We start from the raw sequence: 56,262 nt of genomic DNA, 5'->3' as shown, positions 1-56,262 counted from the left end.
GCGTGCCGCATCAAATCGGCGTAGCTCATGGCCGACCACCCGACGCGCCCGGCGGTGGTACGACTCCGTTTTCATCCGGGCGAGGCTCCCCGTACGCCGGATCCATGCGACGACGGTTGAACTCCGCCGCGGCCTCCGCGTCACCGTCGGCGTAGACCTGCGTCGCGAGGATCAGGGCATCGGCCGTGAGGTCAAGGTTCTCCCTTGTTGTGCTCAGCGCTCCGGACAGCTCCTCTCGAAGGTCGGCCAGCGGCTGATACACGGGCCCGAATAGCCCCCCCTCCAGTTCGGCGGGACGCGAGAACGCCGTAGTTGCTCTGTCGCCCGTGCCGTCTAACGCGGCGAGCGCGACCCTGTATTGCCCCGAGACCTCGGGCAGATGGTTCTTCGCCACTGCAAGCAGCTCATACAGTCGGACGCCTAAGTCATCGCCGGTCGTCGCCACCGCGCCTCCCCCGGAACCTTGATAGTCGTCACCTGACACGTACCGACTACCTAACGAGTTCACCCAGACGGCGGGCGCCATCACTACAAGTGAAGTTCAAGGACGGCGGTCACGACGGAGCGAGCAAGGTCGCCGCTATGCCGACTCCGGCCACTGGGGTCGCCCCGCGGACGGCGGGTTGGACGTCCGCGAGTCGCGACTGACCACCACACCTTGCGGCAACAGCGGACGTTGCCCGCCCAGGTCGTGGCGGTAGCGTGCACCGACGACCGAGCGCTTGTGGCGTAGTGACCCTCCGGCCATCGCGACAGTGCCAGCGCTCCTGAGAAATGTGGTCGATCCGGGCGGCGAGGACTGGGAAGCTCGGCCCGTGATGAGACTGCTGGACGACGGCATCGAGTTCTCGGCGGAGCCGGGCCGAAGCCGCGGCCGCGTGCTTATCCACTCCGCTGGAAGACCAGAGAACGACGAGGTGCTCAACTTTCTCTGCGAGATCGACGACGTCGGAGCGAGTGCGACCACGATGGTCGGCACGCTGGACGGCGACAGGCTCAACATCTGGGCAGCCGAGCTGGCCGAGTCCTACGCCGGCTGGGACGGCATTCGCAGCTGGAAGTCGCTCGACCACAACCTCCGCATCGACGCGACACACGACGGGCGCGGTCACGTATCGCTAAGGTTCGTCCTCCGCGGGCCCCGAGGCTACGAGCCAGACGCCTGGGAAGCGTCGACCTACGTCGAAATCGATGCTGGTGAGGACACCCGACGCCTCGCCGCGGAGATCACTGCCTTCCTCGCCTAGCGAGTTCTTGAGGTGGCCACGAGCTCGGTCGGTGACAATTGGGTGCACAAGTCGCGGCGAAGATCGCCCACCGAAATCGGCTAGACGCATACCCAGGCCACCGGGCTACCGTGCAGATTGTGGAACGCATCGAATTCCGCATAGCGGAACAGGAACTCGGTGTCGGCGTAATCCCGACCGTCGTTCCTCACCTCAACGGCGTTCCGCTGCCAGACCTGATTCGCACGGTCGAGCTTCCCCGCGCGCGGCGCGAGGGGCAGCCCGACCTGGCCGGTAGCTACGCGGGCCTGCCGCAGGATGAGGTGCGCTGGCCCAGCCGGCATTACCTCGGCGATCCCGTCTTGAGCTGGTTCGGTGACGGCGACACCGTGCTCCTCGGCTGCGGATGCGGCGACTGGGGCTGCTGGCCCTTCACCGCCACAGTCACCATCGCGCAAGACACCGTCGTCTGGTCCAACTACCGCACCGGACACCGCCCCTGGGACTACCGCGATCTCCGGGACTTCACCTTCGAGCGCCGCCAGTACGAACACGCCGTACTGGCCACCGCACGCTAAAGAGACCCGGCCGCGGGATCAATGCCGATCGGTCTAATGCGGCATCTAATACTGAGCGATCGGCGGCATGTGCGGATGTCGTTGTGAGGGTGGGCGTGGACGCGAAGCTCAATCTGGCGGTTCGATGCCGGCCTGCCGTAATCGCCACCGGGCAGCATCACGACGCTGGTCGCGGAAGAGCGGGTCCCATTTCGGGTCCAGCATCATCCACTCGATGGTCAGCTCTGGCCGACCGGCCGTTACCAGACGGCCGAAGCCGGTTTGGACGTCTCCGCTGACCACCAGTCGCCGTGCTGCCTCGGACGCGCCCCACTGAGCGACCATGGCGATCCAGGCGGTCGGATGATACGGCGGAGATAGCTTGGCGCAGGCGTTGACCGCCTCATCGCACTCGGCGTGAAATTGAGCCTCAAGGCCCGGATCGGGTTGTCCACTGCCGTAGGTACTCGATGCCACACCGGCCTCCGTGGTCGCGGTCCAGTGGTGCTGGGCTAACTAGCTTCCCCGTCCAGATCACGCGGTGCAACGGCGATGCGGCGCGGCCGCCAGACCGAAGCGCAGCCGCTAGAACGGCCGAGGCAGTCCGGTTTTCATCGTTGCGAGGCGACCTGGTATATCAACAAGTCGCTTGGCGCTCTGCGGCAGAAGCGGGTGCTTGTCCGTCCCACGAACTTCCGACGTATTCCCGCGCGGGAGTGTTCGATTCGAAGAGGTTGGCTCCCGACAGCTCTGCTCACGGGGCAAACGAATTGTTAGTCGGTGGGCAAGCGGTAGCGGCCGCGGTCGATGCGGATCAGGTCGCGGCCGGGGATCGGGCGGTAGGCAGGTGCTCCGCGGCACATGTAGGAGCTGACATGGGTGCGGATGGTGCTGTCGGCATAGGTGGATCCGTGCCGGCGGGCGAGCGCGACGACGTCTTCGATGGTGAAGGTTCCGTCACGGGACGAGGCTGCCGCCTCGACCGCGGCGAGGTAGGCGGCATCACGAGCAGTCGCGGTGACGCTTGCTCGTGCGGTAATTGCTCCCGGGACGGGTGCGACCGGAGGGGGCGGGGCCGGATGGCCGTCGGCAGCTATCGGTTCTGCGAGGTCGACGGTTGGTAGATGCTGTCCGGCGACCACTTGGATGGGCAAGTAGCGCAGCTCAGTGCCGCGGCCAGTGGCGTTCGGGATGGTGGTGAAGTGTCGCCACTGCAGGTTGTATGCACCGCCTACCGCGAGTGGAGTTTCGCGTCCGCGAATCGACCCGGATCCGGCACCGGGCCGCCAGGCCAGCAACCCTGTGAGAGGCCGGGTGTCATGCAGATGGAAGGCCTCGTCGACGCGGTCGGAGCGGAGGGCCTGCTCCCAGTAGAGCGGGTCGTTGGTCAGGGTGAGAGACCAGCCAGCATCGACGATGCGCTCGGTGACGAGACGTTCGACGCGGACGACGTCCTTGACGACGTCGTAGCGGCTGAAGTCGTGGGCCGCGTGGTCGGGCAGGTCGAAGAGTTCGCCGCGGATCGTCGCGCGCAACCGTCGCAGCAGGTACTTGACCTCGATGGCAATCCGTTGATCGCCGTGTAGGACGAGGATATCCAGACGGGTTTTGGGCAGCGGGCGAGTCTCCAGACGTACTTCGGCGTCAGGGTGCGCTAATTGGATTTGCCAGGCAAGGGAGTGCTGAAAATCTGCCTCGGAGTGGAACAGCGACCGGCGCTGCGATAGCAGCGTCATCAGCGCCGGAACGTCGATGTCCACGGAGGCCTCCGCACGGTGGCATTCAGGTTAGCGGTCTCGGGTCACTCCGGCCGGCGTTGCCAGAACCGTGTAACCGCGCCAACGTCGAGCGATCAGCGGCAGGCGAGTGCGTCGGATCGAGTGTTCGGAACCGAACATTGCCGGCGTCATCGCCCGGAACGCGCCAACGTTCATCGTGCGCGAATCTAGTTCCAGGACGGGGAACACACCCCGCGAACAAGCTCTCGGAGGCTGGACGACATGAGCGGCTGCTACGACAACTCGTACGACTACTGCAACGACAACTACTCGTACGACTACGACTGCCGCCCCCGTCGCCGCCACCACAAGAAGCGCCACAACGACTGCTGGGACTACAACTACTGCAGCTGAACCACCCCCGCCACACGAGTCGGCCCGGAGCACACACGCTCCGGGCCGACTGCCGTGCCCGCAACAGCCCAACGTTTCTCCCCGCTCACGATCATCCCAACGCGAACTCTGTGGCAGTTGAGTAACGCGGAGGCTGCGTCCAAAGTTACGTGTTATGAAGGGTTGCCTGATTGCGCGCCTGCGCGGTGGGCACGTTGATGCCCAACCCCGGACAGACTCCGGTCCAAGAATTGCCTTCGGATCAACTCCTTTACTGCACTTGCGTTACCTGAGGGAGGATTCGACCTACGCGCTATTCTTCGTATCAGGTTCTCAAGGCTTGCCATGAAAACGTCGTCGCCGCTGTCGCGCAGTACTCGCTCACCTTCGATGTGAGGCGCGACCGCCTCCCAAACCGCGAGCATCCGGTACTCGAAGTTCCCCACTAGGGCTTCGTCCACGCCACAGTGCTGGATCGCATATGCGAGGTCTTGATAGTACAGGCAGACCTCATACGCGTCGGTCCGTAACGAAGCTGGGAGCCCTTTGAAGCCTAGGTCAGGACTATGTTTTGAGATCTCTTCCCGCAGTCGAAGTTCGCGCTCGACGAAGCCGTTGGTCCTGAGCTCCCGATAATGAGATAGGACGATCGGCAACTGGTTGGCGCGTCGAACCTGCTCGGATTGGCGTGTCGATATTCGGACAGACAGGATCAGCGCTGCGACCGACGCAGCCAACGCGCAACCATTAACGATCAAAGAAGGGTAGTCCATAAAACTAGAATGGAGGATCGATGCAACAAGGGAACGTGGCGTTTAGCTGAATTCCAGCATGACCTGCCAACTGCTCTGCGCAGAACATTTGCTCGTCGGCACGGTCGTGAGCCGGTGTTACGTACCGGAGGCCATGTAGGCGGCGAGGATGTAATTGGGGTAGCGGTCGAGGTTCTTGCGGGCTCGGTCGTAGCGCATCGTCGTGCGCGGGTCGGCGTGCCGGGCAGCGATCTGGGTGTCGCGGAGGCTGACACCGGCGTCGAGCATCGTGGTGATGAAAGTGTGGCGGAGCATGTGCGGGTGCATCCGTGGCATCCGGATCCCGGCGGTCGCCGCGAGGTGTTTGAGCCGGCGGGTTGCTGCGTGCCGGTCCATCCGGTCGTCACGAGTGTTGCGCAGGATCGGTCCGGCGGATCGTTCGTCGGCGGCGCGGTCGAGTTATCGCCCGACGGCGGGTGGGAGTGGAACGAGGACGACCTTGCCTCCTTTGCCTCGGACTCGCAGGACACGGTGGCCCCCCTCTCCGAGATCGGCGATGTTGGCTCCGGTCGCTTCGAAGATCCGTAACCGCAGGAGGCCAAGCATGGCGATGAGCGCGAAGTCGTTGATGTTCGCCGAAAGCCGGGCTGTGGTCAGCAGCGCCTCGAACTGCAGGTGCCCGAGACCGAGCGTCGGCGATTCTGGCGGGACGAGTGGTCGGCGGACGTAGTCAGCCTGGCGAGTGGGCCAGGACCTGGTCGATGACGCAGACGCGGTATAAGCCCACCACGACCGACAGTCTCCGGGACACCGTGGACGGTTGGAAGCAGCGGACGTCCTGGAGCCAGCGGAGGTAGCGCTCGATGTCCGCACGGACGGCCGCCAGCGGATCGAGGCCTTCACTGGCGCACCAGCGTAGGTAGACCCGCAGATCGGATTCCGAGTGCAGTCGGGACATCCCGCGGTAGCGACCCAGGTAAGCGGCGACGGCCAGATCGAGAACAGCATGGTCAGAGCGAGACTCAGCAGAGGTAGCCATAGCCTAGGGTCAGCCGCAAGCGCCCGCCACAACCATGAGCTGGCCGCGGCAGACATCCCATGTTTTCGGTGTCAAGGGTTGGGCTGGAGATGTGCCCAGGCGGTGGTCTCGTTGTAGGTGCTGCCGGTTTTGAGGCAGCCATGGAGGATTCCGACGAGGCGGTTAGCGAGTTGCCGGAGCGCGGCTTGGTGTCCGGCGCCGCGTTTGCGGAGGGCTTGATAGTAGGCGCGAGCGCCGGGTGAGCCGCGCATCGCGCAGAAGGCCCCATTGGTGCACGGCGTCGGCCAAACGCCGGTGGCGGGCGTAGCGGGCCAGCACGACCCGTCGGCTGCCGGACGCGCGGGTGATCGGCGAGGTGCCGGCGTAGTTGCGGCGCGCTTTGCCGTCGACGTAGCGCTTGGGATCGTCGCCGAACTCGCCGAGGATCCGGGCGCTGAGCACGGTCCCGAGCCCGGGCAGGCTCAGATAGCGTTCAGCGTCCCGGTGGCGGCCAAAATGCTCGGCCACCACCCGCTCGAGCTCGGCGATCTCGATGTTCAAGGTGTTGATCAGCGCGACCTGGCTGGTCACGATTGCCGCGTAGGCGTTCTGGACCGGCCGCGGCTGACGCAGTTGCTCCGCATTCAACGTTTCCAGGATCGCGGTGGCCCGGCCTTCCAGGTCGCGGCGCCCGGCCCGTCTTAAGGCCGCGACGACCGTCAACCGTGACAACCGCGCGGCCCGATCCGGGTCGGGTGCCCGGTCCAGCAACTCGACGGCTTCGCCGGACGCCAAATCGTCGAAGGCTTGCAGTGCGGCGGGGAAGAACTCTCGTAGCACCGAGCGCAGCCGCAACACCTGCCGGGTGCGGTCCCAAATCAGCGTTTGGTGGGCCCTGGCCACCAGCTTCACCGCCTCCGCGGTCGGGCTGTCTCCGGCGATCTGGCGGTGGTGGGCGTGATCAAGGCGGACGATCTCGGCCAGCACATGCGCATCGCCCTGATCGGACTTGGCGCCCGACGTGGAATGCCGCTCCCGATACCGGGCGACCGACATCGGGTTGATCGCAAACACCTGGTAAACCGCCGCAAGCAGCGCCTGCACCCAGGTACCCCGGTCGGTCTCGATGCCGACACGCACCCGCCCAGCCGCTTCCTGCGGATCAAGATCCGACCAGGATGCCGGCAGGTGCTCGGCGATCAGAGCGTGGAGCCGGACGATGCCCTCGAGCCCCTCGGGCAGCCGCGCCCGGGCCAGACGCCGCCCGTCCTCACTTTGAATCTCCACGTCGTGATGGTCTTCGGCCCAGTCGTCGCCGACCCAGATCATCCCTGCACCTCCCGCTCCGCCGAAACGCCTGGTGGCAGCCTGGAGGAGACGCCAGCGATCTAATAGTCAAGTGGCTCACCGCACCAACGGCGGGGCACGTCATCTCATCAGCTGTCTCGTCTCCTCACGACCAACGGGCGCACGGTCTGCCGCAAGACCTCAAGGGCCTGATGAGTGGAGTGCTGACCCGCCAGCCGCTACAGAGCCATCCTGCACCGCAGGACGGCAGAACCTATTAGATGAGTATATTTACCAACGCTCTAATCTGAGAGGGTGACTCGATCGCGGTAATCGTGATGAACGCATTCACCAGTTCGCGGGTGCGAGCGGCCTCGCTCTCCGCGGCCTATTGATTCTCGGCATCGCGGATCGCGGCGGCTGACCGCAACGCCGCATCTGCGGCACCGAGATCGTCCGCGTCATCGATCAGTGCTGGCCACGCTGAGCAAGGCCGGTCTGGCCGATTCAAGGCGGGGGGCGGGGGCGGGCTGGATGCTCGCCCGGGACCTGGCGGCGATCACCCTGCTCGACGTCTATCAGGCGATCGAACCGGGACCGGTCTTCGCACTGCATCGCTCGACACCAGACCCCGAGTGCGTCGTGGGCCACGGCATCGGGCCGGCGATGACCGCGGTGTACGACGATGTGGAGGCCGCCCTGCGGAGGGCGCTGGCCAATACCACGCTGGAGGACGTGCTGCGGGACGTCTTGAAAGCCGCCTGATCTCGGACCGCCAACTTCCCCTGATCAAAGGAACCGCATGCCATCACGGTCCGGGCGGACTTGTTATCCGGCCGTTAACAGGAACATGGGCCCCGCCCGCCGCTGGCTCCGCGCTGCGACCCGGCCCGGCCCGGCCCGCGAATCTCTACGGTGAAGGCTTTCGCACTGAATCGAGGACCGCGGTGAGGCGATCAAGGTCGTCGGACACGCCGCGGTACTGCGCCTCCACTCGCCCGCCTCCGTCCCGTTCCGCGGTCACGGTGACGGTAAACGAGTTCTCCGGCCGCAGCTTCCGGAAGAGATCGGCCAGCGCCGAGGCGATGAAGTTGCTCGCCACCCCCGCCGGTATACCGAGCACGAAGAAGATCAACTCGCCGGTATCGGGCCCACCCCGGGACGGCGGTTCATATCCGCGGAAGCGAAGTACCGCTCCGTCACCGAGCGGTATCTCGCCGTTCCGGCGAGGGAGTCTGGCAGCCAGCGCGCCGTCCCAAGCCTGTCCCGGATAGGCAAGTTTGACCTGAAGCTCCAACGGATCGGAGGACATTTCTCTCCCTCATCTCACTCCACCAGCCGTATCCGGGGATCACCGAAGACCATCCAGGGCGACCACCACCGGGGCGAGCGCGGATCGATGAACACCTGCGGATCCGGGACGAGGTCGTCGATGTCAGCCTCATCGACGTCCGGCATGACGTGCCGAGCCCATTCGACGGCCTGCCCGACATTTCTGGGGGCGCCCGGAAACGGCAGCGCGTCGGCGTCCGGACGCTTGCCGAGCAGCGCGGAAACCACGAGGTTCGCGAACAACGGCGAGGCAGCGTCGATCACCGGGTCTCGGCTGATGATGGCAACCCGGCTGCGGGTAACCACCATGAGTTGCCGGACTATCCCCGTCATTTCGTTGTGATCGTTGGTGTCGAAGGCTCCGGCCCAGCACCCGGTGACGAACAGGATCGTCCCGGTCAGCCGGGTCGCAGCGAGCTCCACCGGCGGAACCCACCTGCCCCCCAGGAAAATCCCGTGCGACGTGGCATGGCACGCGAGATGCAGAACATCGAAGTGATCAGGGAGGCCGCGAATCCGATGCAGAGCGTTCGGCGCAGCGCTCGTGATGACCCGCCGGCGCTCCGCCGGGAACCGCTCGGCCACACTGAGAATTTCCCGATTAACGCATCCCAGCTCCTTCAGGCCAGCCACGTTGGCGGCCGCATCGTCCGCGACGCCGAGGTAGGACAGCACCGACCCGATCGCAGGCGGGCCGAGTTCCCTGAGGTGGACGAGGGTTCCTGCGGACGGAACGAGTGCCACGACCTCGCACACGTCACGGCCGGCCGCCCTCGGCAGCAGCTGCCAGGGAACCGCGATCAGGTCGCCTTCCGGGCAGACGAGGAGCGTGTCGGCGCTCGCGACGACCTCTCGGACGAGCGCGACGAACGTCACCGGAATGGACAGCGGAGACCGGTCGGGTTCACCTCGAACGGCCGGACGGGTGGCGACCCGGCCGGCCGAGAACGCGTCCGGGCTGACCGCGATCCACAACGGCCCGTCAGCGGTTTCGACGAGCCCAAGGTAGGCCTCGCCCTCCCGGAGGGCAGCACGGAGGCGTTCAATCGACACCGGGCCGGCGCCGACCGCGGGCACGTGCCGGCCGGTGCCACGCCATTCGGACTGCAGGTCCTCGACGCGGTGCTTCTGAGCGATCCGCGCGCGTCGCAGGACCGATTCGCTGTAATACCCGTCGGGCAGGCGCGCCGATTCCTCGACCCTGACCGCAGCTGCAAGCCGCTCGTCACGGGCCACCAGCGCTGACCATGCGCCCGAGGTCACGAGTTCATCCTGGAAAGCCCGCGCTTTGACCGCTTGCTCCAGTGCCCACACCGCCTGCGGCCAACGCGGATCGTCGCCGAGGACGTCCGCCGACTGATGCAGCTGCAACGCGACCAGATGAAGCAATCCAGCGGTGTTGCTATGGGCTATCCGGCCCTCGGGCTGCGCGATCTCGGTCCTCCTGGCGGCCTCAATCGCGCTGAATGCTTCGATGCAGTCATCGAGCCACCGGTCCGGGGCCGCCCGCCACGAGCCGGGGCGGCCGACGTCCAGGAGTTGTGCGTTCGCCGCGCCGACCGGATCGCCGACGGCAGCAAAACGTACCTGCGCACTGCGCATCAGCCGGCGTGCGCGGTCGAGAGACGACTCGCTCCCGGACACTACGAGTCGCGTCCTTCGAGCCACTCGTCCTGAGCGTCGAACAGGCTGAGCTGCGCATCGCACATGTCGATCTTGGCCAACCCGGCTTGGTCCTGCGCCGCGAGAAAGGCGGTCCTCGCCTGCGGAATCAGCGTCCGCGCCCGTTCCCGGCACCACTTCTGCGCACTTCCCTTGGTGAGCAGAGTGCGTACCGCATCCAGATAGGCGTCGCCTGCGCTCTGCTGATCACCGAGCCCGGAGAAGCCTTCCCCCGCGCTGACGAGGTCGTCCACGATGTCGGCCAGCGTGAAGTTCCGCCGCTGGCTGCCCGGGACCAGGTTCCGCATCCCACCCCGGTGGAGGGCGGCGATCGTGCGAATCCGGGGGTCACGATGACGCTGCAGGCGGGCCACGACCGGGCTGATCTCCATCTCTCCGGCCGCTGCACTGTCCCGGAAGAACCAGATCACCCGCTCGAAGACATAGTTGACCAGGTCCGGATTCCCGGTGTCGGCCGCAATATCCAACGCCGCCCGGTAGTGACGTCGTGCGGCGTGTTCGCGATCGGTGGCGGAACAGATCTCGCCGCACAGAATATGCAGCATTGCGTCTCCGGCGTCGCCTCGGAGCGTCGGGTCATCGACGACGATCGCGAGCGATTCCTCCGCGGCGGCCAGCGCCGCCTCCCGAGACCCATCGTCGTCCCGGGAGAGGTAGGCCCGCGCCCGCAGACGAAGAGCTTGCCGCCGGGCAGCGGGAACCGCGATCCCCGACCGGGCAATTCCTGGGCCCTCCATCCGGGCGAGCACCTGTCCGGTCTGGTCGAGAATGCGGGACGCACAATCGGCCCGCGTCGACCGGTCACCAGCCGAACGCTCCAGATGAAACAGGAGCGCATCGGCGAATTGGAGCGATGCGTACATCGTGAGTGCGGGGACCGCTTCTCCGGTCAGTTGCTGCCGCCGGTCTCCTTCAGCACCCTTGATCCGGCGGAGCACGGACTCGAAGACCGCGACGGTCTCACCCGTGGTGGTGGACGGATTTCGGGCGGCGATCAGCCCACTCTCACACTCATCCCGAACCAGCAGGCCGAGCGGTCGTCCTCGCATACCTCACCCCTGTTTTCAGTCCCGGTCAGTGCTGTTCAGACCAGCCCGGCGAGGAAGGCGCCACCTTGCGTGGTCGCGCCACTCTCCCGGTATTTCCCGTGGGTCGCCCAATTCGCGTCGGAGGAGAGGTCCGCGTTTTGCAGCATCCCGCACACCGGATCGCGTGACGTCGCGTAGGAGAGACACACGCTACGGACCCTGAGCGTGGACACCCCATTGTCGAGATATTCGGCTGTTGTCCGGTAACCCATTCCGAGCAAGGTGGCCACTCCTTTTCGGCAGCTGGACGAACTGGAGGTGCTGCACAGGTGCCGCGGGAAGGCCGGGTCGCCGAGCAGCAGGACACCGCGGACCGAGGCGAGGGCCAGCTTCCCGTCCGGAGTGTTCTTGAGCAGCCGTAACGCCCGGTCAACGGCCCATGCGCCGAGCGAGTAGCCGGCCACGACGATTCGCGCCCGGCTGCCACACCGCAGGGCGTGATAGACGATCTTGTCGGCGATGGCGGTTGCCGCCGTGTTCACCGCGGGTTCGATGGTCAGCAACTGCTGAGTGAATCGCGGGACCTCGGCGACGTTACTCGGGCGAATCACCTGCGTCTGCGGATAGGGCGCGATGTCCAACTCTTTGTCTTGCGCCCGGTTGAATTCAGTCCAGACCGACTGGACTGTTTCGCCCATGCTCGTCTCACTGCCCTCGTTGAGCCCGTGCGCGCCGATGAACGTCGCGGGGCACTCGGTCGCGGGCCCCGTGGTCACCGTGAAGGAGAGGTCGACGAAGCCGTAGTTCGCGTGGGCGAGGTCGGTGATCGTCACCGTATGCCTGCCGATGCTCTCGTTGGCGGGGACGGCGAACGCAAAGCTGATCTTTCCGTCCGCGTCCTGTCGTCCGCTCGCTGCCGGTCCGCCACCGCCGTCGTCCCAGATGACGTTGATCAGCGTGTCGTCGCCCGGCCACCCGTCACCGCTGACCATCACCATCATTCCGGCCGGGCCGGATGTGCGGCTCAGCGTCGCGGTGGGACCCGCCGCACGAGCCGGGACAGCAAACTGAACCAGCAGCATGCAGAACGCCGCCACAACCAGCCCACGGAGACACTTCGCCATGTCGCTCCCCCTCCGGTGCCCGCGCTTCCGGCCGACCGGGCCGGCCTGCCGCCCAGCGTCGGGGAGCGAGGCCGGCGGTGACAGTCCCCTCTCAAGGGGTCACGCGGGGTGCCGGATCCGGCTACTCGTCCTCGGCGGCCGCTGAGCGGTAGTCGGCGATCTCCGACGGGCGGACGAGTCCGAGCTCGATACACCGGGCGAGCAGCGAGAAGTTGGACCGGCACGGCCGGCCGCTGGCGGCGATCTTCGCCCGGGCCCGTTGCAGGTATTGCTTGACGGTGTCGACACCGATCGGCCGGCCAGGACAGTTCTCGCGATGGAGGCGCCGTGCGATGGAGGCGTGCGGCATCCCCTGGAACAGCAGCGTGAGAACTTCACGTTCGCGCGGGGAGAGGCGGACGTTGTGGAGCATGCCTCCGGCCATCGATGGCGTGATGTGCGGGCGGTCCGCAGCGACATTCAGAATCGTTTCGACGAACAGTGATCGTTCGGTGCGTTTGTCCAGGAAGGCGCAGGCGCCGGCGTCGAGCACCGACTGGACGATGAGTGGCTCCACGTGGACCGAGTAGACGACGACGCGGGCGCCGGCGTCGCTGAGCGCGCCGATGCGCCCGGTCATGAGCTCCGGACCGAGTTGCAGGTCCAGAACGATGACGTCCGCGTCCCGGCCGGGCCCCGCGAGAGCATCCTCCAGCGTGGCGCCGTCGGCAATGACCTCAGCGCGCTGCTCCGGATCGTCCGCGAGCCAGGCCCGCACCCCCGCGACGACGACGTCGGTGTCCTCGACGATCGTCACGGTCACTCGTCTGTCCACCGGGTTTGCGTCCATACCGCCATCTCCCCCATCGGTTCCCAGCTGATGCTGACATTGCGTGCCGCAGACTCCTGCAGCACTGTGTGCAGACGGTCTGTGGGCGCGTCCGCGGTGATCCCGACCGTGACCGCCGCAGGCGACGCAACGACCGTGATCCGCGCGTGCCGCTGAGCCACTGCGAGCACCTCGATCACCGGATCGGTCAGCGCTCTGCGCGTGGTGGCGGGTACGTGCGGCACCACGCCGGACGGAGCTTGCAGATCCACCTCGACACCGCGGCGTTCAGCTGCGTCAGCCCAGGCCCGCAACTCACGTTGGAGCGGATCCGGGACATCCTCGGTTTCGACGGTGAGGCGCCGCAACCGGGACACCGCTACTCGTAGCTGCTGCTGAGTCGCCGCCTCGCTGAGGTCGACGGCGCCCCGCGCGATGACGGTCAGGAGCTGAGCGGCCGCCTGCTGGACGGACCCGGCGCGTGCCTGCCGCGCCTCGTGCAACGCCTCCGCGACGATTCTGCGCCGCGTCATGCTGTCTCGCGTCTCGTGGACCTGAGCGGTGTTCCCCGCCTCCGCCGTCAGCGCGCGGCTGCCGACGAGCACCGCCACCTGCAAGGACGCGATGCCGTAGCTCACAATCGCGAAGCGCGCCAGCGAGATCCGATCCAGCGCATCGGCGAGTACCAGACTCGCAAAGGCCACCGCGGAGATCGTGGCGAGCACCACCAGCAGCTCCGGCAACGGCCTTCGCCACAACGCGACCAGCGCAAACCAGCCGGCCGACGCGAAACCCCAGCTGGCCGGGTCCAGGCAGGTCCCACCGTCGCTCCGGACCGCCAGCAGAAACACCCCGGCCAGCAGGATCGGCAGGATCAGAGCCGTCAGCGCGATGCCTTGTTCGCGACCGCCCAGCACCACGACCGTCGTCAGGATGCCGACCACGGCATAGGCGAGCCAGACGCCGAGTCCGATTGCGGGCGGCTGAAGGCGTCCCGCGGTCGAAAGCGTCGTCGGCAGCGCGCTGAAAGCATGCCAACCCAGCATCACCACGATGGCGGCCCACAACCCTCCGTTGTCGTAGCGCCGTCTCACCTCCTGAACCGGAGCCGGCGCCGAAGGCCGATCCACCGCATCAACGGTCTGGCCGGACGGGTGCCATTCCAGCGAGATACGCGTCCCGCGCCCCCGGGCGGAAGACACCGTTGCAGCGCCACCCACCGCGGCCAGCTGGCCCCGGACCGACTCCCGCAGCCCGAAACGGTGAGCCGGGACGGCCTCAGGATCAAATCCGCACCCGTCGTCGGCTACCTCGACCCGGACGGACCCGCCGCTCTCGACCAGGTCGACCGCCACGTTCGGAGTTCCGGCATGGCGAACGACGTTTTCCAGGCACTCCGACAACGCCTCCCCGAACGCGTGCGCCACCGGCGACGGCACCACACATCGCTCCAGGCGGGTGGAGACGCGCAGAAACGGCTCGTTCCAGATCAGTACCTGCGCGAGCCGCTCGTCCAGCGGCTCCGCCGCGGGCACGTCGGGCTGGTGCTGAGCGAGTTGCTCCGGGAGTGCATCGAGGCTGGCTGCGGCCCGGCGGCGCAGTAACGCATCCGGGTGTCCCTCCGCATGAACGGCCATTGTCAGCGTTGTCAGTGGCCCGTTGTGCAGGCGCCGAAGCCGAGCGCGCTCATCCGCCCGCCGCGCGTCCGCGATCTGTTCGTCCAGCGTTGCCACGTGCAGGTCGTGATAGGCCACCGCCGCGGCTCGCCCCGCCCGGGTCACGATCACGGTCACCGCCGCACCGGCAGCAATCTGCAGGACCAACGTGACGGCCTGCGGGATCCCGTCGTCGTCCACCGCCGCCCAGGTGGACCCGAGGACGAAGCAGGCAGCCACCACCAGACCGCCCGGCACCGTGACCACCGGGACGGACGCGGTCTGAGCGAAGATCACGATGGTGCTCGCCAGAATCGCGACCCATCCGGTGCCTCGCGGAAGCGCCTCGGTGGCGACCAGTTGCCCCATTGCCAGGCAGAATCCTGCGGCCAGCCCGAGGTCACCGAGTGCGATCCACCACAGCACACCTCGTCGCCAGGCGACCGCGCAGTACAGCAGGGTCCACCCCACCAGGAGCAGCAGCGACGGCACCAACCACCGCCAGTCCGCAGGTGGCCCTGCCCCTGCGATGCCGCAACCCACCGCGGTCAGCGTTGCCGTGGCACGCACCACCGTGGCGATTCGGCCCATGGTGATCTCGATCGGTGCCGTCTGGATCGGATGCCCGAGGTGGCCGTCTGCACCGGTCATGGCCCCAACTCCGGTCCGTCGACATTGAACGGTAACCACTGGCGCAGCAATATGCTGCGCGACGTTCACCCATGGTGACCATCAGCCAATCGGCCCGGACCGCACGGACGCACGGGCCGCCGTCGGCGGCCCTACCCGGAGGAACCTCCTGAGCCCGCTGACCCGCCGACGCCCCCTTCGTCCGCTGGCAACACCCGGGGAGCGTAGATCGTGGGGTCTACTCGCCGGAAAGCTCGGACCATTTCTCGCCGACCTGGCCGTCCGGCTCGACGCCAAACCGCAGGAGCCTCCGCGCGAGCTCAGGCTGGCCCTGACGCCAGTAGGCGCGGGCCAGCCCGCTGCGCGCCCGGCAATGCGGCCCGGAGCGCGGTGCGGTAGATCGCCTCCGCCTCGTAGAAGAGCCCGGCTTCCTCCAAGCGCCAGCCGTCAGCCAAGAGGTTGTCCCGCGTGGTGCCCGGTAGGGCGCCGCGTTCGTTCCGTACCCCCGGCCTCCCGGGTGATCTCCGTCTGCTGCGTCGTGCAGGTGACGCCGCGCGATCTGCAATTGGGTGATCCGGGCGTCACTGCGGAGGAGACGAGCCAGCCATTCCCAGGCGGCCGGATCATCGGTCGTCACAGCCTCCCGACGAGCCAACAAACGCGATCAGAACTGACGAGCCAAACCACGGCCATACCACGTATCGCCGCGATCGCCGAGCAGACCCGTGGCGACGACCGCGAAGAAGCGCTTGACCTCGCTGCGGACATCGCCCGATCGTTGGTCTTCTACCGTGACGCCGACGACCTCGTCCGCTCGGCCGGCCCGTGACGCCTACGTCACCCTGCACCGTCTGGCCGCCGAGTCGCTGGCCGGCCGCACCGGTACCGCTTTCGTGCAGCGGCTTCAGGTCACCCTCGCCTTGCCGGACACACGCTATGGGCCACCGTCGGCATGGACTATTCCGACGAACACTACGGACTAGGCTGCCCGCGCTGCGCGCGACAGATATTCGTCGTCATCGGTCGATACGGGTGCTACTCGGCGATCAGACACTGGCACGATGGGGACATCCAACGTCTGCCGCTGCGGCGGGCGGAGCCTGGGGCCATGACCGGCGTCGCGCGGTGGCGACGAACGCGAATCTGTCGGCATCAGGGGTCGCCTTCGCGCCCGCGTCGAACAGTTCGGGAGCCGCGTAAGCAGGAGTGAGGCCGCCGCGGCCGAACGCGTCCGAAATTCGAGCGAGACCCAGGTCCACCAGCACGCTCGGGCCGTCGACGCTCAGGACGACGTAGCCGGGCTTCACATCCCCGTGCGCGGCTGGGATCGGCGTCTGCTCGCCCGAGTGCATGGCGTCAAGCGCGCTGGCCACCGTCGAGAGCCTGGCGAACCGCTGGGATATCGGCTGCAACTGGTTTGCATCCAGCCACTGGCGGATTGTTGGTCCCTCGACCAGCGGCATCACGATGTAACGCCAGCTTGCCGCACTATCGGGAGTCAACCTCTGACCAGCCACCATGGATTCGGACCGCCGGTGCCGGCCCGACCCGTAGAACGCCTCGGTGACACGCGCCAGCCCCGGATGATGCAGACTCTGGAGAAGTCGCACGTGGGCGTTCCAGTCTTCCCAACGCTCCGTACTCGACGTCGGCATCGACTTCACGGCGCAGACACAGCGGCCGGCGCTCGAGAGCGGTAAGACCGCTCACCAGACCTCTCCCTCCCCGCCGCTACCCAGCAGTTCGATGAGCTTGTACTTGTCCGGATCCGACACAGGACCAACCCAATACAAAGGTTCTTGTCTCGTCACGGCCACCCCCGGGAACGACGTCGCTCCCCCGCCCAGAAAAGATCGAACCGGCTTCGACCGCCAGCAGCGCGCAGTTTGACCACCCTGAGCGGCATCCAGCCATACAACTTTGAGCCGGTCATGGCCGCCGCTCGGACCGAGCCTCAGCCCTGTAGGTGGACCAGACCAGGGTCGGTCGCTGGTCGGCATCGGAATCGGTCGACGGCAGTTAGCCTGACTGCGAGAGTGACAGCGAAGAGCACCTGGGGCGCCCAATGCGGCACGAGAGCGCGCTCCTAATGATGGCGAACCGACGCGACCTGTCGGCGCACCCCAGTCGCGCCGAATTTTGCGGATCAACGCCAGAGAATCGTCCGACACCTTCGCACTCAGACCCTCGGCCGCATTCAGCCCGAGCGGCCCCTAAACGGGGGGCTAGTTCGAATGAGGGGCCCCTGCTTTAGCACGGAATCTCCTCGCCATTCGGACCAGCCGGGCAAGCCATCCGGGCGAGCCCTCGCCGCCCGTAAGTCCCTATGCGATCTGACGTCGCACCTGAAGGCTGACCGTCGCCCTAATGTGACAGACAAGTCGCGACCTAGGGTGCGGGGGGACGAAAAGGTGCGTTCATATGGACCCGCTGTTGATGCTCGCAAGGAGCCCAACCTTCACAATCCGTAGCCCGCCATCTCTGGACCTGGGGGCCGTGCTTCCTAACGGCCGAACGTCCGCAGCTGTTCCGAAATTTGAGCGCAAGTAGAATCCGAGCAAAATTCGTACTGGTTTAAGTAGTTTCAGCCCGGAAAGCAAAACTGGTCACAGAAAGGGAGGAAATGATTGAATTCGGCGCAATACTCTTCACGGCGGGCGTGACGTTGATCGAAAAGCTAATATTCAATTGGATTTCGGAAGGGAAGTCAAAGAGGCTTATTCAGGGAACGCTCGGGTCCTGTCTGACGGCGTGTTGAAATAGGCGACGGCCCGTTCGTTGAGAGAATTGGTTTACCACAACTAGTTCTCACAAAAACGGACCGTCTAAGTTGCATAATATCACTGGTCTGACGCACGACGAGATTCAGGACCTCTGCGCGAGGATCACTCGGGAGCGACCCGTGGCGAGGAAGCCATGGCCACCGATTCTCGGCTTATTCAAATCCGTTGTCGTAACCTTGGCCTACCTGCGCCGAAATCGCATTCAGGCCGAACTAGCGGAAACCTACAGAGTCTCCCAGTCTACGATCAGCCGCGCCATCACCGCGATGACAGGAATCATCGAGGAATCGCTCCGATCGTTCGTCCCCACCGCCGAGGACCTCGATCCCCGTGACCAGTACCTCGTCGACGGAACCCTGCTCCCGTGCTGGTCATGGGCATCCCGGCCAGACCTGTACTCCGGCAAGCGCAAAACGACGGGCATGAACGTCCAAGTCGCCGCGACCCTCGACGGGCATCTCGCCTGGATCTCCGACCCGATTCCCGGATCCCGGCACGACACCTTCTGTCTCCGAGAATCAGGGATTCTGGACTCCGTCGACCCGGCGAGCTGGACCGGCGACAAAGGCTACGTCGGCAACGGCATGCTCACCCCGATCAAGAAGCCTCCCTACCGAGACCTCCTCGACTGGGAGAAAGAATTCAACAAGAACGTCAACGCCATCCGCGCCGTCGTCGAGCAGATCATCGCCAACCTCAAAACCTGGCGAATACTTCACACCGACTACCGCCGGCCGATCGACACCTTCGCAACAACGATCTCCGCGGTCATCGCCCTACACTTTTACCGCTTGGCTGAATAAGCCTCAAAGGTTCGACTCGCGGCGATTAATCAGCAAATTGCGTACGAGAGTCAATCCGAGGCCCAAAGATTGCACTTGCGAACCGAAGAACTTGAGCGCGCAAGCCAAGAGGCACTTCGTCGCCTTGTGGCCCAGTCGCCTGAGTTGCAATATGTCAAGCCTAAGCTGCAATCGAGTTACTTGAGTCTCGATTTCAATCCCTCGGACGGCGGCTCGTCAAAACTGTTATTGCGTGACCTCAAAGCGAGGCTCGACGCAATGGCGACGACAGGGGATCGCAAGCCTAATCTTCCTCCCGGTGCGGACCTGGTAGAGGACGCGCCCAGTACGGAACCCAGTAACGACGCTCCGAGGGCCGGGCCCAAATCGCGTGAAATGCTGGACGATCTGAAGTCGAGGGTGCAGCGCATCGAGTCGGAGAGAGAATAGGTATGGTCTATATAGATCCAGACTTCCGCCGCGTAGTTGAATCCCACTTGGCGGGAAATCTTGTCGTAGCTCCGACGGGAAGCCCATTAATCCTTGGGATATTCGGGCCAGCCGGAGAAGGAAAGACCTACCAGATCGACCATCTATGTGCGGAACTAGGGCTCCGAACCTCCATAATCAGCCCCGGCGAACTGGAAAGCGAGAATGCTGGCCATCCAGCGCAGCTGATACGCCGCGAGTATCTCGCCATCGGCACACGGACGGAGAGGGGTGTACTGGTGGTCAACGACCTAGATACCGTACTCGGCGATTGGGGAAGCTTGGTTCAATATACCGTTAATCGACAGGTAGTATTCGGGCAATTAATGGCATTATGTGACTATCCGACATCTGTTGCGGGCGCGGCGTGCGAGCGGGTCCCAATAATCATTACAGGAAACAATCCTTCGGCGCTATATGGCCCCTTGATGCGACCGGGGCGTACGCGTATCTACGCTTGGACTCCAACCGCTGAGGGCCGGGCGCCGGTCGTCGAAACAATCTTTCCCGAGATCCAAAGTGATCAGGTATCGACATTAGTTTCCAAATTTCCAAAGCGGCCCGTTTCTTTCTGGGCCGATGTTCGCGCAACACTTTGGGAGGCCGTCTTGGCGGATTGGATCGACAGCGACGGCGGAGCTTCCTTGAGACAACTGATATCTCGTGGACAAAAAATGAGGCCCTCGGCGACACCGTATTCAATTGAGGCGATTTCTGAAGTAGCGAGAAATTTAGATTCGTCGGACGTCAGAGACTCGACCTACATCTAAGCGCGCCACTGGGGGGGTCATGGTACGGACAGTATCTGCGACAAGCACATTTGCGAGATTTAGCCTATTGAAGCTACAAGTGAGGACTTTACTTCGAGAGGCAGCGGGCGCGAATGAGTGGTCGCTCAATGCGGTCTCTCGCGGCCTGGAATCGCCACACTACATTGAGACTGTTATAGTCCAGGGTCTGTACCCTCGCGGGACTATTGGTGCAGAATTGAGGTTGATGATCGACTGGCGGCAGCACGCAATTGCCATCAAGGCTGGCGGATCAGATCTACAGGTACCATCGGGATGGCGCAGTGGAGTAGCGCCAGGACTAGCCGAAGCTGTTCAGACCTTCTCCGAGGCAATACACACAGCGCAGCTACGCCCAGAATGGTCGGTCTGTTACGGCTCTCAATGGGACACAGCTCAAGTCAATCAGTTTCTAGGATTTCGACCCTCAGTCGCGCGCCAGTGGGAGCGTGAACCCGAGAGGTTGCAACTCGGATTCGGCCCGTTGCGTGAAGCCTCACTCGTAATTTCGCTCGGAATTTGAAGCAGCATCACCGCTTGAGCCGTGCCAACTACTCCGTTCAGACACCAAACCAAGCATCGGGCGCTTCGGCCATATGCGGCCGATGGGCAACGGGTGGTTCCCAACCGGCAAGCTAGTCTTAACTCAACTTGCTTGATTAGCGCGCGAATCGTGAACATCGCCGATCGGCGTAGGCGGGGCTAAACGCACTCTCCTCGGCGCGAGAGTTCGTCCGCGCTTCCGGTTGCCCTGGACAGAACATCCGCTCGTCGGCATTATGCGGGTGTCAACGCACTGGTGCGGTCAGCTACCCAGAGCGGTGGCTGGGCGATCGGCGCCTAGTCTCAGGCCCCACCCTGCGCTGGCCCAGATGCAGCAGGACTTCGCTCCAGCGACGGTTGACCGCGCACGTTACTGCGAGGTTCGTCGTCAACACGCCGCGCTGAGCAAGTGGGGTGCGGGGTGCGGTCGCGGCCTCTGCGGGGCAACTGCTGCCGGCGCCGTTCCAACTGCGAAGGAAGAGCCGATTAGCTCGACGTTTCGACGTGCCGAGCTCGACCCTCATCAGCATCAGCCGAATTTGATCCCTTGCTCGCTGCCACGCCGGCGGCCGGAGCTACGGCTTGGCAGTCTCGGATCAGGCCGTCGATCCCGCGCAGGAATATCAGGCTGCCGTTGAACGACTGACGCTCGCCTCCGACGGTGAGGACCAGGTCGGCCGTCATACGGTGGCGATCCAGGCGGACAGCGGTCACGTCCGTATAAGCGATCGACGTGACGGCGAACGTCCGCTCGTTCAGGAAGATCAGGCGGTACTGGGTACCCGCAAGCTGCCCGATCGGGTAGATCGATACCTCGACAAGCTCGTGCCAGAACGCTGGGCTGCGATCGAACACCACTTCGTCGTAGTCCAGCTCGCTGCGTAGGGGACGCGGAAGCGGGTAACGCGGCGAAGTACCCCGACCGCCCGCTACTGCCTCTCGGAAAACGAACCGCTGCCAGGCGAGATTTAGCTCCCTCACGCTCAGAAAGTTGCGGATCAGCGACCGGATACTCCAGGCCAAAACCGCACCGAAGACAAGGGCCACGCCCCAGCGTGGGACGTCGGGGTGGAGCAGCGCAGCGACGAGAGTGAGCCCGGACGCGACGGCTGAGAACGGCACGGCGGCTAGCCAGAACACCCTGCCCCGCATCGTGCGGCGGGCCGCCCGGTCGAACTGACGTCTCTCCTCAGCCAGACTCTCGAAGGAATCTCCGAACACCGATGCGCCCCCTGGTGGCTACGGATGTGTCGGATGAGTCTCGCGTGTGCGCTGCGTATCCACATCGGACCTTTGGCGGGATCAACGCTCATAAGAAGAGTTGCCGCGCAGGCTTCCTTCTTGCCGAATCTTGGGCGAGAGACGGCTTAGGCGTTTCCCGGCGGCCACCGCCGGCCCCTGGCGTTGTCCTCGCGCGGGAGGGTGAGCAAGCCCGGCATGCTGCCGATCGGCGGGATCCTCTCCTCGTCGTAACCGTTCTTAGCGAGTCGGGTGTCGAGACTGCCGGCAGCGAGTCGGCTGGCCGCCGTGGCCGGCCGCAGCGAGCCGAGTTAGGCCTCGAGATGTACATGCGGCCATCCGCCTGGCCCGGTCACTGGCGGCATGTGTGTCGATGGTGCGGCATCGCCTGCCCGCCCGGTAGGCAAGCGGTGCGACCGTGTCACGTAGCGCAGCGATACTCCTGGGCTACTCGGCGTCTGAGTACGCGACGACCGTCAGGTGGGGTGCCGTCCCCGGGTCAGCGTCCGCGTCTGGGACGACGGTCAGGTGCGGCACTGCTTGGGCGAGCCCGGCGTCTGAAGGGGGTGCGACGGTGAGATCCGGTCGGTCCGATCCGGTCTCGACTTCGGACGCTGAGCCGTCGGTGTCTGCGTCGCTCGAATCTGCGTCGTCCGCCGGAGCGTCGTCCGGATCCGGCACAGCGAGTCGTTCGACGTCGGCGAGGTCGTAGCCGAGCGTGGCGAGGAAGGTGTACCAGCGGGTGGTCGCGTCGGTGGGGTGGCGCCAGCTGTCCCTGCTGATCTCGGATTCGTGGGCGGCTGCGATAGCGGCGAGCGCGTAGACGGTGATGCGCGCGTCGTTGGCCGACGGCGGGATCTGCGGCTGGCTCTCCCCAGGGGACGTGCCGAGGAATTCGGCGAGCAGCGGTGCTTCTCGCTGGGTCCAGCGCGCGAGGAACCGAGGGTGGCGGGTGAGCGTCTCCGCGACGTACCGGGCGGCACCGCGAATCTTGGGCCGCTTACACAGGTTGGTGATCCACGCCCGGCGGACTTCGTTGGCGGCGTCCATCGCTTTGTTGTTGGCGATGACCCGCTGCCGTTCGGCCTTCTGCTCGGCGCTCATCGGCCCACCGGCCGGGCGATCGGACTCGTGCCGGTGCTTGTGGCCGTGCTTCCGCCAGTCGAGGCAACACGCGACTTCATGCCAGCCGTCGTAGCTCTGGTAAAGCGCGATCGCCTTGCCAGGGCAGCCGACGTGGCTGTCGTCAGTCAGCGGCTCGTCGTTGTGCAGCAGGGAGCTCAGCGTCGCAACCGTCGAGCCCGGCGAGCGCAGCACCGAGTAGTCGACGACAGCGACCCCCGCAGCTTCCAGTTCGGCAGTCCGCGAGGCCAGTCGCGCCTCTTCGTCGCGGTCGCTGCGGAGCTGCGTAGCCTGCCTCTCGAAGGCGACCGGGCCGCGCTCGGCTGCCTCCAGTAACCGGGCTACGGTCTCGTCGTCGTCAGCGAACTCCTGGACCACCTTCGCCTGGTGCAGATCCAGACCATGCGCCGCCACCCGCTGAGCGGTCTCGGTGGGCAGCTCCGCGACAGCCCGGGCGTCCTCGACCTGTCGCGGTTTGAGTCCCGTGCGCCGGGAGATCTGACGCGGGCTGAACCCTGCGAGAACCAACTGCTGGACACCCCGCGCTTCCTCGACGCTGGTCAGCGCTCGTCGGTGCAGCCCCGTGCGCAGCATGGTGACGATCTGCGCACCCTTGTCGGCCAGGTCGGGACGGAGCATGGCCGGAACATGTGTGAGATCCGGGTGCGTCTTCGCCGCCTCCAGCACCGAGGCCAGCCGGTCGTGCCCATCGATGAGGAGATGACCGGTCTTCTCCGGGTGCTCGACAACGATCAATGGCTGCAGAAGGCCTGCGATGCCGTCGGCCTTGAGGTTGGCGACCAGCCCCGGGTCGGCCCTGGACTCGTCGCGGATGTTGTCTGGATTGGCCACCAGCTCATCGACCGGCAGCATCAGGAGGGTCCCGACCGGCTCGACCACCGGCGAGCTTATTCCGGGCGCTTCGACGTTGCGCACAGAATCGTCGCCCGGTCGATTCTCTTCAATCGCATCGGCAGGAAGTGGGTCAGAACGTGGTTCCGACATGGTTATCCTTTCGGACTGGAAGAAGGAATTGAGAAGGCCAGCTCCGTCGCAGTGGCCGATACCTGAATTCTATTCCAATAAGCAGATCGCGAGGCGCTTGTCCACAGGCACACGACATCTTCATTGCCGCAGGAATTTGATGAGTCGTGCGCGCCGGCCAACCACTGGTGATTTCTCGGCGCCGTGAGCCGGAGGAGCGGCGGAGCAAGATAGACATCCGGGAACCGGATGTCGGCAGATCGACCGAGCGCGGTCAACCTGCAAAGACGCGTCATTCGCTGGTAGCGGAGTCGCCAGCGACCCATGCTCAGCATCACGGCATGGGTGCGAACGAGACGACGCGACGCGGGAGAGATCGCCGGCATCGGTCACCAGCGCGGACCAACCGAGTAAATGTCCGACTGAATGACGACGAGTTTGCGGCGGTGTCGCGCGCAGCTTCCGAGTCCGGGTTGACCGCATCAGGCTATTGCGCGGAAGTGGCCCTGGCGGCCGCCAGGGAAGAATCCAGCTCGGGGATAGATCGCCTGATCTTTCGCCGACTCGGGCGAGATTTGTTCGCGGCGCGGGCTGCGGTCAATAAATTCGGGTCCAATGTGAACCAGGTCGCGGCGGCGTTCAACAGCACTGGCGTATTGCCGGAGTATGCCCAAGCGGCGATCGATGTGTGCCGACGCTCAGTCGAGCGAGTCGACGCAGTGCTAGCTGAGTTGCGGCGGCTGCTGGAGTGATCGCCCGGGTGCATCCGGCCGGCGTCAACGTGGTCGGGCTGCTGAAGTACCTCTACGGGCCGGGGCGTCGCGAAGAGCACGTCAATCCACGGCTTGTCTCGGCCTGGGAGTCAGCAGGCCCGCGGAGCCATCTGGAGCCGAGCCCTACCGGCCGCGGCGGATGGCACGTCCGGGTATTGGCGGACGCGCTGATGGATCCCGTTCGCTTCAGCGAACGGGCGCCGGATCGGCCGGTATGGCATTGCTCGGTGCGATTGGCGCCAGACGATCCCACGCTGACCGACGCGCAGTGGGCGTCCATCGCGGGCGAGCTGATGGCACGGACCGGGCTCGCACCGCGTGGCGACGAAGGTGGCGTCCGGTGGGTGGCCGTACGACACGGCGACGACCACATCCACCTCGTCGCGACACTCGCCCGGCAGGACGGCGGGGCGATCCGCAACTTCCGCGACTACCTGCGGCTCCGAGACGCCTGTCGCGACCTGGAGACACAGTTAGGGCTCCGGGTCACGGCGCCTGCCGACCGAACCACCCACCGGCACCCTGGAGCCCCTGAGCTTCATAAGGCCCACCGCCAAGGCCGCAAGGACACACCGCGCGACGTACTACGCCGCCGCGTCCGCGCCATCGCAGCCGCCTCCAGCGGGCTCGATGACTTCCTTCTCCGGCTGGAGGAGAGCGAGCTAGGGGTGCGGATTCGCCGAAGCACGCAGGACACAACACGGATCACCGGCTATGCGGTGGCGCTCAGCGACCCTCAGGCTGCGAACGCTTCGCCGATCTACTACGGCGGCAGCCGCCTCGCGCCCGACCTGAGCCTTCCCCGTCTTCGCGCCCGCTGGGGCGAACAAGGGCAGCGGAAGACGCCATCGCGCGTGGACTCGGCGCTGCGGGAATGGGTCCTCCGGCAGGCCAGTCTCACGATCCGCGGCGCGCTTCGTCCCGCCTCGTACGAAAGCCGCATCGAGTTAGCTGCCGCAGCGGCGGAGGTTCTCACTGTCCTTGTCGGAGTTCTGCCGGCCCGCCAGCGCCGCAGCATCATCAAAGCTGCCGAGGCCCTCTATCGCGCCTCTGCTCAGCCGCCATCTCTCCGTCGCCCACGGAATCAACACGCCGATGGCCTCCGCGCAATGGGACGACTGATCGCAACCATGGGTGAGGTCAGTGACGCCCCCGAGCTGTTCGCGTTGCTGCGTCTCCTCCGCGACCTCGCGCTGCTCGCTGAGACCCTCGCCAATCTCCGCGAAGCTCAGCACAGGGTGCACCAATCGCGGGCCGCTCGACAAGCTGCTAAGCGTCTGACGGAACTTGGCATCGACGCTCCCGCGAATCACCGTCCACGGACGCCAAGCAGGCCTACAACGCAGACGCTAACGCCCTCCGCCGATTCTCGGCGCCGCCCGCGTGGACCCCGCCCCGGGCCGCTGTCCTGACAGCGCTCCCGAGGCCAGCAGGCAGTAGGGCCTCAGTACACCCATGTGGAGCAGTCGTGACCAACCCAGAGCACCCCGAGTTCGGCAGCGAACTCGGCCTTCGAACCGGCCAGGCGTTCGCCGTCCTCGCCACGCTCACCGAAGCATCTGCTCGCTTGGCCGCCGAAGAAGCGCGCCGGGCCGAGCGCGCGGAGCACATCACTGCGGCCAACGACGACCTGACTAAACGGCTCCTCGCTCAGCAGCAGAGGCTGGCCGGACAAGCCGAGCTCGCTCACGAGTCCCACGACCGCGAATTCCTGCGTGAAGCTAGCGACCAAGCGTGGATCGCGGACGCTTCGCTCGATGACCTCGCCCACGCGTGGCGCATCGGCCGATCGCGAGAGGGCCAACCCGCGTTCGCCACGGCCGGGTTGGTCGCAGAGGCAGTCGAGGACCGGCTCCGCCATGTCTACGGCGACCCGATGGACTTCTACGACCGCATGGTCGCCTCCGGCGTTCGCCGCTCATCCGCGATGAAGCTCGCGGCCGAGCAGATGGCGATCATGGCCCGCGACCCAGTCGAAGGACGCGCGGACCACGTTCCCACACAGAACGCAAACGCCGACCGGTTCCAGCACGACGTCTGGGCCACCCAGGATGCGATTCGCGACAGCATGCAACCCGATGTCGTTTCTCCCTACTACGACCAACTTCTGCACGAACTCAGCGGGCTTTCACCCACCGCTGTCGAGGCCATCCGCCGCATCAGGTCCGCCAACCCGAACCTGCGGCCCGTCCAGCCCGAGGCCGGCCCGGACCGGGCGGCCTCGGAGATAGCTAGCGACTTCTACCCAGGTGGACCAGCCAGCCCGCCGTCCAGCCGGCCGGCAGCGTCTGAGCACCATCGAACCCAGCTCAACCGCCTCGACCAGACCCGACGGCGAGCACGATGACCAGGACGCCCAAGGCCGACACCAGCCTGGACCAGCAGCCCCCGCTGTACCCAACGCTCGATTCATGGGTCACCGGCTACTTCACGCCGATGTTCTTGCATCGAGTCGGTGACGGGACGCGCCAGCGTTGGTGCACCGAGTGGTGGATTCACCCCGAAGCGATCGGCCGGCTCACCTTGCTCTGGACGACATGGGAAACCGCGCGCTGCGACCCGTCGCTGAAAGCGGCGTGGTGGAACGACCTCGACCACCACCTGCCGCTGCTCCTGGCCCCGGACGGAGCGTTCCGCGCCTGCCGACCGCAGACCACTGAGCAAGCAGGAATACACGCCCCTGCGGAGCTGCCGCTCGCGGAGCCGGCACCGCTCGGATACCAGGAGACTTAGCTAGTCGCCGGTCCGGCGGTGGTAGTCCTCGATGCGATCTACACCCAGCCACACGAGCACGTCTTCCTGCTCGACGGAGGCTAGGCGTGCGTACGCGGCGTAGCCGATCTCGCGCGTCTCCGGATCGTCAGTCGCGAGCAACTCCTCGACCAGTGCCCAAGCCAGTGACAGCTTCGGTCGGGGGAAGCGTCCGCAGTACCGAAGTTCCTGTACCCACCGTAGGTCGAAGAGTTCGCCGATCATCTGGGCCGCAGCGTGGTCGGTCCGGGCTCGCGAGCAGAGAGCGAATACCGCCGCTACGCGGTCATCGTGTGCCGACTGTGCGAGCTCGTCCAGCTCGACGTTGCTCAACGGAGCGAGACGAGCTTCCCGCTCTTGCTTCGAAGCGTCCTCCATGAGCGCGCACCCTAGGTTGCTGGTGTTAGCACCGCAGGTCAATTAGCTTCTGCCGCGATCCGCTCCACGCACCGCCAGCCGTCACTACGCTGAGGATTGCTCGGGAGCAGGTGGGTCAGATGCCCCGTCCGGCGCTGGTTCTATCGGTGCAGCGACGGCTGCTCCAGAGCACCCATCAAGACCGGAGCGTCCCAAGGTCGGCTAATCCACGAGCTTTGCTTCGACCCACTCGTCAAAATCGATCCGCCGCACTCGGATGTGCTTTCCGACTCGCATCCAGCGAGGAAAATCGCCCTTGCCCTTCCAGACGTAGAGCGTCGCCGGCGGAATCTTTAGCTCGACGGAAATCTCGTCGATCGTCATCCACTCGTCCTGCGCCGCGCCAGCACGTCCCCGGTCAGTCGCCATGTTGTCTCCGTCACCTGAGTTCTCGGCTCATCAGACGGAGACAATCCGCGACAACACTTGGCCGGGTCGTTAGCCCCACGGGCAACGCCACCGGGGGCCGGGAGAGGGCGCCGAAAGCATGCCTCGTGGGTCGTAGAGCGCACGTCTTGGGCCGCCATGCCCGCGGGACTTTGTGATGACTTTCCGATGACTCGGACCGTCCTACGTGGACCCAAGAACGACGTTCTTGCTGGTGAAAGCTCCCCCGACTGGACTCGAACCAGTAACCCTTCGATTAACAGTCGAATGCTCTGCCAATTGAGCTACGGGGGAATGCCACGACCTCGCCGCCCTCGGGCGGCGTGCCTGGGCAACTCTACAACATCCCCGGCGGTGCCTGCCGACGGCGGCCCCCGCTTCCGACTGAGCAGCGCTTACGCTTGGGTTTGGCCGTATGAGTGTGGGATAGCCCCTCGTCGGGCATCAACTTGTACTACAGGCACCCACCCGGAAGCCGACCTCAGGAGTCGACATGCGCAACAAGCTGCTCTTCCTCACCGGCATCGGCGTCGGTTACGTGCTAGGCACGAAGGCCGGCCGCGAGCGGTACGAGCAGATCCGCCGCACCGCCCAGAAGGTCCGTGAGAACCCGACGGTCCAGGAGGCGACCGGCTCGCTGCAGGCTCAGGCCGGCAGCCTGGTCAACACCGCCAAGGGCGTGGCCAACGACAAGCTCGGCAACACCGCCATCGGGGCCAAGGTGAGCAACCTGCTCGGGTCGTCGTCGCCGACGCCGGCGCCCACCGTGACGGCGGGCCCGGCCACCGGCGCCCCGTCCGCGACCACCCCGTCCGCGACCACCCCGGGCTCGGCCGGCTCGAACGGCTCGCTCAGCTAGTCCCGAACGAAGCCGCGCCGAGCGCGGCCGACCACGGAACGAGGGCCCCGCAACTACGCGGGGCCCTCGTTCCGTTTCAGGACCCCGACGAGAACGCCGCGTCGAACGACGCCTCGGGCGGCTCGATCTCGGTCAGCTTGCGGACGAACGCCAATGCGTCGGGTGCCCCGACCAGGCGGTCCATCCCGGCGTCCTCCCACTCGATCGAGATCGGCCCGTCGTAGGAAATAGCGTTCAGCATCCGGAACACCGGTTCCCAGGGCACGTCACCGTGCCCGGTCGACACGAAGTCCCAGCCCCTCCTCGGGTCCCCCCACGGCAAGTGCGACCCCAGCCGCCCGTTCCTCCCGTTGAACTGCTTCACCGACTCCTTGCAGTCGACGTGATAGATGCGGTCGCGGAAGTCCCAGAGGAACCCGACCGGATCCAGGTCCTGCCAGACGAAGTGCGACGGGTCGAAGTTCAGCCCGAACGCCGGCCGGTGGTCCACCGCTTCCAGGGCGCGCACCGTCGACCAGTAGTCGTAGGCGATCTCCGACGGGTGCACCTCGTGCGCGAAGCGCACCCCCTCCGCGTCGAAGACGTCCAGGATCGGGTTCCAGCGGTCCGCGAAGTCCTGATAGCCGCGGTCGATCATGGACGGAGGCACCGGCGGGAACATCGCCACGGTGTGCCAGATCGACGATCCGGTGAACCCGATCACGATGTCCACCCCGAGTGCTCGCGCCGCCCGCGCCGTGTCCTTCAACGCCGAGGCGGCCCGCCCGCGCACCCCCTCCGGGTCGCCGTCTCCCCAGACGGCGGGCGACAGGATCCCCTGGTGCCGCTCGTCGATCGGATGATCACACACGGCCTGCCCGGTCAGGTGATTCGAGATCGCCCACACCTGCAAGCCGTACCGCTTCAGGATCTCCCGGCGCCCCGCGACGTAATCCGGCGAAGAGACCGCCAGGGAAACGTCGAAATGATCGCCCCAGCACGCGATCTCGAGTCCGTCGTACCCCCACCCGGACGCGAGTTCGCACACCTTCTCGAACGGCAGATCCGCCCACTGCCCGGTGAACAGCGTCACTGGCCTCGGCATGATTAGACCTCCACCCATCCCGAACCGTTTTCGGCACTCTCCGAGACCGCCGAGAGGACCTTCTGCACCTGCAGGCCGTCCGCGAACGACGGCGACGGGTCGTCCCCGGAAGAGACCGCCACCAGGAAGTCACGGAACTCGTGCGTGAACGTGTGCTCGTATCCCAGCGGGTGACCCGGCGGCCACCACGCCTCCAGATAGGGGTGATCGCTTTCGGTCACCAGCACCCGCCGGTAGCCGTTCTCCGTGTCCGGCAGTGACCCGTCGAAGAACAACAGTTCGTTCATCCGCTCGAAGTCGAACCGGATGCCCCCGGACGACCCGTAGATCTCCAGCTGCATCGCGTTCTTCCGCCCGGTCGCGAATCGCGTGGCCTCGAACGTCGCGAGACCACCGCCCGCGAACCGTCCGAAGAACACGGCCGCGTCGTCCACGGTCACGTCGCCGACGCCGGCGCCTCCCGACGCCGCCGACAGCCCCGACCCACCCGACAGCGGCCGCGAACGAACGAACGTCTCCAGGGTGCCGGACACCCCCGCCAACACGTCGCCGACGACGAACTGCGCGGCGTCCACGATGTGCGCGGCGATGTCCCCGAGCGCCCCGGATCCGGCCCGCTCCTTCTGCATCCGCCACGTCAGCGGCGCCGAGGGATCCACCAGCCAGTCCTGCTGATAGGCCGCCCGGACGTGCCGCAGCGTCCCGAGGCGTCCGGATTCGACCAGCGACCGGGCATACGCCAGCGCCGGAACCCGCCGATAGTTGAACGCCACCATCGACCGCACGCCCCGCGCGGCCGCTTCGGTCGCGGCCGCCGCCATCGCGGCCGCTTCCTCCACCGAGTTCGCGAGCGGCTTCTCACAAATCACGTGCTTGCCGGCTTCCAGCGCCGCGATCGCAATCGCCGCGTGCGTGTCCCCGGGCGTGCAGACGTCCACGATCGACACGTCGTCCCGCGCGATCAGCTCACGCCAGTCGGTCTCGAACGCGGCCCACCCGTGCCGATCCGCGGCCTCCTTCACGGCGACCGGATCCCGGCCGCCGATCGCCGCCATCCGCACGTCGAACGGCAGATCGAACGCATGCCCTACCGTGCGCCACGCCTGCGAGTGCACCGCACCCATGAAGGCGTAGCCCACCATGCCGACCCCTAGCGAAGGCTTCACGAGCGGAATCCCGTGGACGTGTATTGGTCGACGTTCTCCTTCGTCACGGTCGCCGACGCCAGCGTGATCTTGGCCGGCACCTCGTTCTCGACCAGGTCGGAGATGCCCTTCTTCTGCCCGATCAACCGAGCGAGGGATATCGCCGACGACGCCATGCTCGGCGAATACGTGACCGTCGCTTTCAGCACCGAGTCGTCCTTCTTGATCAACTCCATCGCGTCCAGCGAACCGGCGCCGCCGACCATGAAGAATTCCTTGCGGTTCGCCTGCCGAATGGCCGCCAGCACACCGAGGCCCTGGTCGTCGTCGTGGTTCCAGATCGCGTCGATCTTCGGCGCGGCCTGCAGCAGGTTCGACGTGACCTGCTGTCCCGAAGCGACCGTGAACTCCGCCGCCACCCGGTTCGACACCTTGAATCCCGCGGAGGCCAGCGCGTCCTTGAAGCCCTGCGACCGTTCCTGGGTCAACGGCAGCGAGTCGATACCGGCGATCTCGGCGATCACGGGGTTCGACTTACCCTTCAGCCGTTCTGCAATGTAATTACCTGCGGAGACACCCATGCCGTAATTGTCCCCACCGATCCAGGTGCGGTAGGCCAGCGGCGTGTCGAAGATCCGGTCGACGTTCACCACCGGGATCCCCGCCGCCATCGCCTTCCGCGCGACCGCGGTCAGCTGCTTCCCGTCGTTCGGCAGCACGACCAGCACGCTGACCTTCTTGGTGATCAGCGTCTCGATCGCCGCGATCTGCGCCGCGACGTCGTTGGTGGGCTCGACCGGTTCGAACGTGACGTCCTCGAACGACTTCGCCTGCGCCTGCGCGTTCTTCGCGATCGCGCCGATCCAGCCGTGGTCCGCCTGCGGCGCCGAGAATCCGATCGTCACCTGCGTCCCCTTGGCCGCGTTGTCGCCGCCGACGGCCTTGGTGTTCGTCTCGTCCTTGTTGTCCCCGGAGTCGTTCGAGGTGCAGCCTGCGGCTAGCACCGTCGCGCCGACGGCGGCTCCCCCGAGCAGGAATCCGCGCCGTCCAAGCCCGCGCCGCGGGCCACTGATCACGTCAGACATGGTTCTCTCCTTTGAGAATTACGCGTGCCGGGCTACCGCCGTGGCACGGGTGAACCGCGGCGGGTGAACGGGATTCGGGGTCGAGCCGGCGTCGAGCGGGGCCGGTCGGCTGCTCGAGGAATGTCGCGGTGAGCGCCCCTGCGACGCTTACCTAAGTCAGGTATTCGCGACGCTTACCTAAGTGAGGCATCCGAGATGCTTACCTAACTGAGGCATCCGCACACGCATACCTACGTTAGGCATCCCTCGACATTTACCTAAGTCAGGTATCCAAAACGCCTACCCCAAGGCAGCCGCGATATTTACCTAAGTTAGGCATCCCACGATGCCTAACTAACTTAGGCATCCAAAATGCTTACCTGAGTTAGGCACCCAGCGCCGCGCCTCACTCAGGCCCATCCAGCGCCGCCGCCTCACTCAGGCCCATCCAGCGCCGCCGCCTCACTCAGGCCTTTCCAGCGCCGCCGCCTCACTCAGGCCTTTCCAGCGCCGCCGCCTCACTCAGCCACTTCCAGCGCCGCCGCCCCATTCAGCCACTTCCAGTGCCCCTACCTCACTCAGGCACTTCAGCGCCTCTGCCTCACCGAGACACCTCCAGCACCCCCTGCCTCACCGGCACCTTCAGCGCCTCTGCCTCGTCCAGACACCTCCAGCACCTCCCTGCCCCACAACCACCACCACATCCACTCGATCAGGTAGCGGTGTCGGCTCGTCGCCGCTGCAGCAACACGGCACCGAGGATGATCAGGCCCTTGGCGAGGTTCTGCACCGGCGTGGACAGGTTGTTGAGGATGAACAGGTTCGTGATCAGCGTGAACACCAGCACGCCGAGGAACGTCCCGACCAGCGTCCCGCGCCCACCGGTGAGCAACGTCCCGCCGATGATCACCGCGGCGATGGCGTCCAACTCGTAGTTCTGGCCGTTGGTGGACGAGCCGGAGGCCGTCTGCGCGGTGAGCATCACGGCGGCGAGCCCGCAGCAGAGCCCGGACACCCCGTAGAGCAGGGCAGTGTGCAGACGGATGTCGATACCGGCGAGCCGGGCCGCCTCGGGGTTGCCGCCGACCGCGACGGTCCGCCGGCCGAAGGTCGTCAGGTTCAGCACGACCCAGCCGACCGCGAAGGTGCCGAGCAGCATCCACACCAGGTACGGGACGCCGAGCAGCGAACCGTCGGCGATCGCGTTGAACGACTGCTGGGTGACGACCTGGGTCTGCAGGTTGGCGATCTGCTGCGCGAGCCCGCGGGCGCCGATCAGCATGCCGAGCGTCACGATGAACGGCACCAGCCGCCCGTAGGCGATCAGCACGCCGTTGAGCAGGCCGACGATCAGCCCGACCATCAACGCGCAGAGCACCATCACGAACGGGCCGTACGACTGGGTCGCGACAGTGGTGCACCAGACCGACGCGAGGCCGACCAGCGAGCCGACCGAGAGGTCGATGCCGCCGCCGATGATCACGAACGTCATGCCGACCGTGACCACGCCGATCACGGACGCGTTGGTGAGGATCGTCCGGATGTTGCCGGTGGTCGCGAAGGTGTCGGCGGTGGCGAAGCCGACGATGCAGAGGATCACCAGGGCGATGACCAGCCCGACGCTGCGGGTGGCCCCGCCCTCGGAGAGGGAGCTCAGCCACGCACGGAGCGGGCTCGTCTCGGCGACGGGCTCGGCGGCCGCGGCCTCGACCCGGGCCTGCTCGTCCGCGGGCGGGATCTCGGCGGTGGTGACGGGGGCGGGTCTGTCGGCGGGGGTTCTGGCGGTGTGATCGGTCATGAGCGCCTCGCTCCAATGCGGTGGCGGGAGGACGGTCGGTCAGCGGGCGGTGGCGGCGCGTTCGCCGGCCATCACCAGGTCGAGGACTTGGGCTTCGGTGAGGTCGGCGGCCGGCGCCTCGCGGACGATGCGTCCCTCGCGGACGACCAGGACGCGGTCGGCGAGCCCGAGGACTTCGGGGACCTCGCTGGAGACCAGGAGGACGCCGACGCCCTGGTCGGCCAGCGACCGGATCAGCGCGTACAGCTCCGCCCGGGCTCCGATGTCGACGCCCCGGGTCGGTTCGTCGAGGAGCAGCAACCGGGTGTTGTCGAGCAGCCAGCGCGAGACGACGGCCTTCTGCTGGTTGCCGCCGGAAAGCGTGCGCATGATCCGGCGGGGGTCGGCGGGGCGGAGGTCGAGCGACCGGGTGACCGCGCTGACCGCGTCCCGTTCGGCCCGGCGCTGGACGAACCCGGCGCGGGCGAACCGGCGTAGCGAGGCGAGCGAGACGTTGCGGTAGACGGGTTCGCCGAGCAGGAGCGCCTGGCTCTTGCGCTCCTCGGGAGCGAGTCCCATGCCGGCGGCGACCGCGGCCTTGACGCTGCCCCGCCGCAGCGGCTTCCCGTCCACTTCGACCGTGCCGGTCGCGGCCTTCCGGGCCCCGTAGACCGTCTCGAGGATCTCCGACCGTCCGGCGCCGACCAGACCGGCCAGCCCGACGATCTCCCCGGCTCCGACCGTGAACGAGACGTCGCTGAACTCGTGCGCCCGGGTCAGCCCGGACACCCGCAACAGCGGCGCCCCTTCCGCGGCCGGCGACGACCCCCGCTTCGGGAAGACGTACTCGACCGACCGGCCGGTCATCAGGCGGACGACCTCGTCGGTGGGCGTGGTCCGGGCGGGCAGGTTCACCGCGACCGTGCGGCCGTCCTTCAGGATCGTGACGCGGTCGCCGATCTCGCGGATCTCGGCCAGCCGGTGCGAGATGTAGATGACCGCCACGCCGGTCGCGGTCAGGTCCCGGATCACCCGGAAGAGGTTCTCGACCTCGTCGTGCGCGAGTACGGCGGACGGCTCGTCCATGATGATCAGCCGCGCGTCGTGCGAGAGCGCCCGGGCCATGCTGACGATCTGCTTGCCCGCGGCGGGCAGCCGCCCGAGTTCGCGCCCGGCCGGGATCTCCCCGTGGCCCAGCCGGGCCAGCAGTTCGCGCGTCCGGCGCCGGGCGACGCCGCGGGAGCTGAACCCGAACTGCCGGGGCTCGTGGCCGAGGAACACGTTCTCGGCGACCGTGAGGTCGTCGACCAGGTCGAGCTCCTGGTAGATCGTCGCGAGCCCGGCGCGGAGGGCCGCGGTCGGCTTCGAGAACTGCACCGGCGAACCGGCCCACTCGATCGTGCCTTCGTCGGGCTGGTGTGCACCGGCGAGCACCTTGATCAGCGTGGACTTCCCGGCCCCGTTCTGGCCGAGCAGGCAGTGCACCTCACCCGGCTCGACCTCGAGGTCGACCCCGTCGAGGGCCCGCACGCCGGGGAACGTCTTGACGATGCCGGTCAGCTTCAGAAGGCTCATCTCGCCACCGGCCCGAACGCGAGTTCGCTGGCCAGCGCGACCGCTCCGGCCACACCGGCCCGTGGGCCCAACTCGGACAGCACGACCGGCAGGTTGCGGGTGGCCAGCGGCAACGACCGCCGGTAGATCACCGACCTGACCTCGGCCAGCAGGAGGTGCCCGAGCCCGGCCAGCCCGCCACCGATCACGATCATCGACGGGTTGAAGAAGCTCACCAGGCTGGCGAGCACTCCCCCGAGGCGACGGCCGCCGTCGCGGATCAGCCCGATGCACACCGGGTCGCCCTCGATCGCTCCGGAGCCGACGTCGGCCGCGGTCACGGTCCCGTGCGTGCGCAGACGCTCGGCCAGGGCCGGTGACGTGTCGCTGCGGGCGGCGGCCAGCGCGTCCCGGGCCAGGGCCGCACCGCCGAACATCGCCTCCAGGCATCCGGTGTTGCCGCAGGCGCACATCGGCCCGTGCGGGTCGACCTGGATGTGCCCGATGTCCCCGGCACACCCGTCGACGCCGCGGTACACCTGGCCACCGACGACGATCCCGCACCCGATGCCGGTGCCGACCTTCACGAACAGCAGGTCGTCGACCGACCGGGCCACTCCGCCCCGCCGTTCACCGACCACCATGATGTTGACGTCGTTGTCGACGACGACCGGGCAGCCGTGCCGCCCGCCGAGCTCTTCGCGCAGCGGGTAACGGTCCCAGCCCGGCATGATCGGCGGTGACACCGGGACGCCGTCCCGGAAGCTCACCGGACCGGGTACGCCGAGGCCGATGCCCGCGAGCCGGTTGTGGTGCCCGCCGACCCGCATCTTGGCCAGCAGGTCTTCGACCCGGTCGAGCACGGCTTCGGGGCCGCGCCGGATGTCGATCGCTTCCTCGACGGCCGCGACCGGCTCGAGCGAGGCGTCGGTGACCTCGATCGTCACCGACGTCGCCCCGATGTCGACACCGGCGAACCGGAGCTCGGGGTCGAGTTCGACCAGCGTGGACCGGCGTCCACCGCGGGAGGCCGCCGGTCCGCCGTCGCGCACGAGGCCGAGTTCGGCGAGCCGGTCGAGCTCGGCGGCCAGCCGGGCGCGGGTCCGCTGCAGCCGGTCGCCGAGCTCGGCCCGAGAGGTCGGGCCGTCGTCTCGCAGGGTGAGCAGGATCGAGGACTGGGCGGCGTTGTCCGGTCGTGGCCGAGGCGTCATTGCACAGCCTTCCCGAGTGGCGTGTGTCACCAGGTGTGCGATGACCGTAGGGCCCGCTCGGGACGGCTGTCCAGACTCTTTTGGGTTACAGACCCCTAACTTTTGCTCGGACGAGTCGAAAGTTCCTGAACCTCCGTACGAAACTGGGCGTAGCGGGCGCGAACCGGGGCGTAGTCGTCGACGGCATCCGGGGCTTTGTCGGCGTCGACCGACCACTGCGGCGGCTCGGCGGCACCGGACAGCGCCCACGCGGCCTGCCTGGCGGCGCCCAGTGCGACGTACTCCCCCGGCGCCGGAACCTCGACCGGGACGCCGAGGATCCCGGACGCCACCGCGCGGACCGCCGGCGACATCGCCGCACCACCGATCAGCAGCGCACGCCGTACCGCGACGCCGTGCTGCCGGACGGCGTCCAGACCGTCGGCCAGGCCGAGCAGCATGCCCTCGACCGCGGCTCGGGCGAGGTTCTCCGGACGGGCGTTGGCGCGGGTCAGGCCGTTGAGGCGGCCGGTTTCGTCGGGCAGATCCGGCGTTCGCTCACCGTCCAGATACGGCAGGAGGGTCAGGCCGGCCGCGCCGGGCGTGCTCGCCAGAGCGAGGTCGGAGAGCCGGTCGAGATCGGCACCGAGCAGGTCGGCGGCCGCCGTCAGGACGCGGGCCGCGTTGAGCGTGCAGACCAGCGGCAGGAATCGGCCGGTGGCGTCGGCGAAGCCGGCGACGTAACCGCTCGGGTCGGCGGTCGGCCCCTCGGCGACCGCGAAGACGGTGCCGCTGGTGCCGAGCGAAACCACGACGTCGCCGGGGCCGGCCCCCAGGCCGAGCGCGGCGGCCATGTTGTCACCGGTGCCCGCGGCCAGCGCGATGCCCTCCGGGGTGTGGCCGACGACGGCTTTCGGTCCGGCGACGGCGGGCACGGCGAGGTCGCGGCCGAACGCACGCCGAAGCAGGTCGGGGCGGTATTCGCCGGTCGCCGCCGACCAGTAACCGGTGCCGGACGCGTCGCCGCGGTCGGTGGTGGGGTCGATGCTGCCGCCGGAGAGCTTCCAGGTCAGCCAGTCGTGCGGGAGCAGCACCCGCTCCACCCGCTTGGCCTCGTCCGGCTCGTTCTCGGCGAGCCAGCGCAGTTTGGTGATCGTGAAGCTCGCGACCGGCACCAGGCCGACCGCGTCGACCCAAGCCTGGGCCCCGCCGAGTTCGCCGAGCAGGTCGGTTGCCGCGTCGGCCGAGCGGGTGTCGTTCCAGAGCAGCGCCGGGCGGACGACCTGGCCGTCGGAGTCGAGCGTCACCATGCCGTGCTGCTGACCCCCGACCGCGATCGCCTCGACGCCGTCGAGCAGGCCGTCGGAAGCCTCCCGCAGTGCCGACCACCAGATCGCGGGGTCGACCTCGGTGGCGTCCGGGTGCGGTGCCCTTCCCTGACGGACCACCGCCCCGGTCTCGGAGTCACAAATGAGGACCTTGGTGGATTGCGTCGAACAGTCGACGCCAGCGACGAGTGCCATGCCGAATTCCTACCTTCCCGGGCGACCTCAGACCAGAGGGGCGAGCCGGGCACCGAGGCGCCGGGCCGCTTCTTCGAGGCGGTTCGGGGGTTGTGCGGCGTATCCCAGCAGGAGACCGGGCGGCCCCGGGGTCATCCGGTGCCAGCTCAGCGGCTGCACGCGGACGCCCGCCTCGGCGGCGTGCCCGGCCAGGACCACGTCGGGGACGTCGGTCGGGAGCGTGATCAGCAGGTGCAGTCCCGCGGCGACGCCTTCGACCTTCGCGGCCGGAAGGTGTTGCGCCAGGGCGCCGAGCAGGGCGTCTCGTCTGCGGCGCTGGCGGGCCCGCACCCGGCGCAGGTGGCGCTCGTACTCGCCGGTCCGCAGCAGATGGGCCAGGACCAGCTGCGCCAGCGCCGGATTGCCCAGGTCCATCGCGTGCTTGACCGTGACCAGATCGTCGCGGAGGTTCCGGGGCGGGATCATCCAGCCCAGGCGCATACCGGGAGCGAGCGTCTTCGAGACGCTGCCCATGTAGACGACCCGCGCGGTACCGGACGCCTGGAGCGCGGGCACCGGCGCGCGGTCGTAGCGGTGCTCGGCGTCGTAGTCGTCCTCGAGGATCAGCCCGGGCCAGGCTAGGAGTTCGCGGCGGCGGTGCGGGCCGAGAACGACGCCGGTGGGGAACTGGTGGGCCGGGGTGAGGAGCACCGTGTCCAGACCGCTGCCGGTGAGCGCGCCGACGCGGAGCCCTTCGTCGTCCACCGGGATCGGGCGGGTCGCCACTCCCCAGTCGGTCAGTTGGTCGCGCGCGCCCCGGGAGCCCGGGTCCTCGACCGCGATCGTGGTGCCGCGGCCGAGGACGGTCGCGACCAGGGCGAGGGCCTGGGCGACCCCGGCGACGACGAGCACGTCGTCCGGCTCGGCCCGGGTGCCTCGGGTCCGGGCCAGCCAGGCGGTGAGCGCGCGGCGCAGCGGGAGGGTGCCACGTGGGTCGCCGTAGCCGAGATCGGCGCCGGTCAGCGTGGAGAGCACGGCTCGCTCGGCGCGGAGCCAGGCGGCCCGCGGGAACGCCGCGAGGTCCGGCAGGCCCGGAGAGAGGTCGAACTCGATCCGCTCGTCCGGCGGGAGCGGCAGCCGCAGCCGCGCGGGCCGGGACGGTCCCTCCGCCGGACGCGGAGCGGCCGGGGTCAGGAGCGTGGCGACGACGGTGCCGACGCCGGTGCGGGCCTGGGCCAGGCCCTCGTCCACCAGGCGCTGATAGGCCTCGACCACGACGCCCCGGGAGATGCCGAGGTCGCTCGCGAGCGTGCGGGTCGCGGGCAGGCGGGTGCCGGGCGGTAGCCGGCGGTCGGCGACCGCGGCGCGGATCGCGTCCACCAGCCAGGTCGTGAGGCCCTTCGCCGGTGCGGACGCCGCCCGGAGCTGGAGGAAGTCCGAGCCGGTCGGCATTGGTCCACTCCTCTGCGCTCGAATTGGTCCTTCAACTAGACCACGGACGCGGTGAGCATGGCGGTCATGATCTCTTCGGTGGGGGAACGGCCGCGGCGCGCCGCGGGCTCCGGCGCGGTCGCGATGGTGTTCGTGGGCTGCAGCGTGGCGGTGTCGTCGCTGCTGGTCGGTTCGCCGCTGTTCACGGTTCAAGCGCTGCGGTACGCGCTGGCGTCCGTGCTGCTGCTGGCGTTCGCGCGGGGCCGGGTGGTGGTTCCCCGAGGCCCGGACTGGCTCTGGCTGGGTGGGATCGCGGCGACCGGGCTGGTGCTGTTCAACGTCGCGCTCGTGTACGGGTCGCGGCACGCCGAGCCGGCGGTGCTCGGGGTCGCGGTGGCGAGTGTGCCGGTCGTGCTGGCGGCGATCGCGCCGCTGCTGCGGGGGGCGCGGCCGGCTGTCCGGGCGCTGGCGGCGGCGCTGGTGGTCACCGGCGGGGCGGCGCTGGTCGAGGGGCTGGGGCGCAGTGACGCGCTCGGGCTGCTCTGGGCGGTGACCGTGTTCGGCTGTGAGGCGGCGTTCACGCTGCTCGCGGTGCCGGTGCTCGGCCGGCACGGACCGTGGGGCGTGTCCGTGCACACGACCTGGATCGCCACGCTGATGTTCGCGGCGATCGGCCTGGCGCGGGAGGGGCCGGGCGCCGTGCTGCGCCTGGACCGGACCGACCTGGTGGCGATTGGATACCTCGCCGTGTGCGTGACCGCGCTGGCGTTCGTGCTCTGGTACTCGTCGGTCGACCGGCTCGGCGCCGAGCGGGCCGGGCTGCTCACCGGCATCGCGCCGGCGTCGGCCGCGCTCTGCGGGATCGCGCTGGGCCGGCCGGTGCCGGGGCCGCTGGTGTGGGCGGGTATCGCGGTCGTCACGCTCGGCCTGGCCCTCGGCCTGCGCCCTTCGAACGCTCGGCCAGAGCCGAGGCCAGAGCCGGAGCCCGTGCCCGTGCCCGGGCCGGCTCAGGACGCGGCGATGCCGTCGAGGACTCGGTCCAGGCCCCACAGGAACTGCGCGGTCGAGACGTAGTCGGCGATCACCGGTGCCGCGGCAACGGTACGCGGGAACGGGCCTTCCGTTTCCGCGGCGTCGCCGGCCGGCGCCTCGACGCCGAGTGCCTCCCGGCGGGCGGTGATCCGCTCGGCTTCAGGGGGCAGCGGGCCTGGATCGGGGTGTTCGGCGGCCTCCAGGGCGAGCGCGCCCAGCACGTAGACCATGACCAGATAGGACGCTCGTGCCGCGGCGTCCGGAGCCAGCCCGCCCGCGTCCAGCGCCTCGAGCAGGAACTCGCCGATCGCCAGCGTGTTCGGGCCGCCCATCGGGCTGCTCATCAGCAGCGACGCCACCGCCGGGTGGGCACTCAGCCGCGTCCGGACGTCGACGGCCAGCCCTCGGATGCGCTCCCGCCACGGCCGGGCCGAGGAGTACTCGACGGTTCCCAGGAACCGGTCGACCAGCGCGCCCAGCACCGCGGCTTTGTCCGGGAAGTACGTGTAGACGGCGTTCGGCGCGACCCCGACCGCAGCCGCGATCCGCCGGATCGACGCTGCCTCGAGGCCGCCCTCGTCGAGCAGCGCGAGCGCCGCGTCGAGGATCGCCTCTTCGGTGAGCACGCGCCGCGGCCCGGGCCGACCCACCATCACAACCCTCCCTTGACGTATCTCTGCACACCGTACATGATCTGTACGCCGTACAGATTCTGCACACCGTACAGAAATGGGAGATCGCCATGTCCGCCAAGCTCACCGGGGCCCTGTTCGTCGTCGGAGCGGCTGCGTTCACCGCCGCCGCGTCCGTCCTGTCGGCGACGTTCGACTGGCCCGACGTCCTGCGCGAGCCGGCCTCGGTCGTGCTGGGAAAGTTCACCGACGGCGGCACCGGGCTGGTGTGGACCTGGTTCGCGACCGCCTGGACCTACGCGATCCTGCTCGTGCCGATGCTGCTGCTCCCGGCGGCACTCGGCCGGCACCCCGCGTTACGCGTCGCCACCTGGGTCGGCGCGGCGTCGGTGCTGCTGTCGCTGATCGGGTTCCTGCGCTGGGTGTTCGTCGTCCCGCCGCTGGCCGCCGCGTACGCGTCCGGCGACGCGACGACGCGGGCCGCGGTCGAGGCCGCCTGGATGGCTCAGCACCAGTTCGGCGGTGCCCTGCTCGGCGAACACCTCGGCCAGCTGCTGGCGATCGCCTGGTCGGCGACGGTCAGCGTCGCGCTGCTGCGCCGCCGGCCCGCCGCCGTCGGCCGGGCCGGCCTCGCGCTCGGCGGCGCCGGTCTGGTGGCCAGCGCGCTCTACCTGCTCAACCAGGGCGACGTGATGGCGACCGCGATTCCGGGCTTCGCGGTCTGGGAGCCCGCGGGTTTCCTCGGCAGCACCGCCTGGGGCCTCTGGATCGCCGCGCTCGGCGTCACCCTGCTCGTCTCGACGCAGCGGTCAGCATAGGCACGAGCGCGGCCCCGACCGTGACCCCCACGCACAGCGCGGCGACGGCGCCCACCGACCCCCACGGCACGACCACCGCCATCGGCTCCCCGGTCAGCCGCAGCAGACACAGCCAGAGCGCGCCACCGGTCGCTGCCGTCGCCGACCCGGCGATCAACAGCCCCAGCGCCGCGACGAGCAACGCTTCCGCGCAGGCGGCCCGCACCACCTGGGCCGGGGTGCCGCCGGCCAGCCCGAGCAGCACGGACTCCCGGCGCCGATCACGAGCCGCCATCAGCGACGTCCCGGCGATCGACAGCACGGCCAGTACGACCGCCAGCCCGAGAATCACGCGCAGTCCCAGCGTCTGCGCCCGGGAATCCTCCGGACCGTCCGCGGCGCGACGGAACTGCGCCCCGCGCCCCCGCACCGCGTCCCGCAGACCCCGGACCACCGTCGCGGCGTCCGCGCCCGGCGCCACGCCCACCTCGATCCGTTCGACCGGTGCCCGCCCCGCGTGCCGGCCGGTGACGAACGCACCGTTACCGCCGGCCCCCTCGCGCACCACCGCGACGACCCGCAACGACCGGGGGCTGCCGTCGGCCAGCCACACCCGGACGTCGTCACCGACCGACCACCCGAAGTCCGTGTCGACCACGATCGACCGGTCGTCCAATGCCGACAGATCTCCGGAGAGCACCGGCAACCCGGCCGCCCGGTCGACGGCCCGCGCGGTGTGCCGCACGACCGTCGCGTCGCCGTCCTCGGCGTAGACGAACGTGGGGCGGACCGTGTTGACCCGGGCCCCGGCAACCCCGCGAACCCGCGCCACCACGTCCGGTCCGATCACCGGCCCGGCAGCCGGCACCACGACGTAGTCACTCGTGCGCGCCTCGGCCGACTTCGCGGCGTCGATCGTCGCCGTGGTCAGCAGGACGCAGCCGGCCAGCCCCGCCGTGAGCACGACCGGCGCGGCCGTCGACGCCGTCCGCCGGGCCGCCGACCGCACCGCTTGGCGCGCCAGCAGGCCGAACGCCCCTCCGAACAGCCGCGCGAACGGCGGTACCAGCAACGGCGCCAGCAGCGCGACCCCGACCAGCAACAGCATCGTCGCCGGCAGGTAATGCTTGCGTTTGAGTGCCTCCGCGGGCGCCACCACCACCGGCTCGGCCAGCAGGTACAGCGCACCGCCGAGCGACACCAGCCCACCGGCCCACCGTCCGGGCGTCATCGGCGCCGACTCCACCGCGGACTCCCGCAGCGCCTCGACCGGTCGCACCCGCCCGGCCCGGTACGCGGCGGCCGCCACCCCCAGCCAAGCGGTGAGCACACCGGCGACGAACGCGACGACGAACGGCCACCGGGGGTTCGCCACCACGAACCAGGGCGGAGCCAACCCGTTGCCCACCAGCCAGGATGCCATCCACCGCGCGGCCGGGCCGCCCAGCGCACATCCGGCGAGCGACCCGGCCGTCCCGAGCAGCAGTCCTTCCAGAACCACCGATCGGCGGATCTGCCCCGGCGTGGCGCCCGCCGTCCGCAGGAGCGCCAGCTCCCGGCGCCGGGTGGCGACCGCGTACGCGAACGTCGACGCGATCACGAACAGCGCGACGAAGCCGGACACCCCGGCCGCGGTGGCGACCACGGAGTTCGCCGCGACCAGGGCTTCGGCGTCGGTGCGGTGGTCCGGGTCCAGTTCGCGGCGCCGAACGCCGGTCCAGGTCCGTCCCTCGTCCCCGACCGCCGCGCGGACCGAGGCCGCACCGGCGAACGACGCGACCGCGGCGACGCGCGGGGAGAGCCGCGCGGCCTCCGCGTCGGTGAAGAACACCGCCCGCTCGAACGGGACCGCCTCCGTCCACCCGACCACCGCGTAGGTCCGCGCCCCGTCCGCGGTCAGCACGCTGACCGGTTTCCCCACCTCCCCCACGCCTGCGCGGACGACGACCTCGCCGGCCTTCCGGGGGGTCCGCCCCGCCACCAGCCGGTAGTGCCCCAGCGCCGCCGCACTCCACGGCCGCCCGACGCCCTCACCCGGACGGCCGTCGTCGGCCTCGGCGCCCCGGGCGGTGGCGGCCTCGGCGTCGGCGGCCCCGGCGGTCGCAGCGGGGGCGTCGAGCACCGCCGCCGGGAACTCCCGGTCGACCACCGCCGGTCCCAGCCGCCGGATTCGGGCCACCACCTCGGACGGCAGGCCGCGGGACTCGGCCAGTGGCAGCGGCCGGGCCCCGTTGGCGGTGGCCACCCGCAGTTCGTCGACCGGCGTCACCACCACCGGCGCTCCGGCATACCGGCGGGGCGGGCGATCCGGCGCCGAGAGCGTACCGGCGATCACGACTCCCGCCGCCGCGATCAACGCCACGCCGAGCGTCAGCGTGAGCAACGTCGTCACGAACGTCGGCCAGCGGGAACGCAGCGTACCGAGCGCGACCGTCAGCACGCGGGCACCGTCAGCCGGGTCATCCGCTCCGCCACCGAAGCCTGCGTCGGCGACGGCAGTTCCGAGAGCGGACGCCCGTCGACCAGGAACACCGCCCGATCCGCGAAGCCGGCCGCCACCGGATCGTGCGTCACCATGACGATCGTCGTCCGGCCCGCCAGCGTCCGCAGGAGCTCCAGCACACCGCGGCCGGTCGCGCTGTCCAGCGCTCCCGTCGGCTCGTCGGCGAACAGCACCGGCGGCCCGCTGACCAGCGCACGGGCGATGGCCACCCGCTGCTGCTGACCGCCGGAGAGCTCACCGGGCCGGTGCCGCTCGCGCCCTTCCAGCCCGACCTGCGCGAGCGCCTGGCGCACCGGGCCCGATCCCGGACGCCGACCGGCCAGCCGCAGCGGAAGGGCCACGTTCTGCTCGGCGGTGAGCGTCGGCAGCAGGTTGAACGCCTGGAAGACGAACCCGATCCGATCGCGGCGCAGGCGTGCGAGCCGGGTCTCGCTCAGCCCGGTGAGCTCGTGACCCGCGACCCGCACGGTCCCGCTGTCGGGACGGTCGAGCCCGGCCGCACACTGCAGCAGCGTCGACTTGCCGGAGCCGGACGGCCCCATGACCGCGGTGAACGTTCCGGCCCGGAAGTCGAGGTCGACCCGGTCCAGCGCCGTCACGCGCGCCGATTTCCGCCCGAACGTCTTCGTGACCGCCCGCAGCCGTACTGCCTGATCGTCCATGCACCGAGCACAGCGGACACCCGGCCCGCGCGCGGCAGGCCTGCTTCGACTTCGGAGGTAGTGGTTTCTCTACTGCTGCCTGCCCGCGGTGGCCGTATGGTCCGACGGTGATCAGTCGGGTGGCGCGCGCAACGGCCACCCTGGCGTCCGGAGTGGTCACCGGCGCGGTCACGGCCGCGCTGCTGCTGTGCCTGCTCCTCGTGGGCGTGGTCACCGTCCCCGTGCTGATCGGCGTCCCGATCCTGCTGGCGGCCCTGCTCAGCGGGTTACCGGCCGGGTGGGTCGAGCGACGTCGGCTGGGCATCGAGAAGGATCCGCACCGCGAGCCGGCCCGATCCGGTCTCGGTCCCTGGCTGTCCTGCCGCCTGCGGGAGCGCGCCACCTGGCGCGAGCTCGCCTACGTGCTGCTCCAGTCGGGCCTGCTGTGGTGGCTCGACCTCGCCGTGCTCGGTTACGGCCTGGCCGTCCCGGCCTCGCTGCTGGCCGCACCGGTGCTGCAAGGCACGTTCGACGAGGTCAAGCTGCTCAAGCTGGTGCTGGTCAGCTCGCCCGGACAGGCCTGGGCCGCGGCGGCGCTCGGTGTCGTCGCGGTGCCGGTGGCGGGCTGCGTGCTCACGCTCCACGCGTCCGGCCGGGCCCGGCTCGCCCGCGTCTTCCTCGCGCCGCGCCGGGGCGCGCCCGGCGAGAACGTCGTGGAACTGACCCGATCGCGGGCCCGCCTGGTCGACGCGTTCGACGCCGAGCGGCGGCGTATCGAGCGCGATCTGCACGACGGCGCGCAGCAGCGTCTGGTCGCGCTCGGCATGACGCTCGGCCTCGCCAGGCTCGCCGGCCCGGACGAGATGCGCTCGCTGGTCGAGCGGGCCCACGGTGACGCCCGGCTCGCGCTGGAGGAGCTCCAGGAGTTCCTCCGCGGCATCCATCCGCGGATCCTCACCGACCGCGGGCTGCCCGCCGCCGTCGCCGAACTCGCGGACCGCTCGTCGATCCCGGTCGACACCGATCTCCGGCTGCCCGGACGCCTGCCGCCCTCGGTCGAGGTCGCGGCCTACTTCGTCGTGTGCGAGGCCCTGACCAACATCGTCAAGCACAGTGGCTGCGACCGGGCGTCGGTGACCGGCCGGTTGAGCGGGAACCGCCTGGTCGTCGAGATCCGGGACGACGGGGTCGGCGGAGCCGCCCCGAGCCGCGGCAGCGGGCTGGCCGGTCTGGCCGACCGGGTCGCGACCGCCTCGGGCACGCTGGAACTGATCAGTCCGCCGGGCGGCCCGACCCTGCTACGAGTGGAGCTCAGTTGCGTCCGGACCGACCCGTTCGCGTAGTGCTCGCGGAAGACGGCGCGTTGGTCCGGGAGGGTATCGGCGCCGCGCTCACGCGATTCGGCTACGACGTCCTGGCCGCCGTCGGCGATGCCGACTCCCTGCGGTCGGCCACCTCGGCTCTCGACCCCGATCTCGTCGTCGCCGACGTCCGGATGCCGCCGGACGGGACCGACGACGGCCTGCGGGCAGCGGTAGCGCTCCGGAGCACGCGTCCGGGCCTCGCGGTGCTGGTACTCAGTCAGTACATCGAGCTCACCTACGCCGCGGAGCTGCTCGACTCCGCCGGGGACGCCGGAGTCGGCTACCTGCTGAAGAACCGCATCACCGACATCACGGTGTTCGGCGACGCGGTGGCCCAGGTGGTGGCGGGCCGCACCGTGGTCGACCCGACGGTCGTGCGTCAACTGCTGCGCCGCAACCGCGATCCGCTGCAGCGGCTGAGCGACCGCGAACGCGAGGTGCTGGCGCTGATGGCGGAGGGACGCTCGAACGCGGCGATCGCCCGGCAGCTGCGGGTGACCGACGCCGCCATCGGGAAACACATCACCGGCATCTTCACCAAGCTCGACCTCGAACCGGCCGGCGACGACAACCGCCGGGTGCTCGCGGTGCTGGCCTACCTGCGCGGTTAGGACAGGCGGGCGGCGCGGGCCTCGGCCAGCAGGCCTTCGGCCTCGGCCCGGGCGGCCGGTACCTCGCGGGCGGCCGGATCGTCGAAGCGGAGCTGCCAGGTCAGGCCGTCTCGCCCGGGGACGGCGCGGGCCAGTACCCGGACTCCCCCACCGGCCCGCAGCGTGTGGTGCTCGGTGTAGGCGACGCTGCGTGTCACCCGCGTGCGCACCTCCTGCGGCAGATCGCGCGGCTCGGGCAGCCGGACGCGGCGCACCGGCCCGTCGGCGACGACACCCGGCTCGATCTCGACGCCGGGCGTCACGACCAGTGCCCCGTCTTTCCACACGGCTTTGTGGATCTCGGCCCACCCGAGGCGGTGCCACTCGCCCTCGGTGCCCTTCCTGGCCGGCAGCCAGAGCGCGCGGACGCTCGCCACGGCCACCGCCTCGGCCGTCTGCGCCCAGGCCACGACGCGGTCGTCGTTGTCCAGCGGCGGCGTCACCGGCGGGGCGTCCCGGCGGAACAGCCGGTCGAGAACCGTCTTGGGATTCAGCACCGAACTACAGGCCTCCGATCGCCTGTTGCCGCAGGCCGTGCAGGTACTGCTCGAGCGCGACCAGCTCGCCGAACAGCTTCATGTACTCGTCGGCGGCATCCACGGGGTTGACGCGCTGCAGCTTCGACTTCACCGCCACGACCCGGCGGACGGTGGCCAGCCGCTGCACCTCGTTGATCTGCGCGGCCACGTAGCGGGGATCGAGCTCGCCGTCGTTGAACAACCGCTCGACCGCCAGCTCGACGACCAGCGACTGGGCGTCGCTGCCCTCGCAGTGCGCGATGAGGGCCTGCACCCACTCCGGGCCGGACGTGCCGACCACCGCGCCACCGGCCGCGGCGACCGCACGGCGCACGGCCCGGTACGCGGGGTGCGTGTACGCGTCTTCGCCGACCGCGTCGAACAGCGGACCGGCCAGCACCGGCTCCTGGACGGCGAGCTTGAGCGCCTCCCGCTCGACCAGCAGCGCCCGATCACCGGGATCGGGCCGACCACCGGCCGGACTCACCGGGGCTGCCGCCTCCGCCTCGGGCGACCCGCCCTGGCGAGGCGCCCGCCCGCCGCCGGGGCCACCGCTGTGGGGCCCGCCGTTCGGGCCACCACGACCGGGCTGCCCACCGCGGGCGTTCGGGCCACCACGACCGGCGGGCACGCCGGCCGCCTCGTTCACGGCCCTGAGCACCGGCTCCAGATCCATACCCAGGTCACCGGCGAGCTTCCGGGCGTACTCCGGACGCATCGCGCGGTCTTTGATGCGCGCGACCAGCGGCGCGGCCGCCCGTAGCGCGGCCACCCGGCCCTCGACGGTATCCAGGTCGTACTTCGCGAGCAGCGTCCGCAGGACGAACGCGACCAGCGGTTCGCGGCGGGCCACCAGGTCGCGGACCGCGGAGTCGCCGTTGGCGAGCCGGAGCTCACACGGGTCCATGTTCTGGGGCGAGACCGCGATGAACGTCTGGGCGACGAACCGCTGATCGTCTTCGAAGGCCCGGACCGCCGCTTTCTGACCGGCCGCGTCACCGTCGAACGTGAAGATGACCTCGCCGCGGAACTCGTCCTGGTCCATCAGCAGGCGCCGCAGTACCTGGATGTGGTCGGCACCGAACGCGGTGCCGCAGGTGGCGACCGCCGTGACCACCCCGGCCAGGTGGCACGCCATCACGTCGGTGTAGCCCTCGACGACGACCGCGCGCTGCTGCTTGGCGATGTCTTTCTTCGCCGCCGCCACCCCGTAGAGGACGTGCGACTTCTTGTAGATCGGCGATTCGGGGGTGTTGAGGTACTTCGGCCCGTCGTCACCGTCGAGCAGCCGCCGGGCGCCGAAGCCGATCACCTCGCCGCCGAGATCGCGGATCGGCCACATGAGCCGCCCGCGGAAACGATCGATCAGCGAGCCCGACCGCGCCGGCTTGGACAGGCCACCCGCGACCAGCTCGTCGTTGCTGAAACCGCGGCCGCGCAGGTGCTTCGTCAGAGCGTCCCAGCCCGGAGGAGAGAAACCACAGTCGAAGCGGGTGGCCGCGTCGGGACCGAACCCGCGGGCCGCGAGGAACTCGCGGGCCGGCAGCGCCTCGCGGGTGCCGAGCTGCTCGACGTAGAACTGCGTCGCCGCGGTGTGCGCGGCGATCAGCCGCTGACGCTGGCCGGTGTTACGAACCGGGGCCGGACCGGCCTCGGTGTAGGTGAGCTGCACCCCGACGCGCGCCGCCAGCCGCTCGACCGACTCGGCGAACGTGAGCATCTCGGTCTTCATCACGAAGCTGAGAACGTCTCCACCCTCGGCACAGCCGTAGCAGTAGTACACGTTCTTGGCCGGATTGACGTTGAACGACGGCGTCTTCTCGTCGTGGAAGGGGCACAGGCCCTTGAACGTGCCGCCGCCCGCCGGCCGGAGCGTGACCCACTCGCCGACCACATCGACGATCTGCGACCGCTCCCGCACCAACGCGATGTCGCTGTCTCGAATCCGCCCCGCCACAGCTGAAGTCTAGGCCCAGGGCCCGACGAGTGACGGCGCGGCGGGTGGCAGTCTTCTTGCGATCGTGGGCGATACAGCCACTCGACCGGGCCGCCGACCGGCAGGCATGCTCAGCGGCATGAGCATCGAGGTACACGAACTCGTCGTTTTCCCTGGTCCCGACGGCAGCGCCGGCAATCCGCTCGGCGTGGTGCTGCACGGCGGGACGGTTGATGCCGCCGACCGCCAGCGCGTTGCCGCAGCGCTGAACTACAGCGAGACGGTGTTCGTCGACGATCCCGCCTCCGGTGCGATCCAGATCTTCACGCCCGCCACCGAGTTGCCGTTCGCCGGGCACCCGACCGTCGGTACCGCCTGGCTGCTCGCTCGCGAACACGCTCCGATCGCCGCGCTCCGGCCGCCGGCGGGCACGGTCGGCGTGCGCTACGAGCCGGACGTCACCTGGGTCACGGCCCGGCCGGAGTGGACGCCGGTGTTCGACTTCCGCCAGTTGCCGTCCGCGGCCGACGTCGAGAGCCATCCCCAGCCCGATCGCGGCCACGTCTACGTCTGGGCCTGGCTGGACGAGAAGGCCGGGACGGTCCGGTCGCGGTCGTTCCCGGTCGACCTGGGCATCAACGAGGACGAGGCCACCGGCGCGGCGGCGATCGCGCTGGTCGGACTACTCGGCCGCCGCCTGGAGATCCATCAGGGAGTCGGTTCCCGGCTCATCGCGAACCCGACCGGCGACGGTGCGGTCGAGCTCGGCGGCCGCGTCGCCGCCGTCCGCACGTTCGCGTTCGACGGCCGATGAAGGTGCTGCGCGGGCTGGTGGCCCGCGTTCCGGCCGCGGAGCCGGCCGAGACCGTGGCCCGCCTCGGCGAGCGGTTCCGCTTCGAGACCGACTGCGCGGACGTCGCGAGCGACCTGGCGCACGGCGTGGGCGGGTTCGTGGTGGTGGACGCCCGGTCACCGGAGAAGTTCGCGGCCGGGCACGTGCCCGGAGCGGTGAGCCTGCCGACCCGCACGATCACCGCCGACAGCACCGCCGCGCTCGACCGCGACCTGCTCTACGTCACCTACTGCAGTGGACCGCACTGCAACGGCTCGACCCGGGCCGCGCTCCGGCTGGCCGAACTCGGCTTCCGGACCAAGGAGATGATCGGCGGCTTTCATTTCTGGCGGTCCGACGGCCACCCGACGGCGACCGGCTAGACCGAGCCGCATGCCCACCGAACCCCGGGGCAGGTGTGCTTCGATACGGGAGTGGAGCGAGTTGTCACGGTGAGCCGAACGGTCGCGGCGAGCGCGGAGACGATCTTCGCGCTGATCGCCGACCCCAGCAGGCAGCCGGAGTGGGACGGTAACGACAACCTGGCGGTGGCCGAGAGCGGGCAGCGCGTGCGGGGCGTCGGCGACGTCTTCGTCATGACGCTGACGCAGGGGCAGAACCGGGAGAACCACGTCGTCGAGTTCACCGAGGGGCGCCGGATCGCCTGGCGGCCCAGCGAACCCGGGAAGCCGCAGCCGGGGCACCTCTGGCGCTGGGTCCTCGAGCCGATCGACGGGTCGAACACGCGGGTGACGCACGTCTACGACTGGACCGAGCTCACCGACGAGAAGCGCCTGCCGAAGGCCGCGGCCACGACGCCGGACATGCTCAGCGGGTCACTCGACCGGCTCGCCGCCCTCGCCGAGGCGGGGTCGTAGGACGTAGCCGGTGTAGCCGTAGTCGGCGCCGTGAGCCTCGCGGATCGTGATCTCCTCGCGGAGCTCGGTGAGCGTGTCCACCGGGACGCCGTCGCGGCCCAGTTCGTCGATCCGGGCGGCCAGCGGGCCGTAGTAGGCGTCCCAGTCGCTGTCGGGCAGGACGTAGACCGCGCGGACCTCCCAGCCGGCCCGCTGCATCGCCGCGACGTTGGCGGCCGTCGTGCGCATGCCGGGGTACCCGGCGTCCCAGAACGCCCGTGCGGCCGCCGCCGGGTGGGGCGTCAGCCATTCGGCGTCGGTGAGGACGACGACGCCTCCCGGTGAGAGCAGCGGACGCCAGGCCGCCAGCGCCGTGTCGACGCCGACGAAGTACGCGGAGCCCTCGGCCCAGAGCAGGTCGACCGAGCCGGGTGCGATCGGCAGGGCGTCCATCGAGGCGTGCAGTGGGTGGACCCGATCGGCGACGCCGGCCGCCTCGGCGCGCTCGGCGAGGCGGTCGAGGAACGGTTCGTGCAGGTCGACCGCCGTGACCCGGCCCCCGGTCAGCTGCGCGAGCAGCACCGACGCCGGCCCGGTGCCTGCCCCGACGTCGAGCACGGCCGGCTCGGGCGGCAGCGCACCGGCGAGTTCGAGCAGCAGTCGCGTGGTGGCCCCGGAGCCGGGCGCCTCCCGGGGCAGCCCCTCGTGCGCGCGCCGGAAGCCGTCGGTCAGTTGCTCTCGGCCGGTCATCGGCCGACCGTAACCACCGGCCGCGCGGCCGTCACCTGAATTTGCCGGGCGACGGCCGGGGCCGCGGACGACGTACCAGCAGCTCAGCGACCTGGTGTCCCGTTCTGTCCCACGCCCCGGAGAGCGTCCCGGCACCACCCGATCGGGTCGCCCTGCGGGTCGGCGTCCGGAGCGGGCCAGCCGTTGACGACCGCGAGCAGGCGTTCGTACCGCTCCCGGCGCGGGTCGTCGGCGAGCTCGAGCCGGGACGCGAGCCGGTCCCGCAGCGCCGGTCCGTCCGGCTCCCCGACGACCCGCGCGTAGGCCCGTGCCACGGCGTCGAGAATCGGCCCGGCCTCCGGCGACCGCGGCGGGACGCCGGCCCCTCCCCGCTCACCGAGCACGGCGCGGACCACCGCGACCGCCTCCGGCCGCGGCAGCTGACCCTCGGCCCGGTCGGCGGCGTACTGGGCGGCCAGGTCGTGCATCCGCGTGCGGAAGCTCTCGTCCGCAGCCAGTTCGACGAGTTCGAGCCAGGCGTCGACCTGCGCGGGACTCGGCTCGGCCTGCAGCTCCGGGGTGAGCGAGCGGCGGATCCCCGCGAAGGCCGGATCCGGGCCGGTGAAGACCCGGTCGAGGAATTCGTCGACCAGGCGGTGCCGTTCGGCCTCGGACAGGGCGGCGAGCTGATTCACGGAAAGGTCCTCCCTCGTGGCGATCGCGGTGAGCACCGCACGCCGGACCGTCAGCGCCCGGATCTGGACGTCGAGCGCCGCCGCGTGGGCGGCCGCGACGTCGCCGACCGTGACCTCACGCGCCAGCACCCGCCGGATCGTGGCCAGGTCGATGCCCAGTGCACGCAGGCTCCGGACGAGTCGCAGGCGCCCGGCGGCCTCCGGGTCGTAGATCCGGTGCCCGGCCGCGTTGCGCCCGGTCGGCGGCACGATTCCCCGGTCGGCGTAGAACCGGATCGCTTTGACGGTCAGACCGGTGTGCCGCGCCAGCGCACCGATCGAGTAGTGCTCCACGCCGCTCATCATGTGCGCTCCCCTCGCAGGAGCCGCAACCCGACGTCGGCCGGGTCAGTCCCGCGCGCGCACCGCGTAGTAGTCCTCGGTGAGGATCGGCACGAACCCCAGCGACGTGTAGAGACCGAGCGCATGGTCGTTGCCGACCGCGACCTCCAGCCCGACGACGGAGTCCGGCGACGAACGGCAGACCTCGCGCAACACCTGCCGCCCGATCCCCTGACCGCGGTGCTCCCGGGCCACCACGAACCCGGAGACGGCGGTGCGGCCGTCCCGCGACACCACGTTGAGCGTGCCCACGACGGCGCCGTCGCGCTCGATCATCCGGAAAGTCCCGAGCCGGGAATCCAGGTCGGGGATCGCGGAACCGAAGCCCTCGTCCAGGAAAGACGCCACGGCCGCGAGGTCGGAGAGAACCGCCGGGCGCAGCGTCACCCGCGGGTCCGAAGGGCCGGGCACCGGGTCGCCCCGCAGCTCCATCACGTGCTCGGAATGATCCGGCACCCCGCCGCGCCGCTCGGCCAGCCGCTTACCCGCCTCCGACGCCCGGGGCACGATGAGCAGCACCTGCGGAGTCTCCCGGAGTACCGCGTCCAGCAGCCCGCCCCCGATGCCGCGCCCTCTCGCCGACGGATCGACCATCCCGGCCACCTCGACGCTGTCACCGAACCCGTAGAGCCCGGCGAACCCCACCAGCCGATCGCCGTCCCACCACAGGAAATCCTCGACGCGATCACCGGCCCGGTCGCGCAGGCGGCCCCACTCCAGCTTCAGCCGTCCGCCGTCCGCCGCGACGACCCGCTGCTCGAGCGCGGAGATGGCGTCCAGGGCAGCGGGCGACAGCCCGCGGGAAGGTTCCAGCACGTCCCCCACGAGATCAGGGACGTCAACGCGATATCCGGCGATAGCTCCAGAGCAGCAGGCCCCAGAGCACGAGCCCGGACAGGATCAGGCTGGTCCCGGTGCCCCATCCGCCCACCGGCAGGTCGGGGACCAGGCCCCACACCACGCCGGCGCCGATCAGAAACGCGCCGAACGCGATCGAGCCGGCCGTACGCAGCGGAGACGAGACGCTCGCCTCCGCTGCCTGCATGGCCCGATCGCGCACCGGATCGACGTACTTCTCCAGCGCTGGAAACTCCGACGCCAGCACCAGCAACCCGGCCAGGACCAGCAGCAATCCCGGCCCGGGAAGCACCAGCAACAGCACACCGACGGCCAGGAGGACCGTTCCGACCAGACCTACCAGGATGCGCTTGAGCACACCCCAGTGTGCCCCTACGCGAGTTGCGGCAACCCGGCGCAGTTGGACGTCACCGCGGTGCCGGACAACCGAGCCGACAGCCAGTCGACCGCGGTTCCCTGGTCGCTCAGCAGTGGCCCGAAGTGGTTGAGCAGCGGGCTCGGCGTCTTCAGGACGTTGATCGGCACGTAGACGACGTCGCCGCCGAGCCCGCACCAGGCCGCGGCCATCGTCCGGGCCTGGGCGTGCGGCACCAGGTTGTCGTTGACCCCGGTCGCCACCCGGACGACCCCGGTCGGCTTCGTCGTCCCGATCAGCTGAGCGTCGATGAACGCCTTCGCCACCGGTTCCGACCGGAGGATGTCCGTCATCGACCGCCCGGTCGTCGTCCAGGACGACGTCTTCTTTCCGGCGTAGGCGAAGATCGCGTCCCCGACGCACATCGTCGAGAGGTCCGTCAGCGCCGCGCGGCCGGCGTCCGACAGGTACTTGGCGAGCAGCGGCTCGAGCTCCGGCGACGACTGCACGAACCCGTTGACCGCCCAGCCGATGGCTCCGGCGAGCTCCGTGCCGTCGATCGCGGTCGTGGTGTCGAGCAGGTTCGCGGGCGGCGCGCCGGAGTACGTGGCCCTGAGGGCGACGTCGGGAGCGTAGGAAGCCTGGAGCTCGGCCGCCGCGGCGGTCGCGCCGCCACCCTGGCTGTAGCCGTAGAGACCGACGTCGGACGTCCGGCCGGTCAGAGCGCGCGCGGCGCGCGCCGCGTCCAGCACCGCGTGTCCTTCGTCGACGCGGTCGACGTAGGTGTGCAGGCGGCCCGGCGTGCCGAGGCCGACGTAATCGGTCTGGACGACGGCGATGCCCTTCGCGAGCAGCCGGTACAGAGCCAGTACCTCGTAGCCGACCGACACCGTCGAGCGGCTGCCGCCGATGCCGATGACCAGGCCCTTCTGCAGCGCCAGCGAAGTGCTGCACTGGTCGCCCTGGCCCATCGTGCCGGGCGCGAGCACGACCAGCGGTCGCGTGCCCGGCCCCTTCCAGGCGGCGGCCGGCTCGACGTACGCGCCGGTGACCGCGACCGGCTGACCGTTGTTGTCGGTGGACTTGTACATGATCCGGGTCGCGCGCCCGGGCAGCGGACCGTGGAGGCCCGGCAGCGAGAGCGCCAGCGGCAGTGGCTCGCTCCGGATCAACGCCCCGTCGGCGGCGGGGAGCGAGGACGGTGGGGTGTAGAAGTCCGGGACGGCGACGCCACGAGCGGCGTCGGCGGGTGCGGCGGGTGCGGCGGTGAAGACCACCAGAGCGGTGAGTAACGCGGCGATCAGCCGGGGGCGTTCGGGCATCACTGGCCTCCGTTGGCGCAGTAAAAGCGGGGTTACCGGAAGGTAACAAGCAGGGGTGCCCACGTCCCCGAATTGCGCCATTAATCATTGGCATCTTCGTGCCAAGGCCGCGTTGTACAGTTGCGCCGCTACTGCACGTACCGGGAGAAAAATGTCTGCGGTTTCGCTGTCGCTACCTGCTCCGCCGCCTCGGGCGCCCGAATTCGGCGCCGACTCGCTGATCGTCTGCGAAAGCCTCGTCCGGATCTACCAAACCGGACCCATCGAGGTACAAGCCCTCCAAGG

Annotated in this window: 52 protein-coding genes, 1 tRNA gene and 4 pseudogenes (1 of these 57 only partly in view); 21 read left to right on the top strand and 36 right to left on the bottom strand. The window is 68.8% G+C overall.

The window, feature by feature from the left end:
• Both ACIBZJ_RS38915 and ACIBZJ_RS38910 read right to left on the bottom strand, forming a co-directional pair.
• Window positions 1-29, bottom strand: partial view of a hypothetical protein gene (locus tag ACIBZJ_RS38915; RefSeq protein ID WP_395938648.1) — the 5' end (the start) only. Its footprint begins 925 nt before the window's first position; the window shows 29 of its 954 coding nt (coding positions 1-29); its start codon is at window positions 27-29; its stop codon lies off the left edge, out of view.
• The gene (locus ACIBZJ_RS38910; protein ID WP_395938647.1) at window positions 26-445 is read right to left on the bottom strand and encodes a hypothetical protein; all 420 of its coding nucleotides are present in this window, start codon (window positions 443-445) and stop codon (window positions 26-28) included. Before ACIBZJ_RS38910 ends, ACIBZJ_RS38915 begins: the two co-directional genes overlap by 4 nt.
• Window positions 446-818: 373 nt before the next feature.
• Between ACIBZJ_RS38910 and ACIBZJ_RS38905 the strand changes: the two genes are divergently transcribed.
• Both ACIBZJ_RS38905 and ACIBZJ_RS38900 read left to right on the top strand, forming a co-directional pair.
• A complete protein-coding gene (locus tag ACIBZJ_RS38905; RefSeq protein WP_395938717.1) occupies window positions 819-1,247 on the top strand; it encodes a DUF6228 family protein in 429 nt (142 codons plus the stop codon).
• 119 nt (window positions 1,248-1,366) lie between these two features.
• Entirely contained in the window at window positions 1,367-1,804 is a 438-nt protein-coding gene (locus tag ACIBZJ_RS38900) for a hypothetical protein (RefSeq protein WP_395938646.1), read from the top strand.
• Between the two features lie 108 nt (window positions 1,805-1,912).
• Here the strand turns inward: ACIBZJ_RS38900 and ACIBZJ_RS38895 are convergent, their stop codons facing one another.
• Window positions 1,913-2,260: a hypothetical protein gene (locus ACIBZJ_RS38895; protein WP_395938645.1), complete on the bottom strand. Its 348-nt coding sequence runs from the start codon at window positions 2,258-2,260 to the stop codon at window positions 1,913-1,915.
• Window positions 2,261-2,556: 296 nt separating this feature from the next.
• Window positions 2,557-3,543, bottom strand: coding sequence for a hypothetical protein (locus tag ACIBZJ_RS38890; protein WP_395938644.1), 987 nt, complete (start codon window positions 3,541-3,543; stop codon window positions 2,557-2,559).
• Between the two features lie 240 nt (window positions 3,544-3,783).
• On the opposite strand from ACIBZJ_RS38890, the gene ACIBZJ_RS38885 reads away from it, so the two are divergent.
• Window positions 3,784-3,915, top strand: a complete 132-nt coding sequence (locus ACIBZJ_RS38885) for a hypothetical protein (protein WP_395938643.1) — start codon at window positions 3,784-3,786, stop codon at window positions 3,913-3,915.
• 869 nt (window positions 3,916-4,784) lie between these two features.
• On the opposite strand, the gene ACIBZJ_RS38880 is transcribed toward ACIBZJ_RS38885, so the two are convergent.
• Window positions 4,785-5,042 carry a tyrosine-type recombinase/integrase gene (locus ACIBZJ_RS38880; protein ID WP_395938642.1) on the bottom strand — a complete coding sequence of 86 codons (258 nt, stop codon included), beginning with the start codon at window positions 5,040-5,042 and terminating at the stop codon, window positions 4,785-4,787.
• Between ACIBZJ_RS38880 and ACIBZJ_RS38875 the strand changes: the two genes are divergently transcribed.
• The gene (locus tag ACIBZJ_RS38875; protein WP_395938723.1) at window positions 4,950-5,234 is read left to right on the top strand and encodes a hypothetical protein; all 285 of its coding nucleotides are present in this window, start codon (window positions 4,950-4,952) and stop codon (window positions 5,232-5,234) included. The genes ACIBZJ_RS38880 and ACIBZJ_RS38875 overlap by 93 nt on opposite strands.
• A 522-nt stretch (window positions 5,235-5,756) precedes the next feature.
• Here ACIBZJ_RS38875 and ACIBZJ_RS38870 read toward each other — a convergent pair.
• Window positions 5,757-6,993 (bottom strand): annotated as a pseudogene (locus tag ACIBZJ_RS38870) (IS110 family transposase).
• Window positions 6,994-7,416: 423 nt separating this feature from the next.
• Between ACIBZJ_RS38870 and ACIBZJ_RS38865 the strand changes: the two are divergent.
• A pseudogene (locus ACIBZJ_RS38865) lies at window positions 7,417-7,716 on the top strand (Rrf2 family transcriptional regulator); the annotation flags it as partial.
• 145 nt (window positions 7,717-7,861) lie between these two features.
• On the opposite strand, the gene ACIBZJ_RS38860 reads toward ACIBZJ_RS38865, so the two are convergent.
• The 6 genes from ACIBZJ_RS38860 to ACIBZJ_RS38835 form a co-directional block, all read right to left on the bottom strand.
• Window positions 7,862-8,263: a hypothetical protein gene (locus tag ACIBZJ_RS38860; protein ID WP_395938641.1), complete on the bottom strand. Its 402-nt coding sequence runs from the start codon at window positions 8,261-8,263 to the stop codon at window positions 7,862-7,864.
• 14 nt (window positions 8,264-8,277) lie between these two features.
• A complete protein-coding gene (locus tag ACIBZJ_RS38855; RefSeq protein WP_395938640.1) occupies window positions 8,278-9,885 on the bottom strand; it encodes a CHAT domain-containing protein in 1,608 nt (535 codons plus the stop codon).
• A 41-nt stretch (window positions 9,886-9,926) separates the two neighbouring features.
• Window positions 9,927-11,015, bottom strand: a complete 1,089-nt coding sequence (locus ACIBZJ_RS38850; protein WP_395938639.1) for a hypothetical protein — start codon at window positions 11,013-11,015, stop codon at window positions 9,927-9,929.
• 35 nt (window positions 11,016-11,050) lie between these two features.
• Window positions 11,051-12,076, bottom strand: coding sequence for a cutinase family protein (locus tag ACIBZJ_RS38845; RefSeq protein WP_395938638.1), 1,026 nt, complete (start codon window positions 12,074-12,076; stop codon window positions 11,051-11,053).
• A 163-nt stretch (window positions 12,077-12,239) separates the two neighbouring features.
• The gene (locus tag ACIBZJ_RS38840) at window positions 12,240-12,914 is read right to left on the bottom strand and encodes a sigma factor-like helix-turn-helix DNA-binding protein (protein ID WP_395938637.1); all 675 of its coding nucleotides are present in this window, start codon (window positions 12,912-12,914) and stop codon (window positions 12,240-12,242) included.
• Window positions 12,915-12,916: 2 nt separating this feature from the next.
• A complete protein-coding gene (locus ACIBZJ_RS38835; RefSeq protein WP_395938636.1) occupies window positions 12,917-15,232 on the bottom strand; it encodes a sensor histidine kinase in 2,316 nt (771 codons plus the stop codon).
• A 496-nt stretch (window positions 15,233-15,728) separates the two neighbouring features.
• Between ACIBZJ_RS38835 and ACIBZJ_RS38830 the strand changes: the two genes are divergently transcribed.
• On the top strand, window positions 15,729-16,040 hold the full coding sequence (locus ACIBZJ_RS38830; protein WP_395938635.1) for a hypothetical protein: 312 nt from the start codon (window positions 15,729-15,731) through the stop codon (window positions 16,038-16,040).
• Between the two features lie 217 nt (window positions 16,041-16,257).
• Here ACIBZJ_RS38830 and ACIBZJ_RS38825 read toward each other — a convergent pair.
• A pseudogene (locus ACIBZJ_RS38825) lies at window positions 16,258-16,878 on the bottom strand (hypothetical protein); the annotation flags it as partial.
• Window positions 16,879-18,113: 1,235 nt separating this feature from the next.
• On the opposite strand from ACIBZJ_RS38825, the gene ACIBZJ_RS38820 reads away from it, so the two are divergent.
• Together ACIBZJ_RS38820 and ACIBZJ_RS38815 are read left to right on the top strand one after the other, a co-directional pair.
• A complete protein-coding gene (locus ACIBZJ_RS38820; RefSeq protein WP_395938634.1) occupies window positions 18,114-18,797 on the top strand; it encodes a transposase family protein in 684 nt (227 codons plus the stop codon).
• 431 nt (window positions 18,798-19,228) lie between these two features.
• Window positions 19,229-20,035, top strand: a complete 807-nt coding sequence (locus ACIBZJ_RS38815; RefSeq protein ID WP_395938633.1) for an AAA family ATPase — start codon at window positions 19,229-19,231, stop codon at window positions 20,033-20,035.
• A 1,047-nt stretch (window positions 20,036-21,082) separates the two neighbouring features.
• Here the strand turns inward: ACIBZJ_RS38815 and ACIBZJ_RS38810 are convergent.
• Entirely contained in the window at window positions 21,083-21,817 is a 735-nt protein-coding gene (locus tag ACIBZJ_RS38810) for a hypothetical protein (protein WP_395938632.1), read from the bottom strand.
• Window positions 21,818-22,282: 465 nt separating this feature from the next.
• Entirely contained in the window at window positions 22,283-23,962 is a 1,680-nt protein-coding gene (locus ACIBZJ_RS38805) for a ParB/RepB/Spo0J family partition protein (RefSeq protein WP_395938631.1), read from the bottom strand.
• Window positions 23,963-24,282: 320 nt separating this feature from the next.
• On the opposite strand from ACIBZJ_RS38805, the gene ACIBZJ_RS38800 reads away from it, so the two are divergent.
• From ACIBZJ_RS38800 to ACIBZJ_RS38785, 4 genes are read left to right on the top strand one after another with little or no spacing between them, the layout of a single operon-like run.
• Window positions 24,283-24,693 (top strand): plasmid mobilization protein, encoded by a 411-nt coding sequence (locus ACIBZJ_RS38800; protein WP_395938630.1) that lies wholly within the window; start codon window positions 24,283-24,285, stop codon window positions 24,691-24,693.
• Window positions 24,690-26,126, top strand: a complete 1,437-nt coding sequence (locus ACIBZJ_RS38795; protein WP_395938629.1) for a relaxase/mobilization nuclease domain-containing protein — start codon at window positions 24,690-24,692, stop codon at window positions 26,124-26,126. The genes ACIBZJ_RS38800 and ACIBZJ_RS38795 overlap by 4 nt, the downstream gene beginning before the upstream one ends.
• Window positions 26,127-26,182: 56 nt before the next feature.
• Entirely contained in the window at window positions 26,183-27,061 is an 879-nt protein-coding gene (locus ACIBZJ_RS38790; RefSeq protein WP_395938628.1) for a hypothetical protein, read from the top strand.
• Window positions 27,058-27,447 (top strand): DUF4913 domain-containing protein, encoded by a 390-nt coding sequence (locus ACIBZJ_RS38785; protein ID WP_395938627.1) that lies wholly within the window; start codon window positions 27,058-27,060, stop codon window positions 27,445-27,447. Before ACIBZJ_RS38790 ends, ACIBZJ_RS38785 begins: the two co-directional genes overlap by 4 nt.
• Here ACIBZJ_RS38785 and ACIBZJ_RS38780 read toward each other — a convergent pair whose 3' ends face one another.
• From ACIBZJ_RS38780 to ACIBZJ_RS38770, 3 genes are all read right to left on the bottom strand, one after another.
• Complete coding sequence (locus ACIBZJ_RS38780) at window positions 27,448-27,798, bottom strand: hypothetical protein (protein ID WP_395938626.1); 351 nt, start codon at window positions 27,796-27,798, stop codon at window positions 27,448-27,450.
• Between the two features lie 246 nt (window positions 27,799-28,044).
• Entirely contained in the window at window positions 28,045-28,251 is a 207-nt protein-coding gene (locus tag ACIBZJ_RS38775) for a helix-turn-helix domain-containing protein (protein WP_395938625.1), read from the bottom strand.
• A 239-nt stretch (window positions 28,252-28,490) separates the two neighbouring features.
• Window positions 28,491-28,563: transfer RNA gene (locus ACIBZJ_RS38770), tRNA-Asn, on the bottom strand.
• A 199-nt stretch (window positions 28,564-28,762) separates the two neighbouring features.
• Between ACIBZJ_RS38770 and ACIBZJ_RS38765 the strand changes: the two genes are divergently transcribed.
• A complete protein-coding gene (locus ACIBZJ_RS38765) occupies window positions 28,763-29,128 on the top strand; it encodes a hypothetical protein (RefSeq protein ID WP_395938624.1) in 366 nt (121 codons plus the stop codon).
• A 76-nt stretch (window positions 29,129-29,204) separates the two neighbouring features.
• Here the strand turns inward: ACIBZJ_RS38765 and ACIBZJ_RS38760 are convergent, their stop codons facing one another.
• The 8 genes from ACIBZJ_RS38760 to ACIBZJ_RS38725 form a co-directional block, all read right to left on the bottom strand.
• Window positions 29,205-30,212 (bottom strand): sugar phosphate isomerase/epimerase family protein, encoded by a 1,008-nt coding sequence (locus ACIBZJ_RS38760; protein ID WP_395938623.1) that lies wholly within the window; start codon window positions 30,210-30,212, stop codon window positions 29,205-29,207.
• Window positions 30,213-30,214: 2 nt separating this feature from the next.
• Window positions 30,215-31,354, bottom strand: a complete 1,140-nt coding sequence (locus ACIBZJ_RS38755) for a Gfo/Idh/MocA family protein (RefSeq protein WP_395938716.1) — start codon at window positions 31,352-31,354, stop codon at window positions 30,215-30,217.
• A 20-nt stretch (window positions 31,355-31,374) separates the two neighbouring features.
• On the bottom strand, window positions 31,375-32,442 hold the full coding sequence (locus ACIBZJ_RS38750) for a substrate-binding domain-containing protein (RefSeq protein WP_395938622.1): 1,068 nt from the start codon (window positions 32,440-32,442) through the stop codon (window positions 31,375-31,377).
• Between the two features lie 691 nt (window positions 32,443-33,133).
• The gene (locus ACIBZJ_RS38745; protein ID WP_395938621.1) at window positions 33,134-34,219 is read right to left on the bottom strand and encodes an ABC transporter permease; all 1,086 of its coding nucleotides are present in this window, start codon (window positions 34,217-34,219) and stop codon (window positions 33,134-33,136) included.
• A 39-nt stretch (window positions 34,220-34,258) separates the two neighbouring features.
• The gene (locus ACIBZJ_RS38740; RefSeq protein ID WP_395938620.1) at window positions 34,259-35,773 is read right to left on the bottom strand and encodes a sugar ABC transporter ATP-binding protein; all 1,515 of its coding nucleotides are present in this window, start codon (window positions 35,771-35,773) and stop codon (window positions 34,259-34,261) included.
• Entirely contained in the window at window positions 35,770-36,963 is a 1,194-nt protein-coding gene (locus ACIBZJ_RS38735) for an ROK family protein (RefSeq protein WP_395938619.1), read from the bottom strand. Before ACIBZJ_RS38735 ends, ACIBZJ_RS38740 begins: the two co-directional genes overlap by 4 nt.
• A gap of 95 nt (window positions 36,964-37,058) precedes the next feature.
• On the bottom strand, window positions 37,059-38,465 hold the full coding sequence (gene xylB, locus ACIBZJ_RS38730; protein ID WP_395938618.1) for a xylulokinase: 1,407 nt from the start codon (window positions 38,463-38,465) through the stop codon (window positions 37,059-37,061).
• Window positions 38,466-38,492: 27 nt separating this feature from the next.
• Complete coding sequence (locus ACIBZJ_RS38725) at window positions 38,493-39,896, bottom strand: PLP-dependent aminotransferase family protein (protein WP_395938617.1); 1,404 nt, start codon at window positions 39,894-39,896, stop codon at window positions 38,493-38,495.
• A gap of 66 nt (window positions 39,897-39,962) precedes the next feature.
• Here ACIBZJ_RS38725 and ACIBZJ_RS38720 point away from each other — a divergent pair, with 66 nt between their 5' ends.
• Window positions 39,963-40,949: a DMT family transporter gene (locus tag ACIBZJ_RS38720; RefSeq protein WP_395938616.1), complete on the top strand. Its 987-nt coding sequence runs from the start codon at window positions 39,963-39,965 to the stop codon at window positions 40,947-40,949.
• Here ACIBZJ_RS38720 and ACIBZJ_RS38715 read toward each other — a convergent pair.
• The gene (locus tag ACIBZJ_RS38715) at window positions 40,883-41,560 is read right to left on the bottom strand and encodes a TetR/AcrR family transcriptional regulator C-terminal domain-containing protein (RefSeq protein ID WP_395938615.1); all 678 of its coding nucleotides are present in this window, start codon (window positions 41,558-41,560) and stop codon (window positions 40,883-40,885) included. The two genes, ACIBZJ_RS38720 and ACIBZJ_RS38715, sit on opposite strands and share 67 nt — an antisense overlap.
• A gap of 89 nt (window positions 41,561-41,649) precedes the next feature.
• Between ACIBZJ_RS38715 and ACIBZJ_RS38710 the strand changes: the two genes are divergently transcribed.
• A complete protein-coding gene (locus tag ACIBZJ_RS38710) occupies window positions 41,650-42,357 on the top strand; it encodes a DUF4386 domain-containing protein (protein ID WP_395938614.1) in 708 nt (235 codons plus the stop codon).
• Here the strand turns inward: ACIBZJ_RS38710 and ACIBZJ_RS38705 are convergent.
• Both ACIBZJ_RS38705 and ACIBZJ_RS38700 read right to left on the bottom strand, forming a co-directional pair.
• A complete protein-coding gene (locus tag ACIBZJ_RS38705) occupies window positions 42,323-44,776 on the bottom strand; it encodes an FtsX-like permease family protein (RefSeq protein WP_395938613.1) in 2,454 nt (817 codons plus the stop codon). The genes ACIBZJ_RS38710 and ACIBZJ_RS38705 overlap by 35 nt on opposite strands.
• Window positions 44,770-45,501 (bottom strand): ABC transporter ATP-binding protein, encoded by a 732-nt coding sequence (locus tag ACIBZJ_RS38700; RefSeq protein ID WP_395938612.1) that lies wholly within the window; start codon window positions 45,499-45,501, stop codon window positions 44,770-44,772. The genes ACIBZJ_RS38705 and ACIBZJ_RS38700 overlap by 7 nt, the downstream gene beginning before the upstream one ends.
• Window positions 45,502-45,608: 107 nt before the next feature.
• On the opposite strand from ACIBZJ_RS38700, the gene ACIBZJ_RS38695 reads away from it, so the two are divergent.
• Complete coding sequence (locus ACIBZJ_RS38695) at window positions 45,609-46,823, top strand: sensor histidine kinase (protein WP_395938611.1); 1,215 nt, start codon at window positions 45,609-45,611, stop codon at window positions 46,821-46,823.
• Window positions 46,823-47,455, top strand: a complete 633-nt coding sequence (locus tag ACIBZJ_RS38690; RefSeq protein ID WP_395938610.1) for a response regulator — start codon at window positions 46,823-46,825, stop codon at window positions 47,453-47,455. Before ACIBZJ_RS38695 ends, ACIBZJ_RS38690 begins: the two co-directional genes overlap by 1 nt.
• On the opposite strand, the gene ACIBZJ_RS38685 is transcribed toward ACIBZJ_RS38690, so the two are convergent.
• Window positions 47,452-47,991 carry a hypothetical protein gene (locus ACIBZJ_RS38685; protein ID WP_395938609.1) on the bottom strand — a complete coding sequence of 180 codons (540 nt, stop codon included), beginning with the start codon at window positions 47,989-47,991 and terminating at the stop codon, window positions 47,452-47,454. The genes ACIBZJ_RS38690 and ACIBZJ_RS38685 overlap by 4 nt on opposite strands.
• 4 nt (window positions 47,992-47,995) lie before the next feature.
• Window positions 47,996-49,969, bottom strand: coding sequence for a DNA primase (gene dnaG, locus ACIBZJ_RS38680; protein WP_395938608.1), 1,974 nt, complete (start codon window positions 49,967-49,969; stop codon window positions 47,996-47,998).
• A gap of 118 nt (window positions 49,970-50,087) precedes the next feature.
• On the opposite strand from dnaG, the gene ACIBZJ_RS38675 reads away from it, so the two are divergent.
• The 3 genes from ACIBZJ_RS38675 to ACIBZJ_RS38665 all read left to right on the top strand — a co-directional run bounded on the left by ACIBZJ_RS38675 (window position 50,088) and on the right by ACIBZJ_RS38665 (window position 51,658).
• The gene (locus ACIBZJ_RS38675) at window positions 50,088-50,762 is read left to right on the top strand and encodes a PhzF family phenazine biosynthesis protein (RefSeq protein ID WP_395938607.1); all 675 of its coding nucleotides are present in this window, start codon (window positions 50,088-50,090) and stop codon (window positions 50,760-50,762) included.
• Window positions 50,759-51,163 (top strand): rhodanese-like domain-containing protein, encoded by a 405-nt coding sequence (locus tag ACIBZJ_RS38670; protein WP_395938606.1) that lies wholly within the window; start codon window positions 50,759-50,761, stop codon window positions 51,161-51,163. Before ACIBZJ_RS38675 ends, ACIBZJ_RS38670 begins: the two co-directional genes overlap by 4 nt.
• 69 nt (window positions 51,164-51,232) lie before the next feature.
• A complete protein-coding gene (locus tag ACIBZJ_RS38665; RefSeq protein ID WP_395938605.1) occupies window positions 51,233-51,658 on the top strand; it encodes an SRPBCC family protein in 426 nt (141 codons plus the stop codon).
• Here ACIBZJ_RS38665 and ACIBZJ_RS38660 read toward each other — a convergent pair.
• The 5 genes from ACIBZJ_RS38660 to ACIBZJ_RS38640 all read right to left on the bottom strand — a co-directional run bounded on the left by ACIBZJ_RS38660 (window position 51,617) and on the right by ACIBZJ_RS38640 (window position 55,977).
• The gene (locus ACIBZJ_RS38660; protein WP_395938604.1) at window positions 51,617-52,387 is read right to left on the bottom strand and encodes an SAM-dependent methyltransferase; all 771 of its coding nucleotides are present in this window, start codon (window positions 52,385-52,387) and stop codon (window positions 51,617-51,619) included. The two genes, ACIBZJ_RS38665 and ACIBZJ_RS38660, sit on opposite strands and share 42 nt — an antisense overlap.
• A gap of 83 nt (window positions 52,388-52,470) precedes the next feature.
• Complete coding sequence (locus ACIBZJ_RS38655; protein ID WP_395938603.1) at window positions 52,471-53,406, bottom strand: MerR family transcriptional regulator; 936 nt, start codon at window positions 53,404-53,406, stop codon at window positions 52,471-52,473.
• Window positions 53,407-53,448: 42 nt separating this feature from the next.
• On the bottom strand, window positions 53,449-54,258 hold the full coding sequence (locus tag ACIBZJ_RS38650; RefSeq protein WP_395938602.1) for a GNAT family N-acetyltransferase: 810 nt from the start codon (window positions 54,256-54,258) through the stop codon (window positions 53,449-53,451).
• Window positions 54,259-54,280: 22 nt separating this feature from the next.
• Window positions 54,281-54,658, bottom strand: coding sequence for a PGPGW domain-containing protein (locus ACIBZJ_RS38645; protein ID WP_395938601.1), 378 nt, complete (start codon window positions 54,656-54,658; stop codon window positions 54,281-54,283).
• Between the two features lie 14 nt (window positions 54,659-54,672).
• Window positions 54,673-55,977 carry a lipase family protein gene (locus ACIBZJ_RS38640; protein ID WP_395938600.1) on the bottom strand — a complete coding sequence of 435 codons (1,305 nt, stop codon included), beginning with the start codon at window positions 55,975-55,977 and terminating at the stop codon, window positions 54,673-54,675.
• 151 nt (window positions 55,978-56,128) lie between these two features.
• Here ACIBZJ_RS38640 and ACIBZJ_RS38635 point away from each other — a divergent pair.
• Window positions 56,129-56,262, top strand: a pseudogene (locus ACIBZJ_RS38635) (ABC transporter ATP-binding protein); the annotation flags it as partial.

The organism is Cryptosporangium sp. NPDC051539 (assembly GCF_044454545.1).
In the GTDB taxonomy this organism is placed as follows: Bacteria; Actinomycetota; Actinomycetes; order Mycobacteriales; family Cryptosporangiaceae; genus Cryptosporangium.
This window is presented reverse-complemented; position numbering and strand designations above follow the sequence as displayed.

Bases quoted from the DNA above. Each gene is read 5' to 3' on its own strand.
- ACIBZJ_RS38670 (WP_395938606.1), top strand. From the start codon at position 50,759: ATGAAGGTGCTGCGCGGGCTGGTGGCCCGCGTTCCGGCCGCGGAGCCG.
- ACIBZJ_RS38700 (WP_395938612.1), bottom strand. From the start codon at position 45,501: ATGGACGATCAGGCAGTACGGCTGCGGGCGGTCACGAAGACGTTCGGG.
- ACIBZJ_RS38815 (WP_395938633.1), top strand. From the start codon at position 19,229: ATGGTCTATATAGATCCAGACTTCCGCCGCGTAGTTGAATCCCACTTG.
- ACIBZJ_RS38655 (WP_395938603.1), bottom strand. From the start codon at position 53,406: ATGATGAGCGGCGTGGAGCACTACTCGATCGGTGCGCTGGCGCGGCAC.
- ACIBZJ_RS38835 (WP_395938636.1), bottom strand. From the start codon at position 15,232: ATGACCGGTGCAGACGGCCACCTCGGGCATCCGATCCAGACGGCACCG.
- ACIBZJ_RS38750 (WP_395938622.1), bottom strand. From the start codon at position 32,442: ATGTCTGACGTGATCAGTGGCCCGCGGCGCGGGCTTGGACGGCGCGGA.
- ACIBZJ_RS38860 (WP_395938641.1), bottom strand. From the start codon at position 8,263: ATGTCCTCCGATCCGTTGGAGCTTCAGGTCAAACTTGCCTATCCGGGA.
- ACIBZJ_RS38845 (WP_395938638.1), bottom strand. From the start codon at position 12,076: ATGCTGCTGGTTCAGTTTGCTGTCCCGGCTCGTGCGGCGGGTCCCACC.
- ACIBZJ_RS38720 (WP_395938616.1), top strand. From the start codon at position 39,963: ATGATCTCTTCGGTGGGGGAACGGCCGCGGCGCGCCGCGGGCTCCGGC.
- ACIBZJ_RS38710 (WP_395938614.1), top strand. From the start codon at position 41,650: ATGTCCGCCAAGCTCACCGGGGCCCTGTTCGTCGTCGGAGCGGCTGCG.
- ACIBZJ_RS38735 (WP_395938619.1), bottom strand. From the start codon at position 36,963: ATGACGCCTCGGCCACGACCGGACAACGCCGCCCAGTCCTCGATCCTG.
- ACIBZJ_RS38660 (WP_395938604.1), bottom strand. From the start codon at position 52,387: ATGACCGGCCGAGAGCAACTGACCGACGGCTTCCGGCGCGCGCACGAG.
- ACIBZJ_RS38745 (WP_395938621.1), bottom strand. From the start codon at position 34,219: ATGACCGATCACACCGCCAGAACCCCCGCCGACAGACCCGCCCCCGTC.
- ACIBZJ_RS38760 (WP_395938623.1), bottom strand. From the start codon at position 30,212: ATGCCGAGGCCAGTGACGCTGTTCACCGGGCAGTGGGCGGATCTGCCG.
- ACIBZJ_RS38765 (WP_395938624.1), top strand. From the start codon at position 28,763: ATGCGCAACAAGCTGCTCTTCCTCACCGGCATCGGCGTCGGTTACGTG.
- ACIBZJ_RS38805 (WP_395938631.1), bottom strand. From the start codon at position 23,962: ATGTCGGAACCACGTTCTGACCCACTTCCTGCCGATGCGATTGAAGAG.
- ACIBZJ_RS38725 (WP_395938617.1), bottom strand. From the start codon at position 39,896: ATGCCGACCGGCTCGGACTTCCTCCAGCTCCGGGCGGCGTCCGCACCG.
- ACIBZJ_RS38850 (WP_395938639.1), bottom strand. From the start codon at position 11,015: ATGCGAGGACGACCGCTCGGCCTGCTGGTTCGGGATGAGTGTGAGAGT.
- ACIBZJ_RS38755 (WP_395938716.1), bottom strand. From the start codon at position 31,354: ATGGTGGGCTACGCCTTCATGGGTGCGGTGCACTCGCAGGCGTGGCGC.
- ACIBZJ_RS38800 (WP_395938630.1), top strand. From the start codon at position 24,283: ATGGGTGCGAACGAGACGACGCGACGCGGGAGAGATCGCCGGCATCGG.
- ACIBZJ_RS38640 (WP_395938600.1), bottom strand. From the start codon at position 55,977: ATGCCCGAACGCCCCCGGCTGATCGCCGCGTTACTCACCGCTCTGGTG.
- ACIBZJ_RS38855 (WP_395938640.1), bottom strand. From the start codon at position 9,885: ATGCGCAGTGCGCAGGTACGTTTTGCTGCCGTCGGCGATCCGGTCGGC.
- ACIBZJ_RS38880 (WP_395938642.1), bottom strand. From the start codon at position 5,042: ATGGACCGGCACGCAGCAACCCGCCGGCTCAAACACCTCGCGGCGACC.
- ACIBZJ_RS38785 (WP_395938627.1), top strand. From the start codon at position 27,058: ATGACCAGGACGCCCAAGGCCGACACCAGCCTGGACCAGCAGCCCCCG.
- ACIBZJ_RS38905 (WP_395938717.1), top strand. From the start codon at position 819: ATGAGACTGCTGGACGACGGCATCGAGTTCTCGGCGGAGCCGGGCCGA.
- ACIBZJ_RS38715 (WP_395938615.1), bottom strand. From the start codon at position 41,560: ATGGTGGGTCGGCCCGGGCCGCGGCGCGTGCTCACCGAAGAGGCGATC.
- xylB (WP_395938618.1), bottom strand. From the start codon at position 38,465: ATGGCACTCGTCGCTGGCGTCGACTGTTCGACGCAATCCACCAAGGTC.
- ACIBZJ_RS38775 (WP_395938625.1), bottom strand. From the start codon at position 28,251: ATGGCGACTGACCGGGGACGTGCTGGCGCGGCGCAGGACGAGTGGATG.
- ACIBZJ_RS38885 (WP_395938643.1), top strand. From the start codon at position 3,784: ATGAGCGGCTGCTACGACAACTCGTACGACTACTGCAACGACAACTAC.
- ACIBZJ_RS38740 (WP_395938620.1), bottom strand. From the start codon at position 35,773: ATGAGCCTTCTGAAGCTGACCGGCATCGTCAAGACGTTCCCCGGCGTG.
- ACIBZJ_RS38675 (WP_395938607.1), top strand. From the start codon at position 50,088: ATGAGCATCGAGGTACACGAACTCGTCGTTTTCCCTGGTCCCGACGGC.